The sequence below is a fragment of the Pseudomonas sp. Irchel s3h17 genome (assembly GCF_900187505.1).
GTDB lineage: Bacteria > Pseudomonadota > Gammaproteobacteria > Pseudomonadales > Pseudomonadaceae > Aquipseudomonas.
In genome coordinates this window covers 242,465-290,736 of the sequence record NZ_FYDL01000008.1, presented here as the reverse complement: position 1 = coordinate 290,736, position 48,272 = coordinate 242,465, and the positions used below count along the sequence as shown (strand labels likewise).

The following is a 48,272-nucleotide window of genomic DNA, read 5'->3' as shown; positions in this document are numbered from 1 at the left end:
ACCCTTGCCTCTGGCTAACACTTCCCCTTGCCGGGTGTGTAGAGGACTTTCACCTCCAAGTCACCAGCGAGGCCACCACAGCCAAGCTGGTTGCGCTTGCGCGCAACGCGCCATGCCTGGCGCACAAACAAAAGGCCCCGCATGTGCGAGGCCTTTTCGTTGCGCTTCAATGTCTTCAGCTCTGCGGTCTCATTCCCTGGCTCATACTGAACATGAACAACAACAAATCATGATCAGGCTGGGTCGCCACTGATGATTTCTCAACCCGTGGCAATAAACAATGCTCGTCGCCGTGAGCGGTACTGAGGACTTGCGTGCGGGGCTGCTCCCATGCGGCCACCGCCAATGAAGCAACTGCCAAGGCTCCTACTAGAAACAAACCTCGCGCAATTTCGAGTTTCATCACTATAAACCTTTGATAGCGCTGCCAAACGCCGTCTTATAAAAATAGACTAGCTTGTCCCAGTCTGCCGGTTTCCACGACGAATGGCGCCGTAACTGCCTCATGTCGTGCACGGCCGCCTGCTTGCTCAGCAGACGCTGACGGCATTTCTCCAGGTCCAGCAAGGCCACTTCGGCCTTGGCCGCAGCCCCCTCGCCGGTGACCCGCACAAAGATATGCTTGATGTACAAGCAACCGTGCTGCCAACGACCCTTGTGCATCCGCGCCAGGTTTTCAGCCAGTTCCTTGAGCATACTGTCATGCAAGGCCTCGCCATGACGCTCGCGACCACCATTGGCATACCAGTCTTCAATCTCGACAAAGCCGTCCAGAGACTTGGTGACCAGCAACGCACGCCACTGGTGTACCGGGTCTGGCTGGGCACCGCAGAACACGATTTCCGGCACTCGGACTTTCAACGCCTGCAGGCCGGTCAGGGCATCAAGCTCGCGCAACACGGTCGGACGGCCGAACGGATGCAACCAGTCTCGATAGATATGCCCGGTCTGGCGCTTGGCATACAGCAATTGGCCATTAGGTGTATGGATACGCTGTACGCCACTTTCTCCACCGCGACGTACATTGGGCTCTTCCACCCATTCGCCGCGCTGGCTCCAGAAATACTCGAAGCGATCGTCGGGCGCGTGTTGCGTTTCCGATACCTGTTCAACTGCCATGCTGTTACCTCTTTCGCAAAATATAAACGCGCCACATGGCGTAGAGCGGAATGAAATCCAAATGTTCCTGAATGCGGAAACCCGCCTGCTCAAACTCGGCCTCTACCGTAGCGGCCGGCAACACAAAGCGGTTTTGGTAACCTTCCTGCGCACGGCTTTTCTCAGCACGCTTGCGTTTCCAGGCCTTGAAATTGCCGTCGACCCACAAGGAAAGAATGACGCTGTCGCGGGTGACACGCTGAAATTCCTTCAAGATGGCCAGTCGATGCTCGGCCTCACCGATGTGGTGCAGCAAACGCATGCAGAAGATGCTGTCCACGGAGCTGTCAGGCAAGGCGATATCGAATGCAGAGGTCTGCAAAGGGCGTACCCGCTTGACCACGTCGGCAGGTTGCGCCTGGGTTGCGATCTTTACCATTGACGCGGAGTTGTCTGCCCCGATGATCACACGGTTGGATTTTTCCGCCAGCATCGGCCAGAAGCGTCCGGCACCGCAGGGCAAGTCCAGCACCAGGCCCGGTTCACCTACGCGTTTGAGCGCGGTACGTGCCAATTGCAAGTCCCGCTTGTGCGACAGTTGGCGGCCGAGACCGTCCTTATGCTTGCGCAGATAGCGCTTGGCATGTTCCTCATCGTACTTTTCGGAAAATTCAAGTTTGACCGGGTCATCCATCATCAATGTCTCCTGAACTGATGACGGCTACCTTAGGGAGCGCAATGTGAGTTCCAGGTCATCCAGTTGTGAAAATTCCGTTAAAAAAATAAGAAACCATTACAGAATTTTACAGATTCAAGGTGGGCTTAGCCGGCCTGTGACACAGGATACGCCTCAAGAATGCCTGCCCACCTACGCCTCCCCTCCCTCGAGGAGTAACTCGACATGGAAGCGACAACCGTTCGGCTCCATGGTGCTGAGGCTGACGCTCCACCCCTGGTTCTCACAGATCCGCTGTACCAGCGACAGGCCCAGCCCCAGGCCCTCGCCGCGATTTTCTGAGCCACGCACAAAGGGTTCGAACATGGCCTCGCGCTTCTCCTCGGGAATCCCCACGCCACTGTCCTCGACCAGAAAGCCGCTGGGCAGGAGCGTCAGCCGGATAAAACCGCTGTCGGTGTAATGCAATGCATTGCGCAGCAGGTTGCCCATGACGGCGTGCAGCAATGTCGCGTTGTAACGCGTATCCAGCGGGTTCCCGGCGTTGTAGACCAGTTCCAGTCCTTTGGCCTCGACCGGTGCGCGCCACAAGCCGATCAGGTCCTGCGCCACCTGCCCCAGGGTCATCTGCGGCGCCCCGCTGGTTTCGTCACGCTGCGAACGGGCCAGCATCAGGAAGGTCTGCACCAGCTCGCGCATTTCGACACAGGCCCGCGCAATGCGCTCGACCTGGGCCCGGCCGCGCTGGTCGATGCCCGGGTTCTCCAGCAGCAATTCACAGGAGCTGGCCAGCACCATCAAGGGGGTGCGCAACTCATGACTGACGTCGCTGGTAAACAGCCGCTCGCGGTTCAATGCCTGGCGCAAGCGACCGAGGGTGGCGTCAAAGGCGACCGCCAACTCGCCCACTTCATCGGTGGCATAGTCTGGTGCCAAAGGGGGGGCCAGACCGAGCAACTGGTCACGGTGGCGCACTTGGCGTGCCAACCGGACCACCGGCGCCATCACTTTACGGGCCAGGACCCAGCCCAGGAATACCGCTAATGCGAGGCTCAACACAAACCCCACCAGCACCACGGCAAACAGCACTCGCTCACGCTCTTCGAAATCGCTCTGATCCTGCAGCAGCACGTAACGCCTGCCATCGACGATCTCGACCATCGCGTGGTACGACAGCTGCTCGCGAAACACCTCATGGAACCCGGAGTCCAGATGGCGCAGGTCCTTGGGCAAGTCGAAGGCACCGGGGCCGCCACTGAAATAGAACAGCTGGTCAGGCTCAGGCCGGTGACTCCACTCGGACGTGTTGTCCATCAGCAGCATCCGCTGCAAATCGCCCCCCAGCCCGGCAGAGATCAGCTTCTCTTCAACCACGTGCACGGTCGCCACGATACCCATGGCGAATGCCCCCGCGACCAACGCACTCATCAACGCAAAGGCGATGATGATTCGTTGCGCAAGGCTCTGCTTAAACTCCATCACGCCCCTCGGCCAAGCGATAGCCCACACCGTGCACCGTATGCAGCAACGGCTTGGCGAACGGCTTGTCGATCACCTGGCGCAATTGGTGGACATGGCTGCGCAGGCTGTCACTGTCCGGGCAATCATCGCCCCACAGGGCTTCTTCGAGAATTTCACGACGCAGCACATGCGGGCTTTTCTGCATCAACACGGCCAGCAACTTGAGGCCTACCGGGTTGAGCTTGAGCAGGCGTCCCTCGCGGGTCACCTCCAGGGTATCGAGGTCATAGCTCAAATCGCCGACCTGCAACGCACGTCGACCGCCCCCTTGGGTACGACGCATGACCGCCTCGACGCGCGCGGCCAGTTCCGACAGCGCAAAGGGTTTGATCAGGTAATCGTCGGCACCGGACTTGAAGCCCTGCAAGCGGTCATCCAACTGGTCACGGGCGGTCAGCATGATCACCGGCGTATCGCGCCGGGCGTCTTCGCGCAGGCGTTTGCAGAGCGTGTAGCCGTCGATGCCGGGCAACATGATATCGAGCACGATCAGGTCGTAATGCTCGGTGGCCGCCAGGTGCAACCCGGACAGGCCATCCTGTGCGCAATCGACGGTATAGCCTTTGAGCCCCAGGTAATCCGCCAGGTTGGCGAGGATATCGCGGTTGTCTTCAACCAATAGAATTCGCATGGGTATCTGCTCCGTACACAGTTACGGCCGTCTTGGCTCGCGCAGCTTAAGGCCAAGTCTGGCTCAGGGCCAGCGCTGTCTGATGGGCCAAATCCCGTCAACCCCGTCCACGAAAGGCATCACGAAATTTTCACCCTGCGTTCACGTACAGCTTACGGCGTCAGGCGCAGAGTACGGCCCTTTGAGTACACGAACCGTAGCCGATCCACTCTTCCTCGTTCAGGACGCCTTACATGCCATCCGCTGTTTTACGCCCAGTCTCACGCCCCCTGAACTTCTGGATCTGCCTGGGCATCCCCGCCGTGACGGCTGTCACGTTGCTGTTGCTGGAACTGACGTCGCTGGACATGAGCCTGGCCCAGCTGTTCTACGACCCGACGGCCGGCGGCTTTATCGGTCGCCACAGCTACTTTCTGGAAAATATCCTGCATGACCGGGCCAAGCAGGTGGTGATCGGATTCTCGGTGTTCGCCATTCTTGGCTTCATCGGCTCGTTCATGCTGACACGGCTCAAGCCGTTCAAGCGTGAGCTGGGCTGCCTGGTGCTGTCATTGGGCCTGGCGACCGCGTTCGTCACGCCCGTCAAAGCGGTGACTGCCGTGCAGTGCCCCTGGAGCCTGAAGGAGTTCGGTGGCAAGGAAACCTACAGCGAACTGCTCAGCCCCCGCCCCGCCACAGACAAGCCAGGGCGTTGCTGGCCGGGCGGTCATGCGGCCACGGGCTTTGCCTTGTTTGCAGTGTTCTTCGTATTGCGTGACCGTCGGCCGAAACTGGCCCGCGCGGCCTTCCTGCTTGCATTCGGTCTGGGCACGGTGTTTTCCATCAGCCGGATGATGCAGGGCGCGCACTTCTTCTCGCACAACGTATGGACAGCGGTGTTTTGCTGGCTGATTTGCCTGGGGTCTTACTACTACGTGCTGTACCGGCCGGCGACCAAGGCTGAGCGAGCGACCAGGGCAGAACCTGTCAGCGCCTGAACGGACGCCATCGCTCTCCTGACAGACCAGAATGAAGGCAATAAAAAACCCCGCTGGCTTAACGCCAGCGGGGTTTTTCGTACAGGGTAAGGCTGGCTTACATCATGCCGCCCATGCCGCCCATACCGCCCATGTCTGGCATGCCGCCAGCTGAAGCGTCTTCCTTGATCTCGGCGATCATGGCTTCCGTGGTGATCATCAGGCTGGCAATCGACGAAGCCGCTTGCAGAGCCGAACGAGTCACTTTGGCCGGGTCCAGGATACCCATTTCGATCATGTCGCCGTATTCGCCGGTCGCTGCGTTGTAACCGAAGTTACCCGTGCCTTGCTTGACCTTGTCGACGACAACGCTTGGCTCGTCACCGGAGTTGGCAACGATCTGACGCAGTGGCGCTTCAACAGCGCGACGCAGCAACTGGATGCCCACGTTCTGGTCATCGTTGTCGCCTTTCAGCTCGCTGATGGCCTGCAGAGCGCGAACCAGTGCCACGCCACCGCCAGGTACCACGCCTTCTTCAACGGCTGCACGGGTAGCGTGCAGGGCGTCTTCAACGCGGGCTTTCTTCTCTTTCATTTCAACTTCGGAGCCAGCGCCAACCTTGATCACTGCAACGCCGCCAGACAGCTTGGCCAGACGCTCTTGCAGTTTTTCACGGTCGTAGTCCGAGGAAGTTTCGGCAACCTGGGCACGGATCTGGGTGATGCGCGCTTCGATGTCGCCTTGTACGCCAGCACCGTCAACGATGATGGTGTTTTCCTTGGACAGGGTCACGCGCTTGGCGCTACCCAGGTGTTCCAGGGTGGTGCTTTCCAGGCTCAGGCCGATCTCTTCGGAGATAACGGTACCGCCGGTCAGAACGGCGATGTCCTGCAGCATGGCCTTGCGACGGTCGCCGAAGCCTGGAGCCTTGACGGCTGCGACTTTGACGATGCCACGCATGTTGTTCACAACCAGAGTCGCCAGGGCTTCGCCTTCAACGTCTTCAGCCACGATCAGCAGTGGGCGGCCGGCTTTGGCAACGGCTTCCAGCACTGGCAGCATTTCGCGGATGTTGGAGATCTTTTTGTCGACCAGCAGGATCAGCGGACCGTCCAGCTCGGCGGTCATGGTCTCTGGCTTGTTGACGAAGTACGGGGACAGGTAGCCACGGTCGAACTGCATGCCTTCAACAACCGACAGTTCGTTTTCCAGGCCCGAGCCTTCTTCAACGGTGATCACGCCTTCTTTACCGACTTTTTCCATGGCTTCGGCAATGATGTCGCCGATGGAGTTGTCGGAGTTGGCCGAGATGGTGCCGACCTGAGCGATTGCCTTGGTGTCAGCGCATGGCTTGGACAGGGCCTTGAGCTCTTTGACGATAGCGATGGTCGCTTTGTCGATACCGCGCTTGAGGTCCATCGGGTTCATGCCGGCAGCGACGGCTTTCAGGCCTTCGTTGACGATCGATTGAGCCAGAACGGTAGCGGTGGTGGTGCCGTCGCCTGCGTCATCGTTGGCACGGGAAGCAACGTCCTTGACCAGTTGCGCGCCCATGTTTTCGAAGCGATCTTTCAGTTCGATTTCTTTGGCAACCGAAACGCCGTCCTTGGTGATGGTCGGAGCGCCGAAGCTCTTCTCGATGATCACGTTACGGCCTTTAGGGCCCAGGGTCGCTTTTACTGCGTCAGCCAGGACGTTGACACCGGCGAGCATTTTCTTACGGGCGGAATCGCCGAATTTAACTTCTTTAGCAGCCATGATCGATATTCCTTAAATACTTGAGTAGTCGCGGGAAAATGAGCGGGGTATCAGCCTTCGATAACAGCGAGAATCTCGTTCTCAGCCATTACCAGCAGGTCTTCGCCGTCGACTTTGACGGTGTTGCTGCCCGAGTACGGGCCAAACACGACCTTGTCACCCACTTTCACAGCCAGCGCACGCACTTCACCGTTGTCCAGCACGCGGCCGGTACCGACAGCGAGGATCTCGCCGCTGTTGGCTTTTTCAGCAGCCGAACCTGGCAGAACGATACCGCCAGCGGTTTTCTTTTCTTCTTCGCTGCGACGGATGACGACGCGGTCATGCAGAGGACGAAGCTTCATTGTCGATCTCTCCTAATTGTGGTTTCAGCGGCCGGTGTAGTCCCGGCGGGTTAATTTCCGGCGTGGCCGGTTGCGGCTCGTCGAGCGAGACGCGGAAGTCTGTCTGGCGATCATCGCCAGAAACCTTGCGGTGACCGTTACATAAGGGCGCGCAAGCTCATTACAAGGGCAGCACAGCGAAATTTTTTACCGCACGGCCCGGCAAAACGAACACGGCACCCGAAGGTGCCGTGTGGTGGATGCGTTTACTTGGAATCACGGTGCTCGAATTCACCCTCGATCACGTCAGCTTCGCGCCCCAACGGTTGCCGCGGAACCGGGCCACCACGCGGTTGCAGGTCATCGGCAAAGGCGCGCTGGCGAATGGCTTGTTCCTCGGCACGCTGGCGCATCTTGTTGGCCAGCAGGCGCCGGGTGAGCGGCAGCATCATGACCAGGCCCAGCACACTGCTGATGAAGCCAGGGATGATCAACAGGCCGCCACCCAGGGCCAGCATCAGGCCTTCGAGCATGGTCTGGGCGGGCAGTTCGCCACGGCTCAGGCTTTCACGGGCGCGCAACGCGGTTGCCAGGCCGGCGATACGTAGTACAAACACCCCGAACATCGAGCCGAGGATGATCAGCAGCAGCGCCGGGAAAAACCCGATGGCCGCACTGACTTTCACGAATACGAACAGCTCCAGCACCGGAAACAGCAGAAAGAGCAATAGAAAAGGGCGCATCAACAGGTTCCTCAACGCAAGAATGCCTTGCAAGTAAGCCTTAGATGACGTCGCCATTTCGTGATTTCAAGCCTTGCTCGTCTCATTTGTTGGCCAATGCTCGGCGCGAGCCAGTAAAACCAGGGCTTCACGCACTTGTGTCGGCGTATTGCAAAGCGTCGGGAATGGCAACCAGTACACCCCTTGGCCAATCCGCAGGTGCATGCCTTCGGGGTCGATACCAACCATTTCCGCCGGTGAGGTGTTCGGCAGACCGGCCAGCTCGACGTAATGGGCAATGGCCTTGGCGTGGTCGGCATTCATGTGCTCGATCATGCTCGCCTCTGCCTGGCCGGCAAACGGGTTGGCCAGGGTCAGTTCGTTGACCCAATGAATGGCGCCAAAACCGCCGATGTAACGATGACGGACAGGCTCCAGCACCCAGAAGTCGAAGTCATGGGCGTTGTGATAGTTCCTCGAGTCCGGGAAATAGCGGTAGTAGCGCTCGGCGGCGGCTTCGATCGCAGCGGCGTCCTCGATCATCCGCGCCTCGGCCAGATAGGTCAGTCGCCCCACGGCCTGTACGTCTTCGGCCTCGCGCTCGCCCACCAGCAGTGAGCATTTAGGGTCTTTTTGCAGGTTGTGGGTGTGCTGGGCGATCCGACTGATCAATATCAGTGGGCGGCCCTGCTCGTTCAGGCAGTATGGAACCACGGAGCCAAACGGGAAACCGGGCATCGCCTTGGAGAGTGTCGAGAGCACCCCGCGGTATTCCTTGAGCAGCAATTCTCGTGCATGCTTGGCAGCTTCAACGCTCAATTTATGACTCCTTATATAGAACTAGTCGAAAAAACGGACAGGCTTCTGGAGAAAGTTCCAGCAATGCCTTCGGGGCAGTTCTCATGTGCAGCCAGGCCACGTCAGGCGCAGATCGAGAGGCTCTCTAAAAGGAATCCACTCAGACCTGCAATTAAGGCATGCGAATGCAACTCACTGACAAAGTAATCATTATCACTGGCGGCTGCCAGGGTTTAGGCCGCTCGATGGCCGAGTATTTCGCCGCCAAGGGCGCGAAGCTGGCACTGGTCGACCTGAACCAGGAGAAGCTCGACCTGGCCGTTGCCGCGTGCAAAGCCGCCGGCGTCGAGGCGCGCGCCTACCTGTGCAACGTTGCCAATGAAGAACAGGTGACCCACATGGTCGCCCAGGTAGCCGAAGACTTCGGCGCGATCCACGGCCTGATCAACAACGCCGGGATCCTGCGCGACGGCCTGCTGATCAAGGTCAAGGACGGCGAAATGAGCAAAATGAGCCTGGCCCAATGGCAAGCCGTCATCGACGTCAACCTGACCGGCGTGTTCCTGTGCACCCGTGAAGTGGCGGCGAAGATGATCGAACTGAAATCGTCCGGCGCGATCATCAACATCTCCTCGATCTCGCGCGCCGGCAACGTCGGCCAGACCAACTATTCCGCCGCCAAGGCCGGTGTCGCTGCGGCCACCGTGACCTGGGCCAAGGAACTGGCGCGCTACGGCATCCGCGTGGCAGGCATCGCACCGGGGTTCATCGAGACCGAAATGACCCTGGGCATGAAGCCTGAAGCCCTGGACAAAATGACCGCCGGTATCCCGCTCAAGCGCATGGGCAAACCGGAAGAGATCGCCCATTCGGCGGCCTACATTTTCGAGAACGACTACTACACCGGCCGGATTCTGGAAATGGATGGCGGGTTGCGCATTTAAAGCTCACGCCGCTTCTGTGGCGAGGGAGCTTGCTCCCGCTGGGTGGCGAAGCCACCCTGAAACCGGCTGACGAGTTCTAACAGTCAAAAACCGTCAGCTGATTTACGACTGCCGCGCCCGAGCGAGGATCAGTCGGCGGGAGCAAGCTCCCTCGCCACAAAAACACTCCCCTCGTGTTGCTGCATCAATCGTCGCTGATGCTGATACTCGGCATCGCTGGCGACAAAGCTTCCTGCAACACGATCCGTGCCCCGACGTGGCGAGCCAGTTCCTGGTAGACCATGGCGATCTGGCTGTCGGGTTCTGCGATCACCGTTGGCTTGCCGCCATCGGCCTGCTCGCGGATGACCATCGACAGCGGCAACGAGGCCAGCAACTCGACGCCATACTGGCTGGCCAGCTTCTCGCCACCACCTTCGCCGAACAGGTGCTCGGCGTGACCGCAGTTGGAGCAGATGTGCACGGCCATGTTTTCCACCACGCCCAGCACCGGGATGTTGACCTTGCGGAACATTTCCACGCCTTTGCGCGCATCCAGCAATGCCAGGTCCTGCGGCGTGGTGACGATGACCGCACCGGCCACCGGGACCTTTTGTGCCAGGGTCAACTGGATGTCACCGGTGCCTGGCGGCATGTCGATCACCAGGTAGTCCAGGTCGCCCCAGGCAGTCTGCGTCACCAATTGCAGCAAGGCACCGGACACCATCGGGCCGCGCCAGACCATCGGGGTGTTGTCATCGGTCAGGAACGCCATGGACATCACTTCGACGCCATGGGACTCGATGGGCACGAACCACTTCTGGTCCTTGACCTTGGGCCGGGTACCTTCAGGGATACCAAACATGATGCCCTGGCTCGGACCGTAGATATCCGCGTCAAGAATCCCGACCCTGGCGCCTTCACGGGCCAGGGCCAGCGCGAGGTTGGCGGCGGTGGTGGATTTGCCCACGCCGCCCTTGCCGGATGCCACGGCGACCACGTTCTTGACGTTGGCAAGCCCGGGGATCTGCGCCTGCGCCTTGTGTGCCGCGATCCGGGTGGTGATCTCGACGCGGGCCGAGGCCACGCCGTCCAGGCTTTCGATCGCCATCTGCAGCATCTGCGCCCAGCCGCTGTTGAACAGACCCGCGGCATAACCCTGCTCCAGCTGAACGCTGACGCGATCGCCCTGGATATCGATACCACGCAGGCAACCGGCACTGATCGGATCCTGGTTCAGGTAAGGGTCGGTGTACTGGCGAAGGACGGCTTCCACCGCTGCGCGATTGACGGCGCTCATGGGTAACTCCGATAACAGGACTTGAAAAAGATGACGGGTATCGTACCTGTTCCGCGACCGAGGCGGCATGCCTGTCGATCATTTGTTGCCGAGGAAATCCTGTGGCGAGGGAGCTTGCTCCCGCTGGGTGGCGAAGCCGCCCCAATTCCGGCTACCCGGTTCGACAGATAGATCGCATCCGTCTGATTACGACTGCTGCGCAGCCGAACGGGAGCAAGCTCCCTCGCCACAGGCTTTGGCAATCGATACGTCCGGAAACAGGCCTTTAGGGTGAAAAAACTTCGCCGGCGCTTTATAGTGGCCGACCTCCGTTTCATCAAGTAGCCGAGCCCCATGTCCGAGCCACGCAAGATCCTCGTCACCAGCGCCCTGCCCTATGCCAATGGTTCAATCCACCTTGGCCATATGCTTGAGTACATCCAGACCGATATGTGGGTGCGCTTCCAGAAGCATCGCGGCAATCAATGCACTTACGTCTGCGCCGACGACGCCCATGGTTCGGCCATCATGTTGCGCGCCGAAAAAGAAGGCATCACCCCGGAACAACTGATCGCCAACGTCCAGGCTGAACACAGCGCCGACTTTGCCGAGTTCCTGGTGGACTTCGACAACTTCCACTCCACTCACGCCGAAGAAAACCGTGAGCTGTCGAGCCAGATCTACCTGAAGTTGCGCGACGCCGGGCACATTGCCACGCGCTCGATCACCCAGTATTTCGACCCGGAAAAGAAAATGTTCCTGGCCGACCGCTTCATCAAGGGCACCTGCCCGAAATGCGGCACTGAAGACCAGTACGGCGACAACTGCGAAAAATGCGGCGCGACCTACGCACCGACCGACCTGAAGGATCCGAAGTCGGCGATCTCTGGCGCCACCCCGGTGCTCAAGGATTCCCAGCACTTCTTCTTCAAGCTGCCAGACTTCCAGGCCATGCTGCAGGCATGGACCCGCAGCGGTACCCTGCAGGACGCGGTCGCGAACAAGATCGCCGAATGGCTGGATGTCGGCCTGCAACAATGGGACATCTCCCGCGATGCGCCGTATTTCGGTTTCGAAATCCCGGACGAGCCCGGCAAATACTTCTACGTCTGGCTGGACGCACCAATCGGCTACATGGCGAGCTTCAAGAACCTCTGCGCGCGCCGGCAGGATTTGGACTTCGACGCCTACTGGGCCAAGGACTCCACCGCCGAGCTGTACCATTTCATCGGCAAGGACATCGTCAACTTCCACGCCCTGTTCTGGCCGGCCATGCTCGAAGGCGCGGGTTACCGCAAGCCGACCGGCATCAACGTTCACGGCTACCTGACCGTCAACGGCCAGAAAATGTCCAAGTCCCGCGGCACCTTCATCAAGGCCCGTACCTACCTGGACCACCTGTCGCCGGAATACCTGCGTTACTACTACGCGTCCAAGCTGGGCCGTGGCGTCGACGACCTGGACCTGAACCTCGAAGACTTCGTGCAGAAGGTCAACTCCGACCTGGTGGGCAAGGTCGTCAACATCGCCAGCCGTTGCGCAGGCTTTATCCACAAGGGCAACGCCGGCGTGCTGGTGGCTGAAAATGCCGCGCCGGAGCTGACTGACGCGTTCCTGGCCGCTACGCCAAGCATCTGCGACGCCTATGAAGCCCGTGACTTTGCCCGCGCCATGCGGGAAATCATGGGCCTGGCCGACCGCGCCAACGCCTGGATCGCCGACAAGGCGCCATGGTCGCTGAACAAGCAGGAAGGCAAGCAAGACGAAGTCCAGGCGATCTGCGCCACGGGCGTCAACCTGTTCCGCCAGCTGGTGATTTTCCTCAAGCCGGTCCTGCCGTTGCTGGCCGCCGACGCCGAGGCGTTTCTCAACGTCGCCCCGCTGACCTGGAACGATCACGCCACCCTGCTCGGCAACCATCAGTTGAACGAATTCAAACCGCTGATGACCCGCATCGATCCGGTCAAGGTCCAGGCCATGACCGACGCCTCGAAAGAAGACCTGGCCGCCAGCCAGACCGACACCGGCGCTGCTGCCCCACAAGGTAACGGCGAACTGGCCAAGGACCCGCTGTCGCCGGAAATCGAGTTCGACACCTTTGCGGCCGTCGACCTGCGCGTGGCCCTGATCCTCAAGGCTGAAGCCGTGGACGGTGCCGACAAACTGTTGCGCCTGACCCTGGATATCGGTGACGAGCAACGCAACGTGTTCTCCGGCATCAAGAGCGCCTACCCGGATCCGGCCAAGCTGGAAGGTCGCCTGACGATGATGATCGCCAACCTCAAGCCACGCAAAATGCGCTTCGGTATTTCCGAAGGCATGGTCATGGCTGCTGGCCCTGGCGGCGAAGAGATCTACCTGTTGAGCCCGGACAGCGGCGCCAAGCCAGGCCAGCGCATCAAGTAATTCGCCTGGCTGGACCGATCCCACCGTCACGCTGACGCGCGACGGTGGGATTTTCATATCTGCGCCGCCGGATACTGCCTAATCTTTAAGCACAGGCCCTCGTTCAACCCGGCTCACCCATGACCGACATTCTACTTACGCTCATCAGCACCGCCCTGATCAACAACTTCCTGTTGTACTGGCCGCTGGGCGTCGATCCGCTGTTGCAGTCGACGCGCGATCCCGCGGCCGAACGACGTCAAGTGCATGCCCTGGGCATTGCGACCACAGGCTTGATGCTGCTCAATGGCATGTTTGGCTATGGGGTGTATCACTGGCTGCTCGAGCCGCTTGGGCTTGCTTCCCTGCACCTGATGGTGTTTTTGCCACTGAGCGTGTTGCTCATCACGCCGCTGCTCAAGGTGCTGGCGCGCGTGCTGCCTGAGCTACCATTCGACGGCCTGTGGCCGTTGTTGCTGGGTAACGCGGGCGTGCTGGGGCTGAGCCTGCTCGGTTTGCAGAATGACAACGGTTTTGCCGGTCACGCCGCGTTGAGCCTCGGTGCCGGGCTGGGGTTCTGGCTGGTACTGAGCCTGTTCAGCGATTTGCGCCAACGCACTCTCAATAACGATGTGCCCCTACCCTTTCGCGGCTTGCCGATCGACCTGATCAGCGCCGGATTGATCGCCGTGGCATTTCTCGGTTTCAGCGGACTGATCAAACTATGAGTCTGATTCAACGCATCGACGCCCTTCTGCCACAGACTCAATGCGGCAAGTGCGGTCACCCAGGGTGCAAGCCCTACGCCGAGGGCATTGCCAACGGTGAAGCCATCAACAAGTGCCCGCCAGGTGGTCGTGAAACCCTTGCCGCGCTGGCCAGACTGCTGAACGTCCCGGAACTGGAACTCGACACCAGTCGTGGCACGGCACCGGCACAGATTGCGTTTATCCGTGAAGCCGAGTGCATCGGTTGCACCAAGTGCATTCAGGCGTGCCCGATCGATGCGATTGTCGGCGCGGCCAAGCTGATGCACACGGTGCTCGTCGACGAATGCACGGGCTGCGATTTATGTGTAGCGCCCTGCCCAGTGGATTGCATCGAGATGCATCCCTTGCCCTCGCCACAGGTGGTGCCCATTGTCGGCGGCCTGGCCTTCACCCCGGAACAACGCGACGCGCGAAGCGTCAAGCGCGACCATGCCCGGCAACGCTTCGAGCAGCGCAACGCGCGCCTGCGTCATGAAGAAGAACAGAAGCTCGCTGAACGCGCCGCGCGCGCGCAAAAAGCCGCGCAACCCGGCACGACCGGCAACAACCCGGTACAAGACGCCATCGCCCGGGTGCAGGCACAAAAAGCCGCAGCCGCCGATGCCGCGCTGAAAAAAGCCAAGATCGATGTGGCGATGAGCCGGGCGCAACTGCACAAATCACTGAAAGCCTTTGGTCACCCACCGACCTTCGAGCAACAGTCGCAGTTGATCGTTCTCCAGCAGCAGTTCGAATCCGCCGAGCAGGCCTTGGCGGTCCTGGAGGCCAGCGCAACGCCGGTGCCCGCGAAGGTCGCACCACCCGCCAACGACGCCGAACTCAAACGGGCGAAAATCCAGCTGGCCATGCGCCGTGCCGAACTGAAAAAAGCCCAGGCCGGCGACGCCCCGGCCGAGCATCTGGCGACGCTCGGTGCGGCACTGAACCAGGCCGAACAGGCACTGCACGCGGCGGAAAACGCCAGCGAAAAACCGGCTCCGGATCTGGTACGCGTCGAAAAACGGCCGATCGACCCACAGCTGCGCCAGCTGAAAACCGAACTGGCCTACGCCCGCGCCGACCTCGGCAAACTCGAGCGCTGCGCCGATACGCCGACAGCGTTGCTGACCCAGGCTCGCGCCAGGCTGGGCGAGGCAGAGCGCCGGGTGAACGACTATGTCGCCCCTTGAACCGGTCGACAATCGCCTGCAACAGGCGATGAAACGGGTGTTGCTGGCCACCGTGCCCGGCGTGCTGGTGTTGTTCTGGTGGTTTGGCTGGGGAGCTCTGATCAACCTGCTGCTGGCCTGTGGCAGCGCGCTGGCGGTGGAAGCCGCCGTGCTCCGCCTGCGCAAGTACCCGCTCAAGCCCTCCTTGAGCGATGGCAGCGCCTTGGTCAGCGCCACCCTGCTGGCCCTGGCATTACCGCCGTATTGCCCGTGGTGGCTGACGGTGAGCGCTGCGGCCTTTGCGATGATCTTCGGCAAGCACCTGTATGGCGGCGTGGGTAAAAACCCGTTCAACCCGGCGATGCTCGGTTTTGCCCTGGTGCTGGTGTGTTTCCCGCAACAGATGGTCCAGTGGCCGGCATCTCATGGAGTGAGTCTGCTTGAAGGTCTGCACCAGATTTTCGGTTTCAGCGATGCGCATCTTCCTGATGCCTGGGCGCAGGCCACCGCGCTGGACAGCCTGCGCATCAACAGAAGCCTGACCATGGACGAGCTCTTCGCCGGCAATCCGGCGTTTGGGCACGTTGGCGGCACCGGCATCGAATGGGTAAACCTGGCCTTTCTCGCCGGAGGCGCGTTTCTGTTGCAACAACGGGTGTTCAGTTGGCACGCCCCGGTCGGGATGCTGGGCAGTCTTTTCATCATCAGCCTGCTGTGCTGGAACGGCTCGGGCTCGGACTCCCATGGCTCTCCGCTGTTCCACCTGCTGACCGGTGCGAGCATGCTCGGCGCATTCTTCATCGTCACCGAACCGGTGTCGGGGGCAAGGGCCCCCAAGGCACGGTTGTTGTTTGGGGTCGGGGTCGGCGTGCTGACCTACCTGATCCGCACCTGGGGCGGTTATCCCGATGGCGTGGCCTTTGCCGTGCTGTTGATGAACCTGTGCGTGCCGGCCCTGGAGCGTCTCTGCGCCGGACAACCAGAGCCTCGTACGCCATGAACCGATACCTCAGCGTACTGATCCTGGTGCTCGTGGCCGGACTGGGCGCCGGTGCAACGCTCCTTGTGCAGTGGGCCCTCACCCCCCATATTTCCAGCCAACAGCGCTTGATCGAAAACCGGCGCCTGCTCGACCTACTGCCAACGGGCAGCTACGACAATCAGCCGTTGGACCACTCCCTGGCGCTGAAGGACGTTGCCCTGGCTAACAGCACTCTTCTGGGCGGGTACCTGGCGACCCTCGAGGGCCAAACCAGCGCAATCATGCTGCTGAGCCGGTCAATGGGCCATGAAGCGGCGATCGACCTGCTGATCGCCATCGACCCTCGCGGCAAACTGTTGGGCGTCAAAGTCCTCAAGCAAGCGGAAACACCGGGGCTAGGAGGCACCATCGCCACTCAGCCCAATCCGTGGCTACGGGGCTTTATCGGAAAATCCCGTCAGGACCCGAGCGACAGTGGCTGGGCGCTGAAGAAGGATCAGGGCCGGTTCGATCAACTGGCCGGCGCCACCATCACCTCCCGCGCGGTGATCGGTGCCGTGCACGATGCGCTACGTTACTTCGACGAACATCAGCCCCAATTGATCGGGAGCGGACAATGAACAACGCCAGGGTGCTACAGAACTCGCTGATGCTTACCCTGTTGATCGGTGCCAGTGACACGCTGGTCAGCGCCCTGAGCCTGGCACTGCTGTCCCTGCTGGTCATCAGTGTCTATGGCATGAAGATGAGCCTGCTGCGCCCCCGCATCCAGCCGCCCCTGCAGTTGATCACCGGTACGCTGCTCGCGGCGGCGTTGACCAGCCTTGCCGCGCTGGCCCTGCAAGGCTGGGCGTTTGAGCTGCACCAGCAACTGGGCATTTATGTCGGGCTGCTCGCCCTGCAATGCGTGGTGCTGGAGTACAGCGGATTTTTCACCCGGACCCTCATGCCTGATCGATTGCGCCTGTGTGCCCTGTTCGGCGCCGCAATGGTTATTCTGGGTACTGTGCGCGAAGGCTTGGGCCACGGCTCATTCGCCAGTCACCTGCAATGGTTGGTCGGCATCACGGATTCGAATGGATCCGGCTGGGTATTGATCGAAGGTGGCGGCCTGCGACTGGCCGTCATCACACCTGGCGGGTTTATTCTGCTGGGACTGCTCCTGGCAGCCAAACGAGCCTGGCCTGGCACCTCAACTTCACACTGAACGTCTTCAAGGAACTGCTCTGCCCATGAATGCCGCAAAACGCCTGGAAATTTTTCGCCGGCTTCACGAAGACAATCCGGAACCGAAAACCGAGCTGGCCTATGCCTCCCCCTTCGAACTGCTGATTGCGGTGATCCTCTCCGCCCAGTCCACGGACGTCGGCGTGAACAAGGCCACGGCCAGGCTGTTTCCGGTTGCCAATACCCCAGCGGCAATCCATGCACTCGGTGTAGAGGGCCTGTCGCACTACATCAAGACGATCGGCCTGTACAACAGCAAGGCGAAGAATGTCATCGAGACGTGCAGGTTGCTGGTGGAGCGCCATGGCGGCGAAGTCCCGCAAACCCGCGAAGAATTGGAGGCATTGCCCGGTGTGGGCAGGAAGACCGCAAACGTGGTGCTCAACACCGCCTTTCGACAACTGACCATGGCGGTGGACACCCATATTTTCCGGGTCAGTAACCGGACAGGCCTGGCGCCTGGGAAAAATGTGCTGGAAGTGGAAGCCAAACTGATGAAGTTTGTGCCCAAGGAGTACCTCCTCGACTCCCATCACTGGCTCATCCTGCATGGGCGCTACGTATGCCTGGCCCGCAAGCCTCGCTGCGGCAGTTGCCGGATCGAAGACCTGTGCGAATACAAGCACAAAACCTCGGACGATTGAGGCGCTATTGCTTTTATTGATTTATCGATTGAAAAAATCTTTTTTACCCGCCAGGAGATTGTCGATATAAGAAGCGCCAATGGCAGTCTTAGCCTGGAGTTAACCTTATGAGCACTGGCAAAGAACAACTGGACGTAGAAGACGACTTCACCCCTGTTGAGGCCGATGATGTTGAGCCCGTGGCAGAGGTGGCAAAGACCAACCTGAGCAAGCGTCGCACCATCGATAACCTCCTGGAGGAGCGCCGCCTGCAAAAGCAACTGGCCGACTACGACTTTGATCTTTAACACCTGAAAGCCTCCTTGACGGGAGGCTTTTCATCTAGCGGTCACTCACTGCCCTCACCTATCTCCTGAACAGTTGTTCCTGGATAAACGCTCCCAGTGAGCTGAAGCCGTCTAACACTCCCCTGCCTCCCGAGTGTCTGGAAAAAGCCACTTGAACCCCGGCAATCTCAAACCAGGCCGTTACGCTGCGCCAGCTCGATCAAATCGACTAGCGAACGCGCGTTCAGCTTGAGCAGCAGACGGGTTTTGTATGTGCTAACGGTCTTATTGCTCAAGAACATCCCATCGGCAATTTCCTTGTTGGTCTTGCCTCGTGCCAGCTGCTGCAACACCATCATTTCCCGTCCGGACAGCCGATCCACCATATCGGCTTCACTGGCATTCCCCAAGCTTGAACGGACCGTGTGCAACGCTTGATTCGGGAAATAGCTGTACCCCGACAGCACCGCCTTGATAGCGCTCAACAACTCGGTGAGGTCCTGCTGCTTGCAGACATACCCGGCAGACCCTGCCTGCATGCAACGCATCGAGAAATGCCCCGGAGCCTGAGACGTCAGGACCAGTACTTTCGCAGGCGAGGGCGTCGACGACAATCGCGCGATAACTTCCAGGCCATCAAGTTTCGGGATGCCTATATCCAGTATTACAATATCCGGCAGATGCTCACGAGCAAGTTGCAACGCATCTACGCCATTATCCGTTTCAGCAATGACTTCGTAGCCATGACGTTCCATTAGCATACGTACAGCAAGACGAATGACGGGGTGATCATCCACGATCAGCACTTTATTCATGGGCAAGTCCAATTTTCGCTGTTCGAATGTTTAGAACCCGCACAATAGCCTAGTCGTTTCGACCTTGGGATGGTGACCTGCCCAACCACCCACACCAAGAGACATTCCCTACAAACATTAAGGACAGATCCTACAATAACTCACAAAAAACTATGTCTCTTAAAGTTTACTTGAAGCTCCACAAGCCAGACTTCCTGACAATTCCTGCTCAGCACACAACACAAAAAAAGCCGAGACAATGAAAATACTATTGCGACTTTTTTTCAACGATGACCTATCATAAAACTAACAACCAACAACAACCAACAACAACCCAACAACCCAACAACCCAACAACCAAACACACTAACTCCACCTAGAAAAACACTCGCCAACCTAACAACTTCTACACACCTGACAAAGTCCAACAACACAACACTCATGAGAACCCAGCATGGAAAAAATTCAAAAAAAAATAACAACCCCAATGAGCATCATCGCGATATTCGCGACGCTCTCCGAAACATCCGCGGCCGTCTCGCTGCCGTTCCTTGACGAGGACAACCAAGAGATTTACATCTGGTTCCTGATCAGTTTCCCCTTCTATCTGCTCTTCCTGTTCTTTTACACGTTAAACTTTAACCACAAGTCATTGTACGCACCGTCCGACTTCAATAAGAGCAAGCAGTTTATAAAAGTCATTGGCGATACTGCACGATCAAAAATGAACAGCGACGCCAACCTTGCCAAGGAGGATAAACAAAGCCTGCAAGCGCCCGCAAAAAAACAGCTCGTGGAACAGTCAAACAAACGGCGCCGGGCAGTGCTGAACGCCAGGTCCGACGATCTGCCTCCCAGCATGCAAGACCCGCCAGGCATCGCTGCCAGTGACTGCTTGAGCGCTCAACATCAAATCCCTTTACCGAAATCGATACGGTCCATTCGCATCATGGATGCCCGCTGGATCCGCAAGAAAAAACAACTCAGACACTTGGCGGCCAGCGTCGATGAACGCAAACACAATCAACGCAAAGCCATTCTGCTTCTTAGTTGCCATGAATCCGCACACATCGTTAACGGAAATTCATTCAAGGAGACGGGTATAAAATCACCCCCCCTCACAAACGGCTTTTACATGATTTACAACTTGAGCACGCAGGCAGTCACCGTCATCGATCAGGACTCCAATTCACCCGACTACCCGAGAGAGGAAAAATCGCGACAGAACAACGCAAGAGAGAAGGAAGACAGGGAGATTTCAGAGCACTGAAGCGTCAACTTCAGTCACAGGGACTCAACGCACGATCGACACACACAAAATTCTTCGCTCGAATTGTGGCCCCGCACCACGCGGGACCACAGTTCGTGACTAGCAAGGCAACATCAGAACAGCTTGCGGCCTTTGTTCGCCGCGATGCGCATACGCAGCGCATTGAGCTTGATGAAGCCGGCTGCATCAGCCTGGTTGTACGCGCCGCCATCTTCTTCGAAGGTTGCGATATTGGCGTCGAACAACGACTCGTCAGACTTGCGACCCGTGACGATCACATTGCCCTTGTACAGTTTCAAGCGGACGACGCCATTCACGTGCGCCTGGGAGGCGTCGATCATCTGTTGCAGCATCAGGCGCTCAGGGCTCCACCAGTAGCCGGTGTAGATCAGGCTGGCGTACTTGGGCATCAACTCGTCTTTGAGGTGAGCCACTTCGCGGTCCAGGGTGATCGACTCGATGGCGCGGTGAGCACGCAGCATGATGGTGCCACCAGGTGTCTCGTAGCAGCCACGGGACTTCATGCCGACATAGCGGTTCTCGACGATATCGAGACGGCCGATACCGTGTTCGCCACCGATACGGTTCAAGGTCGCCAGCACGGTGGCCGGGGTCATTTCGACGCCGTCCAGTGCGACGATGTCGCCGTTGCGGTAGGTCAGTTCCAGGTACTGTGGTTTGTCAGGAGCGTTCTCCGGGGAGACGGTCCATTTCCACATGTCTTCTTCGTGCTCGGTCCAGGTGTCTTCCAGCACGCCGCCTTCATAGGAGATGTGCAGCAGGTTGGCATCCATCGAATACGGGGATTTTTTCTTGCCGTGACGCTCGATCGGGATCGCGTGCTTCTCGGCGTAGTCCATCAGCTTCTCGCGGGACAGCAGGTCCCATTCGCGCCACGGAGCGATCACTTTCACGCCTGGCTTCAAGGCGTAGGCGCCCAGTTCGAAACGAACCTGGTCGTTGCCCTTGCCGGTCGCGCCGTGGGAAATGGCGTCAGCGCCGGTTTCGTTGGCGATTTCGATCAAGCGCTTGGCGATCAACGGACGAGCGATGGAAGTACCCAGCAGGTACTCGCCTTCGTAAACGGTGTTGGCGCGGAACATCGGGAACACGAAATCGCGCACGAATTCTTCGCGCAGATCGTCGATGTAGATTTCTTTTACGCCCATGGCCTGTGCCTTGGCGCGGGCCGGTTCGACCTCTTCGCCCTGACCCAGGTCGGCGGTGAAGGTCACCACTTCACAGTTATAAGTATCCTGCAGCCACTTGAGGATCACCGAAGTGTCCAGGCCGCCGGAATACGCCAGAACGACCTTGTTTACGTCCGCCATGCCATCACTCCACGGGGTTCTACGGAAAGCCGATAAGTCTAACGCTGCGAGAGGATAATTTACAGAGGCGCGACAGCTTATGACGACGAAGCGACAGATTATGTCGAGCGGGCGACGATTTCAGCCGTTCAGGATGCCGTGCCCGTGCTGCCGCTGGAGCTGACTTGCGGGGCAGGATCCTGCGCGGGCTCGACCCGCTCAAGTTGCACATTGACCCGACGGTTTTTCGCCCGATTGGCCGTATTGGTATTGGGCGCCAGGGGGTACCGTTCACCGTGGAACCGCAGGGTAATCTGCGACTCGGCAATGCCATTGGCCTTGAGGTAATCCATCACCGCCAGCGCCCTGCGCCGGGACAGGTCACGGTTGGTCAGACGGTTGCCGCTGTTATCGGAATGCCCGTCGACCTCGATGTGATTGACCGTCGGATCAGCCTTCATGAACGCCAGCATCACCTGCAACCTGGCCTTGGCCTGTGCGTCCAGTTCGATACCGCCGCCCGGGAAACCGACCTGGGCCTGCTTCACCTGGTCATAATTCATGGGCAGCAACTTGGCGACACAGCCCTGGTAATCGGCATAGGCCTTGCTGAACCTGACCGGCAGCAGGCGTACTTCCGACACCCGGCCATCACGCGCGTAATGCCGAACCAGTGGACTGCGCCCGTCCATCAAGCCGCCGATGAGGCGCCCGGCCTGAAGCTGCGAACTGTTGAACAATACGTCGCCGCTGCCCAACCTGACCGACCCCAGGTTGATATCACCCCGCCCGGGCTGCCACGGCGCTGCGGCGGCCAGCAAGGTCGCCGAGCCACCGGCCAGCATCGGATTATAGGCCTTCAAGCGAAACGTCGCCTGCTCGCCCGCTCGCCGCACGAACTCACCCGAGCCGAAATCGGTAACCGGCTGCGTCAGGCGGCATTCGAACGGGTCACCCTCGACCTTCCACTCAATGCTCTCCAGGCGTGTCTGGAAAGTGAGCGCCATGGCGGGAAGGCTGGCAAACACACTGAGCAAGGCTAGATAACGCTGGCGCACGGGAGGCTCCACTGACTTCTGCAACAAAAAGACCGATATACATGTTTACGGCATACCTTTGTAATATCGGAAGTCTGCGACAAAACTTGATAGCGGGTGCCTGCGAGAGTCTTTTCCGGTAGCATTCCCATGAGTTTTACCCGCCTGGAATCCCCAATGTCCGACCGCCTGACCCTGCTGCGTCCCGACGACTGGCATATTCATCTTCGCGATGGTGCTGTGTTGCCCAATACAGTGGCGGATGTCGCGCGCACCTTTGGTCGCGCCATCATCATGCCTAACCTGGTACCGCCGGTGCGTAACGCCGCTGAAGCCGACGCCTATCGCCAGCGCATTCTCGCTGCGCGCCCGGCCGGCAGCCGCTTCGAACCGCTGATGGTGCTCTACCTGACCGACCGCACGTCCGCCGACGAAATTCGCACGGCCAAGGCCAGCGGTTTCGTTCATGCCGCCAAGTTGTATCCGGCCGGTGCGACCACCAACTCGGATTCTGGCGTGACCAGCATCGACAAGATCTTCCCTGCGATCGAGGCCATGGCCGAAGTCGGGATGCCCTTGCTGGTCCACGGTGAAATCACCCGTGGCGACGTCGATGTCTTCGACCGCGAAAAAATCTTCATCGACGAGCACATGCGTCGTGTCGTGGAGCGTTTTCCAACGCTCAAGGTGGTGTTCGAACACATCACCACCAGCGATGCCGTGCAGTTCGTCAACGAGGCTTCGGCCAATGTGGGCGCGACCATCACCGCCCATCACCTGCTGTACAACCGCAACCACATGCTGGTCGGCGGGATTCGCCCGCACTTCTATTGCCTGCCGATTCTCAAGCGCAACACCCACCAGGTCGCCCTGCTGGATGCCGCCACCAGCGGCAGCGATAAGTTCTTCCTGGGTACTGACTCGGCGCCCCACGCCCAGCATGCCAAAGAAGCAGCCTGTGGCTGTGCCGGGTGCTACACCGCCTATGCAGCGATCGAGATGTATGCCGAAGCCTTTGAACAGCGCAACGCGCTGGACAAGCTCGAAGCCTTCGCCAGCCTGAACGGCCCGCGCTTCTATGGCCTGCCGGCGAACACCGACCGCATCACCCTGGTCCGCGAAGAATGGACCGCCCCAACCAGCCTGCCGTTCGGCGAGCTGACTGTCATCCCGCTGCGCGCCGGTGAAAAACTGCGCTGGCGCCTGCTGGAGGAACACGCGTGAGTGAAGACCATTACGACGACGAACAGGAAGGCCAGGGCGGCGGTTCGCGCCACCCGATGGCAGCCCGGTTCCGTGGATACCTGCCGGTCGTCGTCGATGTTGAAACCGGTGGTTTCAACTGTGCCACTGACGCACTGCTGGAAATCGCCGCGACGACCATCAGCATGGACGAAAAAGGGTTTGTGTACCCTGATCACACCTATTTCTTCCGTGTCGAGCCGTTCGAAGGCGCCAACATCGAAGCCGCCGCACTGGAGTTCACCGGGATCAAGCTCGATCACCCTCTGCGCATGGCGGTGAGTGAAGAGAGCGCGCTGACCGACATCTTCCGTGGCGTGCGCAAGGCGTTGAAAGCCAACGGCTGCAAACGGGCCATCCTGGTCGGCCACAACAGCAGCTTCGACCTGGGCTTCCTCAACGCCGCGGCCGCTCGCCTGGACATGAAGCGCAACCCGTTTCACCCGTTCTCCAGCTTCGACACCGCCACACTGGCCGGCCTGGCTTATGGCCAGACCGTGCTGGCCAAGGCATGTCAGGCAGCCGACATCGACTTCGACGGACGTGAGGCCCACTCGGCTCGCTACGACACCGAGAAGACCGCTGATCTGTTCTGCGGCATCGTCAACCGCTGGAAGCAAATGGGCGGCTGGGAAGACTTCAACGACTGATCGAGTCGCAGGTTTCTCGCGCCCATGAAAAACCGGCCATTGAGGCCGGTTTTTTTATACCTGACGCTTGGCTTACAGTGCCGCAGCGTTCTCGGTCAGGTAAGCAGCAACGCCTGCTGGCGAAGCGGTCATGCCTTTGTCGCCTTTTTTCCAGTTGGCCGGGCAAACTTCACCGTGCTCTTCGTGGAATTGCAGGGCGTCGACCAGACGAATCAGCTCTTCCATGTTACGGCCCAGCGGCAGGTCGTTGACGATCTGCGAGCGGACAACGCCTTTGTCGTCGATCAGGAATGCGCCACGGAACGCCACGCCGTCAGCGGACTGAACGTCGTAGGCCTTCATGATTTCCTGCTTGATGTCGGCAGCCATGGTGTAACGAACCTGGCCGATGCCGCCGTCGTTGACCGGGGTGTTGCGCCAGGCGTTGTGGGTGAAGTGCGAGTCGATCGAAACAGCGATCACTTCAACGTTACGCGCCTTGAAGTCAGCCATGCGGTTGTCCAGGGCGATCAGCTCGGACGGGCAGACGAAGGTGAAGTCCAGCGGGTAGAAGAACACCAGGCCGTATTTGCCTTTGATGGCCGACGACAGGGTGAAGCTGTCGACGATTTCGCCATTGCCGAGTACGGCCGGAACGGTGAAGTCAGGGGCTTGTTTGCCTACGAGTACGCTCATTGAAAATTTCCTGGTGTGGTGGCGTGATGAACGGTATCGAACCAGTCTGTCGGGATTAAACGACAGGTTGATGAATCGACTGCCCTTCGCGAGGACCGACCATCATACACTGCGTTTTTGACCTGTCCTCAACGGTTTTTCCAATGGCCCCAAAAACCCGGCAACGGGCCTGCAGACAACCCCAGGGAGCACTTCGTACCGTTCGTCAGGCGAATGTGGATCCGCCACACATCGCCGGGAAAGCACTTTGACAATCATTCTCGTTAACATTAAGATCCATCGCAATTGAGCCCTAACCAGCGACGGTTCTCACCTTATGTATGTCTGCCTCTGCACTGGCGTCACCGACGGTAAAATCCGCGATGCAATCTACGAAGGTTGCTGCAGCTACCGTGAAGTGCGCGAAGCCACCGGCGTTGCCAGTCAATGCGGCAAATGTGCCTGCCTTGCCAAGCAAGTGGTCCGCGAAACCCTCGCCGACCTGCAGTTGAGCCAGGCCGCTATCCCCTACCCGGTAGAATTTTCCGCGGCTTGAATGAGAGCATTCCAAAGAACCGGACCCAGTGTCCGGTTTTTTTATGCCATTAATTCAATCGCTTAGCGTTCGGATGCGGAACACAAACATTCTTATTCCGATTAATTTTCATATATTATTCAATAACTTAGGTTTGACACTAAGTACTTGCCAGCTCAAACTCTGCCTTATATACGGTAATTAAAGGGCAGGACCCCATCATGAAAGGCGACGTCACAGTCATCCAGCACCTCAACAAGATTCTTGCCAATGAGCTGGTCGCAATCAATCAGTACTTCCTGCATGCGCGCATGTATGAAGATTGGGGCCTGAACAAGCTTGGCAAGCACGAGTACCACGAATCCATCGACGAGATGAAACATGCGGACAAGCTGATCAAGCGCATCCTGTTCCTCGAAGGCCTGCCCAACGTCCAGGACCTGGGCAAGCTGCAGATCGGCGAGCACACCAAGGAAATGCTGGAGTGCGACCTGCGTATCGAGCGTACCGGCCATGCCGACCTCAAGGTCGCGATTGCCCATTGCGAAACCGTCGGCGACTTCGGCAGCCGTGAACTGCTCGAAGACATTCTTGAATCCGAAGAAGAACATATCGACTGGCTCGAAACCCAACTGGGCCTGATCGACAAAGTGGGCATGGAGAACTATCTGCAATCGCAGATGGGCGACGAGTAAGTTATCACTCGTTAAACCCGCCACACTAAAAAGCCCCGCCCTCTTACGAGAGGCGGGGCTTTTTATTACCTGCAGGGGCCGCGGCCCCTACTGGTGGATCAAGCTTCTGTCTTGGCCGCTGCGGCTTTGGCCGAAGCGTCCTTGATCAGTGCCTGCAACGAACCGTCTGCAGCCATTTCGATCATGATGTCGCTACCGCCGACCAGTTCGCCACCTACCCACAGTTGCGGGAAGGTTGGCCAGTTGGCGTATTTTGGCAGGTTGGCACGAATTTCCGGGTTCTGCAGGATGTCCACGTAAGCGAACTTCTCACCACAGCCCATGACCGCCTGAGCGGCTTTCGCGGAAAAGCCACACTGCGGGGCATTCGGCGAGCCTTTCATGTAAAGCAGAATGGTGTTGTTGGCAATCTGCTCTTTAATAGTTTCGATGATATCCATGAAGCACCTCGGCTGAACTTTCCGACTCAGTTGTCGGCACGGTGGCGCATTGTAACGGAAAGCCGAGCGCGATGCTCGGCCTCCCCGACAGACATGCCTACGCGGCGGCCACCGTCACCGGCACCCCATTGAGCGCCGCATTGCCGGACAACTCATCCAGCTGCTGCTCATCGGTCAGGTCATTGGCGCTGGAGCCTGGTTGCCCCATGGCGATGGTCATCTGCACGCCGGGCCGGGCATGTCCCCAGCCATGGGGCAGACTGACCACGCCCTTCATCATCTCGACACTGCCCAGCACCTCGACCTCGATCGCCCCGACCCGCGAGCTGACCCGCACCCGCTGACCGTCGTTGAGTCCGCGGCTGGCAAGATCCTCCGGATGCATCAGCAACTGATGACGCGGCTTGCCCTTCACCAGGCGGTGATAATTATGCATCCACGAATTGTTGCTGCGCACATGGCGACGACCGATCAATAACAACTCATCAGCGACCGGTACCTGTTGCGCGGCAAATCGCGCCAGGTCCGCCAGGATCGCTGGCGGCGCGGCCTGCACGCGCTGATTCGCAGTTTTCAGGCGCGGCGCAAGGTTGGATTTGAGCGGCCCCAGGTCGATGCCATGGGGATGATCGAACAGGCTCGCCACCGACAGTTTGTACGCTGAAGCATCGCCATAACGGCCGGCGCGCAAGCCAAAATCGATCATCTGCGCCGGTGCCATCGTGGGCTTGAGTTCTTTGCCGGTCCGGGCCGCAAACGCCTTGGCCAACCCGACGAAAATCTCCCAGTCGTGTAGCGCACCCTCGGGCTTGGGCAGGATGGCCCGGTTGAAACGGCTGACATTGCGCACGGCGAACATATTGAACGTCGTATCGTAGTGATCGTTTTCCAGCGCCGAGGTCGACGGCAGGATCAGATCGGCATAGCGTGTGGTCTCGTTGATGTACAAGTCGATGCTGACCATGAACTCCAGCCCGTCCAGCGCCTGTTCCAGTTGTCGACCATTGGGGGTCGACAGCACCGGGTTACCGGCCACGGTCACCAGCGCACGCACCTGCCCTTCCCCTTCGGTGAGCATCTCTTCGGCCAGCGCCGACACCGGCAACTCACCGCCGTATTCCGGGCGCCCGGACACACGGCTTTGCCACTGATTGAAATGCCCGCCCGAGGTCGACGCCACCAGATCGACAGCCGGCTCGGTGCACAGTGCGCCTCCGACCCGATCCAGGTTACCGCTGATCAGGTTGATCAACTGCACCAGCCAATGGCACAAGGTACCGAACGCCTGCGTGGAAATGCCCATGCGGCCATAACAAACCGCGGTCCTGGCGGCGGCGAAATCCCGGGCCAGTTGCCGAATCTGCGCGGCCGGTACCGCGCACAGCGGGCTCATCGCTTCAGCATTGAAGCCGCTGACCGCCTGGCGAACCTCCTCCAGCCCATCGACCGGCAAATGACTGTCGCGCGTCAGGCCTTCGCTGAACAGGGTATTGAGCAAGCCGAACAACAGCGCCGCATCGCCTCCCGGGCGGACAAACAGATGCTGGTCGGCAATCGCCGCTGTCTCGCTGCGCCTCGGGTCGACCACCACCACCTTGCCGCCCCGTGCCTGAATCGCCCTCAAACGCTTTTCCACGTCCGGCACGGTCATGATGCTGCCATTGGAGGCCAGCGGGTTGCCGCCCAGGATCAGCATGAAATCGGTGTGATCGATGTCGGGAATCGGCAACAGCAGCCCATGGCCGTACATCAAGTGACTGGTCAGGTGATGGGGCAATTGGTCGACCGACGTCGCGGAGTAGCGGTTGCGGGTTTTCAGCAGGCCGAGGAAATAGTTGCTGTGGGTCATCAACCCATAGTTGTGCACGCTGGGGTTGCCCTGGTACACCGCGACGGCGTTCTGGCCATGGCGCTCCTGAATCGCGGCAAGGCGTTCAGCCACCAGGGCAAACGCGTCTTCCCAGGCAATTGCTTGCCACTCGCTGCCCACGCGTTGCATGGGGTGGCGCAGGCGATCGGGATCGTTCTGGATATCCTGCAAGGCCACCGCCTTGGGACAGATATGGCCGCGACTGAAGCTGTCTTGCGCGTCGCCCTTGATCGAGGTGATCTGCAGGCCGGCATCGTCGGTTGCCGTGGTTTCGATGGTCAAGCCGCAAATGGCTTCACACAGGTGGCACGCACGGTAATTGAGAGTCTTGGTCATGGCCAGTCTCTGTTTTGTTCGGGGCAACCAACGCACGGTTGCGGGAACAAAACTATGGGCCGTGACCGGCCGCCGCGCCAGCGACGTTCGTCTTGTGAATCGCCGGCCATCAGGCCTGCCGATAGCGGCCCCGGGCACCGGGCCCTATCAGTCAGAAACCGACCAGGGCGACACCTTGAATGCCTCGCTCGATTGCCAAGGCGCGCGAGGGCAGTGTACAAAGGACTGGCTGCTGTCAGGAAACAGGCTTCATAAGCGCTACCGCGATCGTCCCGTAGCCCCTCTGAAATCCCCTAAACACCGTAGCCTATTGGTAAGACGCGACATTTAGTGTCAATATCGCGCCTCCCCCTATTTCGTCGCCCCGTGCGGCTTACGCCGCAGGTCTCGCCCGTTTTCCAATGAAACAAGGCTTTGAGTATCTGCGGTCCGTTGCAAAAAGGTAGTCAATGATGAGCGCAAGGCACTTTCTCTCCCTGATGGATTGCACGCCCGAAGAGCTGGTCAGCGTGATCCGTCGAGGCATTGAGCTCAAAGACCTGCGTAACCGCGGCGTACTGTTCGAGCCGTTGAAAAACCGCGTCCTGGGCATGATTTTCGAGAAGTCCTCGACCCGCACCCGCCTGTCGTTCGAAGCCGGCATGATCCAGCTGGGCGGCCAGGCGATTTTCCTTTCGCCGCGCGACACCCAGCTGGGGCGCGGCGAGCCGATCGGCGACTGCGCCATCGTCATGTCGCGCATGCTCGATGCGGTGATGATCCGCACCTTCGCCCACAGCACCCTGACCGAATTTGCCGCCAACTCGCGCGTACCGGTGATCAACGGCTTGTCCGATGACCTGCACCCGTGCCAGCTGCTGGCCGACATGCAGACCTTCCTTGAGCATCGCGGTTCGATCCAGGGCAAGACCGTCGCCTGGATCGGCGACGGCAACAACATGTGCAACAGCTATATAGAAGCCGCCATCCAGTTCGACTTCCAGTTGCGCATCGCCTGCCCCGAGGGCTACGAACCCAACCCGGAATTCGTGGCCTTGGCTGGCGACCGCGTGACCATCGTCCGCGATCCCAAGGATGCCGTGCTGGGCGCTCATCTGGTCAGCACCGACGTCTGGACCTCCATGGGCCAGGAAGAAGAAACCGCCAAGCGCCTCACATTGTTCGCGCCGTTTCAGGTCAATCGCGCCCTGCTCGATCTGGCCGCAGAGGATGTCCTGTTCATGCACTGCCTGCCCGCCCACCGTGGCGAAGAAATCAGCCTCGACCTGCTGGATGACCCGCGCTCAGTCGCCTGGGACCAGGCAGAAAACCGTCTTCACGCGCAAAAGGCCTTGCTCGAGTTTCTCGTCGAGCCTGCGTACCATCACGCATGAGCCATCCATTACTGCTGAACCTGCGCAACCTGGCCTGCGGTTATCAAGACCAGCGGGTCGTTCAGAACCTCAACCTGCACCTCAATGCCGGCGACATCGGCTGCCTGCTCGGTTCATCCGGTTGCGGCAAGACCACGACCCTGCGCGCGATTGCGGGCTTCGAGCCAATTCACGAAGGGGAAATCCAGTTGGCGGGGGAAACCATCTCCAGCGCCGGCTTTACCCTCGCCCCGGAGAAACGCCGGATCGGCATGGTGTTCCAGGACTATGCCCTGTTTCCGCACCTGAGCGTGGCCGACAACATTGCCTTCGGCATTCGCAAACACCCGGACAAAGAACGGGTCACCGCCGAGATGCTGGAGCTGGTCAATCTCAAGCACCTGGGCAAGCGCTTCCCCCACGAACTGTCTGGCGGCCAGCAGCAACGGGTCGCACTGGCCCGGGCCCTGGCGCCAGAGCCACAACTCTTGTTGCTGGACGAACCGTTTTCCAACCTCGATGGCGAATTGCGACGCAAGTTGAGCCACGAAGTCCGGGATATCCTCAAGAGCCGGGGCACCAGTGCGATTCTGGTGACGCACGACCAGGAAGAAGCCTTCGCGGTCAGCGACCAGGTCGGGGTATTCAAGGAAGGCCGGCTGGAACAGTGGGACACGCCCTACAACCTGTACCACGAACCACTGACGCCTTTCGTTGCCAGTTTTATCGGCCAGGGCTACTTCATTCGCGGCCAGTTGCAGACCCCCGAATCGGTGCAAACCGAGCTCGGCGAACTGCGTGGTAATCGTGCGTACACCTGGCCAATCGGCGGTGCCGTGGACGTGTTGCTGCGTCCCGACGACATTGTCTACGCCCCCGACAGCCCGCTGAGAGCACGGATTGTGGGCAAGTCGTTCCTCGGTGCCTCGACCCTCTATCGCCTGCAACTGCCGACGGGCAGCCAGCTGGAGTCGATCTTTCCAAGCCACGCCGACCATCTGGTCGGCGCCGAAGTCGGGATTCGCGTGGCGGCTGAACACCTGGTGCTGTTCCAGGCGTCCGGCAGCATGGCCGCGCAGATTACGCAGATCGAGTCAGGGGTTCGGCGGTACAGTACTGCCAGCTGAACAGTGCAGGGAGCGAGCGAGGTGCTCGCTCCCCCAGTGACACCATCACCCCAACATCAAGGTCCCGCTGGCCACCAGCGTCGCATGACCGCCGATTTTCACCCGACTGCCTTCCAGGCGGCAGAACAACTCCCCTCCCCGCGCCGAACGCTGAAACGCCGTCAGCCTGGTTTTGTCCAGACGCTGCGCCCAATAGGGGATCAACAGGCAATGGGTCGATCCGGTGACCGGGTCCTCGTTGATACCGATGGCCGGGGCAAAATACCTCGACACGAAATCATGCTGCGCTCCACGGGCCGTCACGATCGCCCCCAGCCAAGGCAGCTTCGCCAGCGCAGCCATGTCAGGCTGGCAATCGATGACTGCCTGCTCTGACGCCAGCACCACCAACAACTCGTTTGAACCCAGCACCTCGACCGGTTGCACCCCCAGTGCCCGCGCCACTTGCTGGTGATCCTGCACGTCACGCGCCTCGATGGCAGGAAAGTCCAGCCACAGCCGCTCGCCTTCCCGAGTCACGCTCAAGGGGCCGGACTGGCTGATGAAGTCCAGGCGCTCGGCCGGCTCGTGAAAGACCTCGAACAATACATAGGCACTGGCCAGCGTCGCATGCCCACACAAGGGTACTTCGGTAGCAGGCGTGAACCAGCGAATACGCCAACCCTCGGCTTCGCGCACCACAAACGCCGTTTCGGCGAGGTTGTGTTCGGCGGCGATTTGTTGCATCAGCTCATCACTGAGCCAGGCATCGAGCCGATAGACCATCGCCGGATTGCCACTGAACGGGCGCTCGCTGAACGCATCGACCTGATGAAACGCTAACTGCATGGCGCGGACCCCCTTGTGATAAGTCGGGCGCGAGCATGCAGTAACCGTCGCCAACCGGGCAGAGACAGAGCCGGCCAATTTTCACCATACAGCGCGGTCGTCAGCCGCGACCGATATCGGCAAAGGTGGCGTTGGTGTGCTCGGCCAGCACTGACGCCGCCAACTCGACCTCCAGGCCCCGCCGCCCGGCACTGACATAAACACTTGCCAACGGTTGGGCACTGTTATCGATGAAGGTACGCAGACGCTTCTTTTGTCCCAACGGGCTGATGCCGCCCAACAAATAGCCGGTCGCCCGTTGCGCGGCGGCAGGGTCGGCCATCTCGACTTTCTTTACCCCCGCGGCCTGGGCCAGCGCCTTGAGGTCCAGGCTTCCGACGACTGGCACCACAGCAACCAGCAACTCGCCCTTTTCACTCGCCGCCAGCAACGTCTTGAATACTCGCGCGGGGTCCAATCCCAGCTTTTCCGCAGCCTCCAGCCCATACGAGGCGGCCTTCGGATCATGTTCATAACTGTGCACGCGATGTTCGGCTCGAACTTTTTTCAGCAGATCCAATGCGGGGGTCATGGCAGCTCCAAGCGAGGCAAAACAACAAAAATGTTGCGCCGGATTCTAGGACATCAGACAGCAAAAGGCTCCATGGCCAGCGTTTTATCCCTCGACAGGCGCCAACCTGGAGAGCCAGACCAGGACGCTTCCACACCTCGAACCCGCAATCATTCATCAAGCCGTCAGTTTAAAAGTGACCGACCGTTCACTTTCGACCTTTGACAGCAGCGTTTCTTGTCTATATTTTTTCGAATCTGAATATATGCGAAGATTCCTACGCAACACCCGGCAGCAAGCCGAGACCAGGATGGGGATCCTGCCTCGGTGAAAATCGCGCTCAGCCCTTTCGGAAGCAGCGCCAGACAACAACAAAAACCGAGGTTTTCAATGACAACTGCTTTACAGCAACCTTCGCTCTCGAGCCAATGCATGGCCGAATTCCTGGGCACGGCCTTACTGATCTTCTTTGGTACCGGTTGCGTTGCGGCGCTCAAAGTCGCCGGCGCCAGCTTCGGCCTGTGGGAAATCAGCATTATCTGGGGGGTTGGCGTGAGCATGGCGATCTACCTGACCGCGGGCGTTTCCGGCGCGCACCTGAACCCGGCCGTCAGTATTGCCCTGAGCATTTTCACCGACTTTGAAAAACGCAAACTGCCGTTCTACATCTTCTCCCAGGTCGCTGGCGCCTTCTGCGCCGCCTTGTTGGTTTACACGCTTTACAGCAACCTGTTCTTCGATTTCGAACAAAGCCATCAAATGGTCCGTGGCAGCCAGGCCAGCCTTGAACTGGCATCCGTGTTCTCCACCTTCCCCAACCCTGCCCTGTCGACAGGCCAGGCGTTCCTGGTCGAGGTCATCATCACTGCGATCCTGATGAGCGTGATCATGTCCCTGACCGACGACAACAATGGCCTGCCGAAAGGCCCGCTGGCACCGTTACTGATTGGCCTGCTGATCGCGGTGATTGGCAGTTCGATGGGCCCGCTGACCGGCTTCGCGATGAACCCGGCACGTGACTTCGGTCCGAAACTGATGACTTTCTTCGCTGGCTGGGGTGAAATTTCCTTCACTGGCGGCCGCGATATTCCTTACTTCCTGATTCCTGTCTTTGCACCGATTGTCGGTGCCTGCCTCGGTGCCGCGGCCTATCGCGGGCTCATTGCCCGCCATCTGCCTGGCGCCGAACCTGCTACAAAGGATGCAGAACCTGCCATTGACGGCAAACCACGAGTTTCCTGAAAGCGGCGGCGCGCGGTCCTGCCCATCCTTGACCACGCGCCCCCATCCACTCCCTTATTTCGTCCAAGGCAATCGACATGACCGACACACAGAATAAGAACTACATCATTGCCCTCGATCAGGGTACGACCAGCTCGCGCGCGATCATTTTCGACCGTGACGCCAACGTGGTCTGCACCGCACAACGCGAATTCGCCCAGCACTACCCGCAAGCCGGCTGGGTCGAGCACGACCCGATGGAAATCTTCGCTACCCAAAGCGCGGTGATGGTCGAGGCCCTGGCACAAGCCGGCCTGCACCATGACCAGGTGGCCGCCATCGGCATCACCAACCAGCGTGAAACCACCGTGGTCTGGGACAAGGCCACCGGCCGCCCGATCTATAACGCGATCGTCTGGCAGTGCCGCCGCAGCACCGAGATCTGCGAGCAACTCAAGCGCGACGGTCACGAGCAATACATCAGCGACACCACGGGCCTGGTCACCGACCCGTACTTCTCCGGCACCAAGCTCAAGTGGATCCTGGACAACGTCGAGGGCAGCCGCGAGCGGGCGCGCAAGGGCGAGTTGCTGTTCGGCACCGTCGACAGCTGGCTGATCTGGAAATTCACGGGCGGCAAGACCCACGTCACGGACTACACCAACGCCTCGCGCACCATGCTCTTCAACATCCACACCCTGGAGTGGGACGCGAAGATGCTGGAGGTGCTGGATATCCCGCGCGAGATGCTGCCAGAGGTGAAGTCTTCGTCGGAGATCTACGGGCACACCAAGAGCGGCATCGCCATCGGCGGTATCGCCGGCGACCAGCAGGCCGCCCTGTTCGGCCAGATGTGCGTGGAGCCAGGCCAGGCGAAAAACACCTACGGCACCGGCTGCTTCCTGCTGATGAACACCGGCACCAACGCGGTGAAATCCAACCACGGCATGCTCACCACCATCGCCTGCGGCCCACGGGGTGAAGTCGCTTACGCGCTGGAAGGTGCGGTATTCAACGGCGGTTCCACCGTGCAGTGGTTGCGCGACGAGCTGAAGATCATCAACGACGCCCACGACACCGAGTATTTCGCCAACAAGGTCAAGGACAGCAACGGCGTGTACCTGGTGCCCGCCTTTACCGGCCTGGGCGCTCCGTACTGGGACCCCTATGCCCGTGGCGCACTGTTCGGCCTGACCCGCGGCGTACGAGTGGACCACATCATTCGTGCCGCCCTGGAGTCGATTGCCTTCCAGACCCGCGACGTACTCGACGCCATGCAACAGGATTCCGGCGAACGCCTCAAGGCCCTGCGCGTGGACGGTGGCGCGGTCGCCAACAACTTCCTGATGCAGTTCCAGGCCGACATCCTCGGCACCCAGGTCGAGCGCCCGCAAATGCGTGAAACCACCGCGCTCGGCGCCGCCTACCTGGCCGGCCTGGCCTGTGGTTTCTGGGGCAGCCTGGAAGAACTGCGCGGCAAGGCGGTGATCGAACGCGAGTTCAACCCGCAACTGGACGAAGCAACCAAGGAAAAACTCTACGCCGGCTGGAAAAAAGCCGTCAGCCGCACCCGCGACTGGGAACCGCACGAAGGCGCCGAGTAAACCGGGCTGAGCACTCGTATCTGCATGTCCAAACAGTGTGAAAGCGTAGTGAGCGAAGGAAAGACGAGCCTGTTTTTAACGCAGGATTGACGATCGCAGTAGCTTTCACGTTGTTTGGAAACTGGTAGGGAGCAGATTCCTGCGTCATCATGGGAAAATTTTGCACGGCAGCCCAAAGGAAGCCCCATGAATCTGCCTCCCCGTCAGCAGCAAATCCTCGAATTGGTCCGCGAACGCGGTTACGTCAGCATCGAGGAAATGGCTCAACTGTTCGTTGTTACACCGCAGACCATCCGCCGCGACATCAATCAACTGGCCGAAGACAATCTGTTGCGTCGCTACCATGGCGGCGCGGCCTATGACTCCAGCGTGGAAAACACCGCGTATGCCATGCGCGCCGACCAGATGCGCGACGAAAAACAGCGCATCGGCGAAGCCATTGCCCGGCAAATCCCCGACCACGCCTCGCTGTTCATCAATATCGGCACCACCACCGAATCCATCGCTCGGGCGCTGCTCAACCACAGCCACCTGAAGATCATCACCAACAACCTGCACGTCGCCTCGATGCTCAGCGCCAAGGACGACTTCGATGTGCTGCTCACCGGCGGTAACGTACGCCGCGATGGCGGTGTTGTCGGCCAGGCCAGTGTCGACTTCATCAACCAGTTCAAGGTCGACTATGCCCTGGTGGGCATCAGCGGCATCGACGAGGATGGCAGCCTGCTGGACTTCGACTACCAGGAAGTACGGGTCTCCCAGGCGATCATCGCCAACGCCCGGCAAGTGATCCTGGCGGCCGACTCCAGCAAGTTCGGGCGCAACGCCATGATTCGCCTGGGCCCCATCAGCCTGATCGACTGCCTGGTAACTGACCAGCAGCCGGTACCTGCCTTGGCGCAACTGCTGAACCAGCACAAGATTCGGCTCGAAGTCGTTTAATCCCCCCAGCAGCAAAGCTCCCCCGTGGCAAGGGAGCTTGCTGTGGCGAGGGAGCTTGCTCCCGCTCGGCGGCGAAGCCGTCGCACACCCGGCGGGTCGGGTGCATCTGAATGAACTCGGTTGATTGGTTTCGGGCCTGCTTTGCCCCGAACGCGGACCGGCCCAGCGGGAGCAAGCTCCCTCGCCACAAAAGAGCCGCGCCTCGCATTAATGTTCGAAAATTTTCCTTTAAGCCTCCTTCGATGAGTTTTTTCAATCGAAGTCGACTGGCTGCGCCCGCCTTAATGAGCTACCATTTTCGCAAATGAACATTCATGTTCGAATTCCAATACAGAAATCATAAAGAGCCCGAGGCCTGCCGATGCCCACTTCCACCTTGCCGCCCCCACTTGCCGAGATCTATGACATTGCCGTAATCGGTGGCGGGATCAACGGTGTCGGGATTGCAGCGGATGCCGCCGGCCGCGGTCTCTCGGTGTTCCTTTGCGAAAAGGACGATCTGGCCAGCCACACCTCGTCCGCCAGCAGCAAGCTGATCCACGGCGGCCTGCGCTACCTCGAACACTACGAATTCCGCCTGGTGCGCGAGGCCCTGGCAGAACGGGAAGTGCTGCTGGCCAAGGCGCCACACATCGTCAAGCAGATGCGCTTCGTGCTGCCTCACCGCCCGCACCTGCGTCCGGCGTGGATGATCCGTGCCGGCCTGTTCCTGTATGACCACCTGGGCAAGCGCGAGAAACTCGCCGGCTCCAGAAGCCTGAAATTCGGCGCCGACAGCGCACTGAAAAGCGAAATCACCAAGGGCTTCGAGTACTCCGATTGCTGGGTCGACGACGCCCGCCTCGTGGTGCTCAACGCCATGGCTGCCCGCGAAAAAGGTGCCCACGTCCACACCCAGACCCGCTGCGTCAGTGCCCGTCGTAGCAAAGGCCTGTGGCACCTGCACCTGGAGCGTGCCGACGGCAGCCTGTTCTCGATCTGCGCCAAGGCGCTGGTGAACGCTGCCGGCCCATGGGTCGCCAAGTTCATTCGCGACGACCTGAAGATGGAATCGCCCTACGGCATCCGCCTGATCCAGGGCAGCCACCTGATCGTGCCGAAGCTGTACGAAGGCGAACACGCGCATATCCTGCAAAACGAAGATCAGCGCATCGTGTTCACGATCCCGTACCTCAATCACTTCACCCTGATTGGCACCACGGACCGTGAATACACGGGCGATCCAGCCAAAGTCGCGATCACCGAGGGCGAGACCGACTACCTGATCAAGGTCGTCAATGCGCACTTCAAGAAGCAGATCAGCCGCGAGGACATCCTGCACACCTATTCCGGTGTTCGCCCACTGTGCAACGACGAGTCCGACAACCCGTCGGCCGTGACCCGGGACTACACCCTGGCGCTGTCCGGCAGCGGCGAAGAAGCCCCGCTGCTGTCGGTGTTCGGCGGCAAGCTGACCACCTACCGCAAGCTGGCCGAATCAGCCATGGCGCAACTGGCCCCTTACTTCAAGGACATCAAGCCAGGCTGGACCGCCAGTGCGACCCTGCCAGGCGGCGAAGACATGACCACCCCCCAGGCCTTGAGCGCGTTGATTCACGACAAATTCGACTGGGTGCCAACGGAAATCGCCCGGCGCTGGGCCACCACCTATGGCAGCCGCACCTGGCGCATGCTCGAAGGCGTGCAGAGCCTGAACGACCTGGGCGAACACCTGGGCGGCGGCCTCTACAGCCGCGAAGTCGATTACCTGTGCAGCGAAGAATGGGCTACCACCGCTCACGACATCCTGTGGCGCCGCAGCAAACTGGGCTTGTTCACCACCCAGGACGAGCAAGCGAAGGTTCAGCAATACTTGAACACGGTTGAAATGAACCGCCGGAAGATCGAAGCGGCCTGATTGCCGATTCGATGGATCAAAAGCCCCTGGCACCGAAAGGCCCAGGGGCTTTGTACATTCTGATGCCCCTGATCGCTCCCGGGCAAAGTGGGCAATACCGACAGAAATGCATTCGGTTTTCCGAACGCGACTCTGCGGTCGATTCGGTTAACCGGACCTTCCTTCTTGCACACCGCCGCAACAAATATTTAATATCCTTATAAATCAATAAGTTAAATATAAAGCTCTGGCCTGGCACGACTCATGCTCTACACTCTTGGACGAATGTTTGAGGTGCCAACACTTCAGGAGCCCTCCAGGCATTCAGCTGCACTAGAGAGCCGAAGAACTGGCTCCATAAAAAAAACAATGTCGAGGAAAATTTGATGCGCATCGTTCCCCATATCCTGGGCGCAGCCATTGCTGCCGCTCTGATCAGCACGCCAGTTTTCGCCGCCGAACTCACCGGCACCCTGAAGAAGATCAAAGAGTCCGGCACCATCACCCTGGGCCATCGCGACGCTTCCATTCCGTTTTCCTACATTGCAGACGCTTCCGGCAAACCGGTCGGCTACTCCCACGACATTCAGCTGAAAGTCGTTGAAGCCCTGAAAAAAGACCTGGACTTGCCGAACCTCCAGGTCAAATACAACCTGGTGACTTCGCAAACCCGTATCCCGCTGGTGCAGAACGGCACCGTGGACCTGGAGTGCGGTTCCACCACCAACAACGTCGAGCGTCAGCAGCAAGTTGACTTCTCCGTCGGCATCTTCGAAATCGGTACTCGCCTGCTGTCCAAGGCAGACTCCAAGTACAAGGATTTCCCTGACCTGGCCGGCAAGAACGTCGTGACCACCGCCGGCACCACGTCCGAGCGCATCCTCAAGTCGATGAACGCCGACAAGCAGATGGGCATGAACGTCATCTCCGCCAAAGACCATGGCGAGTCGTTCCAGATGCTGGAAACCGGCCGCGCAGTGGCCTTCATGATGGACGACGCCCTGCTGGCGGGTGAAGCGGCCAAGGCCAAGAAGGCAAGCGACTGGGCCGTGACCGGCACTCCACAGTCCTACGAAATCTACGGCTGCATGGTGCGCAAAGGCGACGAGCCGTTCAAAAAGGCTGTGGATGACGCCATCAAGGCCACCTACGCATCGGGCGAGATCAACAAGATCTACGAAAAATGGTTCATGCAACCGATCCCGCCAAAAGGCCTGAACCTGAACTTCCCGATGAGCGACGAGCTCAAGGCACTGATCGCCAAACCGACTGATAAAGCGGCTGACGACAAGAAGTCCTGATTTCTGACTAACCTTATCTCCTGAGGGGGCCGCGGCCCTTTCAGGAGGTTGTCACTCCCTGCTGGCATTTTTTGGAAACACTCGAACCGGTGGCTGTCGAGCCGAGCGCGTGTGCCTGATCGGAGTGGCCTGTACGGTTAGTTCGTTGGCTCAAATTCGGATGCCAGAAGTTCATAGCCAAGGCGCTGTGACGAGTCATAGCCCGCTATGGCGAGGAACAGCAACGCAGGATATGGACCTCTGGCGCCGAAGTTGAGCTAACAGAACTGACCACACAGGCCACCTGGGTCGGGCGGGAACGGAGCTTCCCCCAAGCGGGTATTTGTACATCGATCGAATCCGAGGGGAGACCCTAATGAATTACAACTGGGACTGGGGCGTGTTCTTCAAGTCCACCGGCGTGGGCAGCGAGACGTATCTCGACTGGTACGTGTCCGGTCTGGCCTGGACCATCGGCATCGCCATCGCGGCCTGGATCATCGCCCTGACACTGGGCTCGGTCCTGGGCGTCATGCGTACCGTGCCGAACCGCATCGTATCGGGCATCGCCACCTGCTACGTCGAACTCTTCCGTAACGTGCCGCTGCTGGTTCAGCTGTTCATCTGGTACTTCCTGGTACCCGACCTGCTGCCGGCGGACCTGCAAGAGTGGTACAAGCAGGACCTGAACCCGACCACCTCGGCCTTCCTCAGCGTCGTCGTGTGCCTGGGCCTGTTCACCACGGCCCGCGTTTGCGAACAGGTGCGTACCGGTATCCAGGCCCTGCCCACAGGCCAGGAATCCGCGGCCCGCGCCATGGGCTTCAAGCTGCCACAGATCTACTGGAACGTGCTGTTGCCCCAGGCCTACCGGATCATCATTCCGCCGCTTACCTCGGAATTCCTGAACGTATTCAAAAACACCTCCGTAGCCTCGCTGATCGGCCTGATGGAACTGCTCGCGCAGACCAAGCAGACCGCCGAGTTCTCGGCCAACCTGTTCGAAGCCTTCACCCTGGCAACGCTGATCTACTTCACCCTGAACATGAGCCTGATGCTGCTGATGCGTTTGGTCGAGAAGAAAGTCGCCGTACCGGGCCTGATTTCCGTAGGGGGTAAATGATGGAATTCGACTTCTCGGGCATCATTCCGTCCCTGCCGGGTTTGTGGAACGGTATGGTCATGACCCTGCAACTGATGGTGCTGGGCGTCGTCGGCGGGATCATCCTTGGTACTATCCTGGCGTTGATGCGTCTGTCCCACAACAAACTGCTGTCGAACATTGCCGGCGCCTACGTCAACTACTTCCGCTCGATCCCGTTGCTGCTGGTGATCACCTGGTTCTACCTGGCGGTGCCATTCGTACTGCGCTGGATCACTGGCGAAGACACGCCGATCGGCGCGTTCGGCTCATGCATCGTGGCGTTCATGATGTTCGAAGCGGCGTACTTCTGCGAAATCGTCCGTGCTGGCGTGCAGTCGATTCCCAAGGGCCAGATGGGCGCTGCCCAGGCACTGGGCATGAGCTATGGCCAGATGATGCGCTTGATCATCCTGCCGCAAGCGTTCCGCAAGATGACCCCGCTGCTGCTGCAACAGAGCATCATCCTGTTCCAGGACACCTCGCTGGTCTACGCGGTCGGTCTGGTGGACTTCCTCAATGCTTCGCGCGCCAGTGGCGACATCATTGGCCGCTCCAATGAGTTCCTGATCTTCGCAGGCCTCACGTACTTCATCATCAGCTTTGCCGCCTCGCAGCTGGTCAAGCGTCTGCAAAAAAGGTTCGCCGTATGATCTCTATCAAGAACATCAACAAGTGGTATGGGGACTTCCAGGTGCTGACTGATTGCAGCACCGAGGTCAAAAAAGGTGAAGTGATCGTGGTCTGCGGGCCGTCCGGCTCCGGCAAATCGACCCTGATCAAGTGCGTCAACGCCCTGGAACCGTTCCAGAAAGGCGACATCGTGGTCGACGGTACTTCCATCGCCGACCCGAAGACCAACCTGCCGAAACTGCGCTCGCGCGTGGGCATGGTGTTCCAGCACTTCGAACTGTTCCCGCACCTGACCATCACCGAAAACCTGACCATCGCGCAGATCAAGGTGCTGGGCCGCAGCAAGGCAGAAGCCACCAAGAAAGGCCTGCAACTGCTTGAGCGCGTCGGCCTCTCGGCCCATGCCCACAAGCATCCCGGCCAACTGTCCGGTGGTCAGCAGCAGCGCGTGGCGATTGCCCGTGCACTGGCGATGGATCCGATCGTCATGCTGTTCGACGAACCGACCTCGGCACTCGACCCGGAAATGGTCAACGAAGTACTCGACGTCATGGTGCAACTGGCCCACGAAGGCATGACCATGATGTGCGTGACCCACGAAATGGGCTTCGCCCGTAAAGTGGCGGACCGGGTGATCTTCATGGACGCCGGCAAGATCATCGAAGACTGCAAGAAAGAGGAGTTCTTCGGCGACATCAATGCCCGCGCCGAACGTACACAGCACTTCCTCAACAAGATCCTGCAACACTAAAACCGGCACTGCCCTCAATTAGGAGGGCAGGCTTGCCCTTGTGGCGAGGGAGCTGGCTCCCGCAGGGTCGTGTAGTGACCCCAAAACCTGTAAATGCATGTTGACTGACACACCGCATTGACCGGTTTTACGACTGCTTTGCAGCCGAGCGGGAGCAAGCTCCCTCGCCACAGGTTCCACGTACCATTGGAAACCAGAACAAGCCCGCTGCCACACTGGTTGACCCAAGGCATCTGTGATGAAATGCGACCCTAGCCATTATCGCGCCGCACCGCCATCACTCGCCGTGAAACCCCGTCTGATTCGCCATCTGTTTCTACCGCCGCTGGTCATCCTGTTGATGGCCGCATTGGGCTACCTCGGCTTTTGGGTCAGCGAGCATTACGGTGTTCGCAGCCTCAGCGAAAACGGCCAACGCCAGCTGGAATTGCACGCCCGTGCCGTAGAAAGCGAAATCAGCAAGTACACCTACCTGCCCAGCCTGCTGGAGCTCGAATCGAGCGTTTCCCAACTGCTGGCCGACCCGACGCCAGAGCACCGGCAAACGGTCAACACTTACCTCGAAGGCCTGAACCGGCGCAGCCGCAGTCGGGCGATCTACGTGATGGACACCACCGGCCGAGTGCTGGCCACCAGCAACTGGCGCGATTTCGACAGTTACCTGGGGGAAGACCTGTCCTTCCGCGCCTACTTCCAGAATGCCGTACGGGGGCAGCCGGGGCGCTTCTATGGCATCGGCAGCACCAACGGCGAACCCGGCTACTACCTGGCCCATGGCCTGGAAGAACAGGGCAAGATCATCGGCGTCGCCGTGGTCAAGGTGCGCCTGGAAGCCATGGAAGAACGCTGGCAGCGCGCCCGCCTGGAGGCCTTTGTCAGCGACGAGAACAGCATCATTATTCTCTCCAGCGACCCGGCGCGGCGACTCAAGGCGGTGCGTCCGCTCAGCGAGGACACCAAGGAGCGCCTGGCCCGCAGCCTGCAGTACTACTGGTTCCCGCTGAACGAACTGGAACCGCTGGCCCGCGAACGACTGGCCGAAGGCGTGGAGAAGCTGACCTTCCCGGCCAACACCGAAGTGGCCTCCGACGAAGAAGCCATCAGCTACCTGTCCCAGACCCGGCCGCTGAGTGACACACCGTGGAATTTCACCCTGCTCACGCCGCTGCAAGACCTGCGGCGCGAGGCCATTAACCAGGGGATTCTGGTGGCCGTGGCGTTCGCCTTGTGTGCCTTCCTGCTGATTGCCTGGAATGAGCGACGCAAGGTGGTCGCGACCCGCCTGGCGGCTCGCGAGGCACTGGAAGAAGCCAACAATCAACTGGAGCGTCGGATTACCGAACGCACCACCGACCTGCGGGCCAGTAACGATCGGCTCAAGAGTCAGATCCGCGAACGGCGCCTGGCCGAAGAGACCCTGCGCCACGCGCAGGATGAACTGGTACAGGCTGGCAAGCTCGCCGCCATCGGCCAGATGTCCACCAGCATTGCCCATGAGTTGAACCAGCCGCTGGCCGCCCTGCGCACCTTGTCCGGCAACACTGTGCGGTTCCTCGAGCGCGGGCAACTGGACACCGCCAGTGCCAACCTGAAAACCATCAACGAATTGATCGACCGCATGGGCCGGATCACCGCCAGCCTGCGTTCCTTCGCCCGTCGGGGTGAAGACAAGGGCCAGGCCAGCCTCGGCAAAGCGATCGATGCCGCCCTGCAAGTGCTCGGCCCGCGCCTGGAAAATGCGCCGCTGCAAGTGCACCGCGCGTTCAGTGACGAGCAAGTGCAGATTGACCAGACCCGCCTGGAACAGATCCTGGTCAACCTGATCGGCAACGCCCTGGACGCCATGCACGCCCAGCCCGCGCCCGAACTGTGGCTCGAAGGCGACATCGTCGACGGCAAGTATCGCCTGCGCGTCCGCGACAACGGTCACGGCATCGACGCCGAGACCCGTAAACATCTGTTCGAACCCTTCTTTACCACCAAACCCGGCGAACAAGGCCTGGGGTTGGGCCTGACCTTGTCGGCAAGCCTGGCGGCCGCCACGGGCGGCAGCCTGGGTGTCGAGCACCCGGCCAGCGGTGGTACCGCTTTTGTCCTCAGTTTACCGTGGGTAAGCCCCCTTCCCGCCGAGCGAATATGAACAACGATCTTAGTGTGCTGATCGTCGAAGACGATCCCCATGTCCTGCTCGGTTGCCAGCAGGCCCTGGCCCTGGAAGACATTCCCTGCCAAGGCGTTGGCAGCGCCGAAGAAGCCCTGGAACAGGTCGGCGACAACTTCGCCGGTATCGTCATCAGCGACATTCGCCTGCCGGGCATTGATGGCCTGGAGCTGCTGGGCCGACTCAAGGCCCGTGATCGCAGCCTGCCGGTGGTGCTGATCACCGGCCATGGCGACATTTCGATGGCCGTCGACGCCATGCAGAAAGGCGCCTACGACTTCATGGAGAAACCCTTCTCCCCGGAACGCCTGGTGGACGTTGCGCGCCGCGCCCTGGAGCAGCGCAGCCTGGCCCGTGAAGTGACGTCATTGCGCCGGCAACTGGCCGAACGCGACTCGCTGGAGGGACGGATCATCGGCCGCTCGCCCGCCATGCAGCACCTGCGTGAGCTGATCGCCAACGTCGCCGACACCTCGGCCAACGTGCTGATCGAAGGTGAAACCGGCACCGGCAAGGAACTGGTTGCCCGCTGCCTGCACGATTTCAGTCGCCGGCAGCCCCAGCAGTTTGTTGCGTTGAACTGCGGTGGCCTGCCGGAGAACCTGTTCGAAAGCGAAATCTTCGGCCACGAAGCCAATGCCTTTACCGGTGCCGGCAAACGACGGATCGGCAAGATCGAACACGCCGATGGCGGCACCCTGTTCCTCGACGAAGTGGAAAGCATGCCACTGGCGCTGCAGATCAAGCTGCTGCGGGTGTTGCAGGAGCGCACCCTGGAACGACTGGGTTCGAACCAGAGCGTGGCCGTCGACTGCCGGGTGATTGCCGCCACCAAGTCCGACCTCGACGAACTGGGCCGCGCCGGTCAGTTTCGCAGCGACCTGTATTACCGGCTGAACGTGGTGACCCTGGAACTGCCGCCGCTGCGCGAACGCCGCGAAGACATCCTGCAATTGTTCGAGCATTTCCTGCAGCAGTCGTCCCTGCGCTTTGACCGCAGCCCGCCGGAGCTGGACAACCAGACCCTGTCCAACCTGATGAGCCACGACTGGCCAGGCAACGTGCGCGAACTGCGCAATGTCGCCGAACGCTTTGCCCTCGGCTTGCCGGCCTTCAAGAAAACCGGCAGCGGCGGCACAGCCCTGGGCCTGGTCTTCTCCGAAGCGGTGGAAGCCTTCGAGCGCAACCTGCTCAACGACGCCTTGCAACGCACGGGCGGCAACCTGACCCAGGCCAGCCTGGAGCTGGGAATGGCCAAGACCACCCTGTTCGACAAGGTCAAGAAATACGGCCTGAGTCACTAACCCCGAATCGAGAATACGTGTGGATCTACTGTTAAAAGCTGCGCTGGGCGCCGCGGTGGTGGTCATTCTCGCCGCACTGGCCAAGACCAGGAACTACTACATCGCAGGCCTGGTGCCGCTGTTCCCGACCTTCGCCCTGATCGCCCACTACATCGTCGGCAAAGGCCGCTCGCTGGAGGACCTCAAGACCACCATCGTGTTTGGCATGTGGTCGATCATTCCGTACTTCGTGTACCTGGCGACCCTGTACGTGATGGTGGACAAAATGCGCCTGGAGGCTTCGCTGGCCGTGGCCGCCGTGGCCTGGTTGATGGCCGCCACCGTCCTGGTCAGCGTCTGGGTGCGGGTCCATGCCTGACACTGTCGGAGCGAGCTTGCTCCGGGCAGCGTTCCGACGAAAAACGTGAGGACAACGCGTTTATCCAGATAGCTCGCGTTATCGTTAACGTCCATCGCGAGCGCACTCGCTCCTACGGGTGGCGTTGTCTTAAAGCAGATTCATACCCGGTAATGGATCAATCTGTGCCCAGTGCGAGATGTCTTCCCGGTGTTGCTGCAGATACGGCAACACCGCCGCCAGCAACGGCGCCTTGAAGGCCTCCTGGAAACGATGGGCCAGCCCCGGGATCAGCTTCAGTTGGCTGCCCTGGATATGGGCCGCCAGGTGAATGCCGTGCATCACCGGCAGCAACGGGTCGGCCGTGCCGTGCACCACCAGGGTGGGCACCCGCAACTGATTGAGCAGCGCGACCCGGCTCGGCTCGGCGAGGATGGCCATGATCTGGCGCTTCACACCTTCGGGGTTGAACGCCCGGTCATAGGATTGCGCCGCCTGTTGCAACAGTGCCTGGCGATCATCGGCGATGTTCGGACTGCCGAGCGCGGCCAGCAGATCGGCCTGCTGCTCCAGGGCCACCTCACGGTTCGGTGCACTGCGCCGCGAGAGCAGTTGCACCAGCGCCGCGTTCGGTGCCGGCAACCCTTCGGCCCCGGAGCTGCTCATGATCAGCGTCAGGCTTTCCACCCGCTGCGGCGCCATCGCCGCCATATGCTGGGCAATCATCCCGCCCATGCTCGCGCCCAGGACATGGAATTGCTCCACCTGCAGGACATCCATCAGGCCAAGGCCGTCCTCCGCCATGTCGGTGAGGGTGTACGGTGCCGATACCGGCAAGCCCAGCTTGTAGCGCAGCGCTTCGAAGGTCAGGTTGGCGTCGGCGGGCGGCTGGCGCCAGGTCGACAGGCCGACATCGCGATTGTCGTAGCGAATCACCCGGAAACCCTGCTCACAGAGCGCCTGCACCACCTCGTCCGGCCAGTGGATCAGTTGCCCGCCCAGGCCCATCACCAGCAGCAACGCCGGATCGGACGCGCGACCGATGCTCTGGTACGCCAGGCTCACCTGTGGCAGATCGGCCCGCTGGGTAGCCACGTTGACATCGCAGCGCGGCGCAGCAAAAGACGCCGAGCCAAATAGAAGCGCGGCCAGGAACATGGCCGCGGACAAGAACAAAGCACGCATGAAAAACACCGAAACGCAGAACTCCAGTAGAGCGCGAGTCTGATGATGTTTGTTCAAGCGCGCTGCCACAGTTGCGTGACAATTTGATGAAGGCCGCCGAACGGTCATTTTCAATGACCGCACACTCGTTCTCCGCAAGTAAGCGGAACGCCGAACACCTACCCCGTGGCTTGCTCGCGCTGGGCTGTGCAACAGCCCCAAAATCGGTCACCGTGTTTTATCTGAAAGCCTGCAATCGTCTTGTCGAGGGGCGCTTCGCACCCCAGCGCGAGCAAGCTCGCTCGCTACGGGGCAGTATTCACTCTTGATTGAACGGCATGAGTGCAAACGGTTACGTTGTGGGAGCAGCTGTCCTGATCAGATGACGGCTCTCGTCAAGGCGCGAGCATGCCGAACACCTACCCCGTGGCTTGCTCGCGCTGGGCTGTGCAACAGCCCCAAAATCGGTCACCGCGTTTTATCTGAAAGCCTGCAATCGTCTTGTCGAGGGGCGCTTCGCACCCCAGCGCGAGCAAGCTCGCTCGCCACGGGGCAGTATTCACTCTTGATTGAACGGCATGAGTGCAAACGGTTACGTTGTGGGAGCAACTGTCCTGATCAGATGACGGCTCTCGTCAAGGCGCGAGCATACCGAACACCTACCCCGTGGCTTGCTCGCGCTGGGCTGCGCAGCGGCCCCAAAATCGGTCACCGCGTTTTATCTGAAAGCCTGCAATCGTCTTGTCGAGGGGCGCTTCGCACCCCAGCGCGAGCAAGCTCGCTCGCCACGGGGCAGTACTCACTCTTGATTGAACGGCATGAGTGCAAACGGTTACGTTGTGGGAGCAACTGTCCTGATCAGATGACGGCTCTCGTCAAGGCGCGAGCATGCCGAACACCTCCCCCGTGGCTTGCTCGCGCTGGGCTGTGCAACAGCCCCAAAATCGGTCACCGCGTTTTATCTGAAAGCCTGCAATCGTCTTGTCGAGGGGCGCTTCGCACCCCAGCGCGAGCAAGCTCGCTCGCCACGGGGCAGTATTCACTCTTGATTGAACGGCAT

The 48,272-nt window shown here is 59.9% G+C and carries 48 protein-coding genes; 29 read left to right on the top strand and 19 right to left on the bottom strand.

Annotation, left to right across the window (positions count from 1 at the left end; genetic code table 11):
- Window positions 1-233, top strand: a 233-nt coding sequence (locus CKW25_RS26845) for a hypothetical protein (RefSeq protein WP_218192554.1), incomplete at its 5' end; no start/stop codon positions are given.
- On the opposite strand, the gene CKW25_RS14080 is transcribed toward CKW25_RS26845, so the two are convergent.
- From CKW25_RS14080 to colR, 5 genes are all read right to left on the bottom strand, one after another.
- A complete protein-coding gene (locus CKW25_RS14080; RefSeq protein ID WP_095080048.1) occupies window positions 176-403 on the bottom strand; it encodes a hypothetical protein in 228 nt (75 codons plus the stop codon). The two genes, CKW25_RS26845 and CKW25_RS14080, sit on opposite strands and share 58 nt — an antisense overlap.
- A 2-nt stretch (window positions 404-405) precedes the next feature.
- Complete coding sequence (locus tag CKW25_RS14075; protein WP_095080047.1) at window positions 406-1,119, bottom strand: lipopolysaccharide kinase InaA family protein; 714 nt, start codon at window positions 1,117-1,119, stop codon at window positions 406-408.
- Between the two features lie 4 nt (window positions 1,120-1,123).
- Window positions 1,124-1,795, bottom strand: a complete 672-nt coding sequence (locus tag CKW25_RS14070) for a class I SAM-dependent methyltransferase (RefSeq protein WP_371855127.1) — start codon at window positions 1,793-1,795, stop codon at window positions 1,124-1,126.
- A 171-nt stretch (window positions 1,796-1,966) separates the two neighbouring features.
- Window positions 1,967-3,253, bottom strand: coding sequence for a HAMP domain-containing sensor histidine kinase (locus CKW25_RS14065; RefSeq protein WP_095080046.1), 1,287 nt, complete (start codon window positions 3,251-3,253; stop codon window positions 1,967-1,969).
- Window positions 3,243-3,926: a two-component system response regulator ColR gene (gene colR, locus CKW25_RS14060; RefSeq protein WP_095080045.1), complete on the bottom strand. Its 684-nt coding sequence runs from the start codon at window positions 3,924-3,926 to the stop codon at window positions 3,243-3,245. The genes CKW25_RS14065 and colR overlap by 11 nt, the downstream gene beginning before the upstream one ends.
- Window positions 3,927-4,159: 233 nt before the next feature.
- Here colR and CKW25_RS14055 point away from each other — a divergent pair, with 233 nt between their 5' ends.
- Window positions 4,160-4,903 (top strand): phosphatase PAP2 family protein, encoded by a 744-nt coding sequence (locus CKW25_RS14055; protein WP_095080044.1) that lies wholly within the window; start codon window positions 4,160-4,162, stop codon window positions 4,901-4,903.
- Window positions 4,904-5,000: 97 nt separating this feature from the next.
- Here the strand turns inward: CKW25_RS14055 and groL are convergent, their stop codons facing one another.
- The 4 genes from groL to CKW25_RS14035 form a co-directional block, all read right to left on the bottom strand.
- Window positions 5,001-6,641 (bottom strand): chaperonin GroEL, encoded by a 1,641-nt coding sequence (gene groL, locus CKW25_RS14050; RefSeq protein ID WP_095080043.1) that lies wholly within the window; start codon window positions 6,639-6,641, stop codon window positions 5,001-5,003.
- A 50-nt stretch (window positions 6,642-6,691) separates the two neighbouring features.
- Window positions 6,692-6,985: a co-chaperone GroES gene (locus tag CKW25_RS14045; protein WP_019827816.1), complete on the bottom strand. Its 294-nt coding sequence runs from the start codon at window positions 6,983-6,985 to the stop codon at window positions 6,692-6,694.
- 245 nt (window positions 6,986-7,230) lie between these two features.
- The gene (locus CKW25_RS14040) at window positions 7,231-7,707 is read right to left on the bottom strand and encodes an FxsA family protein (protein WP_095080042.1); all 477 of its coding nucleotides are present in this window, start codon (window positions 7,705-7,707) and stop codon (window positions 7,231-7,233) included.
- A 66-nt stretch (window positions 7,708-7,773) separates the two neighbouring features.
- On the bottom strand, window positions 7,774-8,505 hold the full coding sequence (locus CKW25_RS14035; protein WP_095080041.1) for a HugZ family protein: 732 nt from the start codon (window positions 8,503-8,505) through the stop codon (window positions 7,774-7,776).
- A gap of 164 nt (window positions 8,506-8,669) precedes the next feature.
- Here CKW25_RS14035 and CKW25_RS14030 point away from each other — a divergent pair, with 164 nt between their 5' ends.
- On the top strand, window positions 8,670-9,428 hold the full coding sequence (locus tag CKW25_RS14030; RefSeq protein ID WP_095080040.1) for an SDR family oxidoreductase: 759 nt from the start codon (window positions 8,670-8,672) through the stop codon (window positions 9,426-9,428).
- Between the two features lie 184 nt (window positions 9,429-9,612).
- Here the strand turns inward: CKW25_RS14030 and apbC are convergent, their stop codons facing one another.
- Window positions 9,613-10,707: an iron-sulfur cluster carrier protein ApbC gene (gene apbC / locus CKW25_RS14025; RefSeq protein WP_095080039.1), complete on the bottom strand. Its 1,095-nt coding sequence runs from the start codon at window positions 10,705-10,707 to the stop codon at window positions 9,613-9,615.
- Between the two features lie 333 nt (window positions 10,708-11,040).
- Between apbC and metG the strand changes: the two genes are divergently transcribed.
- From metG to CKW25_RS13985, 8 genes are all read left to right on the top strand, one after another.
- Window positions 11,041-13,092, top strand: a complete 2,052-nt coding sequence (metG, locus tag CKW25_RS14020; protein ID WP_095080038.1) for a methionine--tRNA ligase — start codon at window positions 11,041-11,043, stop codon at window positions 13,090-13,092.
- Window positions 13,093-13,211: 119 nt separating this feature from the next.
- Complete coding sequence (locus CKW25_RS14015; RefSeq protein ID WP_095080037.1) at window positions 13,212-13,799, top strand: Rnf-Nqr domain containing protein; 588 nt, start codon at window positions 13,212-13,214, stop codon at window positions 13,797-13,799.
- Window positions 13,796-15,010: an electron transport complex subunit RsxB gene (gene rsxB, locus CKW25_RS14010; RefSeq protein WP_095080036.1), complete on the top strand. Its 1,215-nt coding sequence runs from the start codon at window positions 13,796-13,798 to the stop codon at window positions 15,008-15,010. Before CKW25_RS14015 ends, rsxB begins: the two co-directional genes overlap by 4 nt.
- Complete coding sequence (locus CKW25_RS14005; protein ID WP_095080035.1) at window positions 14,997-15,989, top strand: RnfABCDGE type electron transport complex subunit D; 993 nt, start codon at window positions 14,997-14,999, stop codon at window positions 15,987-15,989. Before rsxB ends, CKW25_RS14005 begins: the two co-directional genes overlap by 14 nt.
- Window positions 15,986-16,591, top strand: coding sequence for an RnfABCDGE type electron transport complex subunit G (locus tag CKW25_RS14000; protein ID WP_095080034.1), 606 nt, complete (start codon window positions 15,986-15,988; stop codon window positions 16,589-16,591). Before CKW25_RS14005 ends, CKW25_RS14000 begins: the two co-directional genes overlap by 4 nt.
- Window positions 16,588-17,178 (top strand): Rnf-Nqr domain containing protein, encoded by a 591-nt coding sequence (locus tag CKW25_RS13995; RefSeq protein ID WP_095080033.1) that lies wholly within the window; start codon window positions 16,588-16,590, stop codon window positions 17,176-17,178. The genes CKW25_RS14000 and CKW25_RS13995 overlap by 4 nt, the downstream gene beginning before the upstream one ends.
- Before the next feature lie 25 nt (window positions 17,179-17,203).
- Window positions 17,204-17,842: an endonuclease III gene (gene nth / locus CKW25_RS13990; protein ID WP_095080032.1), complete on the top strand. Its 639-nt coding sequence runs from the start codon at window positions 17,204-17,206 to the stop codon at window positions 17,840-17,842.
- 107 nt (window positions 17,843-17,949) lie between these two features.
- Window positions 17,950-18,129, top strand: coding sequence for a PA3496 family putative envelope integrity protein (locus CKW25_RS13985; RefSeq protein WP_095080031.1), 180 nt, complete (start codon window positions 17,950-17,952; stop codon window positions 18,127-18,129).
- Between the two features lie 167 nt (window positions 18,130-18,296).
- Here the strand turns inward: CKW25_RS13985 and CKW25_RS13980 are convergent, their stop codons facing one another.
- Window positions 18,297-18,923 (bottom strand): response regulator transcription factor, encoded by a 627-nt coding sequence (locus CKW25_RS13980; protein ID WP_095080030.1) that lies wholly within the window; start codon window positions 18,921-18,923, stop codon window positions 18,297-18,299.
- A gap of 433 nt (window positions 18,924-19,356) precedes the next feature.
- On the opposite strand from CKW25_RS13980, the gene CKW25_RS27045 reads away from it, so the two are divergent.
- The gene (locus tag CKW25_RS27045; RefSeq protein WP_256577974.1) at window positions 19,357-20,172 is read left to right on the top strand and encodes a hypothetical protein; all 816 of its coding nucleotides are present in this window, start codon (window positions 19,357-19,359) and stop codon (window positions 20,170-20,172) included.
- Window positions 20,173-20,285: 113 nt separating this feature from the next.
- Here CKW25_RS27045 and CKW25_RS13970 read toward each other — a convergent pair whose 3' ends face one another.
- Both CKW25_RS13970 and CKW25_RS13965 read right to left on the bottom strand, forming a co-directional pair.
- Window positions 20,286-21,503 carry an argininosuccinate synthase gene (locus CKW25_RS13970; protein ID WP_017738284.1) on the bottom strand — a complete coding sequence of 406 codons (1,218 nt, stop codon included), beginning with the start codon at window positions 21,501-21,503 and terminating at the stop codon, window positions 20,286-20,288.
- Window positions 21,504-21,631: 128 nt separating this feature from the next.
- Entirely contained in the window at window positions 21,632-22,540 is a 909-nt protein-coding gene (locus CKW25_RS13965) for an OmpA family protein (protein ID WP_095080029.1), read from the bottom strand.
- A 156-nt stretch (window positions 22,541-22,696) separates the two neighbouring features.
- Between CKW25_RS13965 and pyrC the strand changes: the two genes are divergently transcribed.
- Both pyrC and rnt read left to right on the top strand, forming a co-directional pair.
- Window positions 22,697-23,743, top strand: coding sequence for a dihydroorotase (gene pyrC, locus CKW25_RS13960; protein WP_095080028.1), 1,047 nt, complete (start codon window positions 22,697-22,699; stop codon window positions 23,741-23,743).
- Window positions 23,740-24,411 carry a ribonuclease T gene (gene rnt / locus CKW25_RS13955; RefSeq protein ID WP_095080027.1) on the top strand — a complete coding sequence of 224 codons (672 nt, stop codon included), beginning with the start codon at window positions 23,740-23,742 and terminating at the stop codon, window positions 24,409-24,411. The genes pyrC and rnt overlap by 4 nt, the downstream gene beginning before the upstream one ends.
- 72 nt (window positions 24,412-24,483) lie before the next feature.
- Here rnt and CKW25_RS13950 read toward each other — a convergent pair whose 3' ends face one another.
- A complete protein-coding gene (locus tag CKW25_RS13950; RefSeq protein WP_095080026.1) occupies window positions 24,484-25,086 on the bottom strand; it encodes a peroxiredoxin in 603 nt (200 codons plus the stop codon).
- Window positions 25,087-25,402: 316 nt separating this feature from the next.
- Between CKW25_RS13950 and CKW25_RS13945 the strand changes: the two genes are divergently transcribed.
- Window positions 25,403-25,621 (top strand): bacterioferritin-associated ferredoxin, encoded by a 219-nt coding sequence (locus CKW25_RS13945; RefSeq protein WP_093423249.1) that lies wholly within the window; start codon window positions 25,403-25,405, stop codon window positions 25,619-25,621.
- Window positions 25,622-25,821: 200 nt separating this feature from the next.
- Complete coding sequence (gene bfr / locus CKW25_RS13940) at window positions 25,822-26,295, top strand: bacterioferritin (protein WP_095080025.1); 474 nt, start codon at window positions 25,822-25,824, stop codon at window positions 26,293-26,295.
- A 98-nt stretch (window positions 26,296-26,393) separates the two neighbouring features.
- On the opposite strand, the gene grxD is transcribed toward bfr, so the two are convergent.
- Window positions 26,394-26,735, bottom strand: a complete 342-nt coding sequence (grxD, locus tag CKW25_RS13935; RefSeq protein WP_095080024.1) for a Grx4 family monothiol glutaredoxin — start codon at window positions 26,733-26,735, stop codon at window positions 26,394-26,396.
- Between the two features lie 97 nt (window positions 26,736-26,832).
- Window positions 26,833-28,941 carry a molybdopterin oxidoreductase family protein gene (locus CKW25_RS13930; protein ID WP_095080023.1) on the bottom strand — a complete coding sequence of 703 codons (2,109 nt, stop codon included), beginning with the start codon at window positions 28,939-28,941 and terminating at the stop codon, window positions 26,833-26,835.
- A gap of 452 nt (window positions 28,942-29,393) precedes the next feature.
- Between CKW25_RS13930 and argF the strand changes: the two genes are divergently transcribed.
- Both argF and CKW25_RS13920 read left to right on the top strand, forming a co-directional pair.
- Window positions 29,394-30,314 carry an ornithine carbamoyltransferase gene (gene argF, locus CKW25_RS13925; protein WP_095080022.1) on the top strand — a complete coding sequence of 307 codons (921 nt, stop codon included), beginning with the start codon at window positions 29,394-29,396 and terminating at the stop codon, window positions 30,312-30,314.
- Complete coding sequence (locus CKW25_RS13920; protein ID WP_095080021.1) at window positions 30,311-31,420, top strand: ABC transporter ATP-binding protein; 1,110 nt, start codon at window positions 30,311-30,313, stop codon at window positions 31,418-31,420. Before argF ends, CKW25_RS13920 begins: the two co-directional genes overlap by 4 nt.
- Before the next feature lie 45 nt (window positions 31,421-31,465).
- Here CKW25_RS13920 and CKW25_RS13915 read toward each other — a convergent pair whose 3' ends face one another.
- Window positions 31,466-32,248 carry a PhzF family phenazine biosynthesis protein gene (locus CKW25_RS13915; protein WP_095080020.1) on the bottom strand — a complete coding sequence of 261 codons (783 nt, stop codon included), beginning with the start codon at window positions 32,246-32,248 and terminating at the stop codon, window positions 31,466-31,468.
- A 100-nt stretch (window positions 32,249-32,348) separates the two neighbouring features.
- Window positions 32,349-32,819, bottom strand: coding sequence for a Cys-tRNA(Pro) deacylase (gene ybaK / locus CKW25_RS13910; RefSeq protein ID WP_095080019.1), 471 nt, complete (start codon window positions 32,817-32,819; stop codon window positions 32,349-32,351).
- Between the two features lie 369 nt (window positions 32,820-33,188).
- On the opposite strand from ybaK, the gene CKW25_RS13905 reads away from it, so the two are divergent.
- From CKW25_RS13905 to CKW25_RS13855, 11 genes are all read left to right on the top strand, one after another.
- Complete coding sequence (locus CKW25_RS13905; protein ID WP_095080018.1) at window positions 33,189-34,040, top strand: MIP/aquaporin family protein; 852 nt, start codon at window positions 33,189-33,191, stop codon at window positions 34,038-34,040.
- Window positions 34,041-34,117: 77 nt separating this feature from the next.
- Window positions 34,118-35,623, top strand: coding sequence for a glycerol kinase GlpK (gene glpK / locus CKW25_RS13900; RefSeq protein ID WP_095080017.1), 1,506 nt, complete (start codon window positions 34,118-34,120; stop codon window positions 35,621-35,623).
- A 186-nt stretch (window positions 35,624-35,809) separates the two neighbouring features.
- Complete coding sequence (locus CKW25_RS13895) at window positions 35,810-36,565, top strand: DeoR/GlpR family transcriptional regulator (protein WP_095080016.1); 756 nt, start codon at window positions 35,810-35,812, stop codon at window positions 36,563-36,565.
- A gap of 361 nt (window positions 36,566-36,926) precedes the next feature.
- A complete protein-coding gene (gene glpD, locus CKW25_RS13890) occupies window positions 36,927-38,462 on the top strand; it encodes a glycerol-3-phosphate dehydrogenase (RefSeq protein WP_095080015.1) in 1,536 nt (511 codons plus the stop codon).
- A 365-nt stretch (window positions 38,463-38,827) separates the two neighbouring features.
- On the top strand, window positions 38,828-39,742 hold the full coding sequence (locus tag CKW25_RS13885; RefSeq protein ID WP_095080014.1) for a glutamate/aspartate ABC transporter substrate-binding protein: 915 nt from the start codon (window positions 38,828-38,830) through the stop codon (window positions 39,740-39,742).
- A gap of 355 nt (window positions 39,743-40,097) precedes the next feature.
- A complete protein-coding gene (locus CKW25_RS13880; RefSeq protein ID WP_095080013.1) occupies window positions 40,098-40,844 on the top strand; it encodes an amino acid ABC transporter permease in 747 nt (248 codons plus the stop codon).
- Complete coding sequence (locus CKW25_RS13875; RefSeq protein WP_095080012.1) at window positions 40,844-41,515, top strand: amino acid ABC transporter permease; 672 nt, start codon at window positions 40,844-40,846, stop codon at window positions 41,513-41,515. The genes CKW25_RS13880 and CKW25_RS13875 overlap by 1 nt, the downstream gene beginning before the upstream one ends.
- Complete coding sequence (locus CKW25_RS13870) at window positions 41,512-42,246, top strand: amino acid ABC transporter ATP-binding protein (RefSeq protein WP_095080011.1); 735 nt, start codon at window positions 41,512-41,514, stop codon at window positions 42,244-42,246. The genes CKW25_RS13875 and CKW25_RS13870 overlap by 4 nt, the downstream gene beginning before the upstream one ends.
- A gap of 238 nt (window positions 42,247-42,484) precedes the next feature.
- A complete protein-coding gene (locus tag CKW25_RS13865) occupies window positions 42,485-44,386 on the top strand; it encodes a sensor histidine kinase (RefSeq protein WP_095080010.1) in 1,902 nt (633 codons plus the stop codon).
- Window positions 44,383-45,711, top strand: coding sequence for a sigma-54 dependent transcriptional regulator (locus CKW25_RS13860; RefSeq protein WP_095080009.1), 1,329 nt, complete (start codon window positions 44,383-44,385; stop codon window positions 45,709-45,711). Before CKW25_RS13865 ends, CKW25_RS13860 begins: the two co-directional genes overlap by 4 nt.
- A gap of 28 nt (window positions 45,712-45,739) precedes the next feature.
- Window positions 45,740-46,069: a GlpM family protein gene (locus CKW25_RS13855; RefSeq protein WP_172736522.1), complete on the top strand. Its 330-nt coding sequence runs from the start codon at window positions 45,740-45,742 to the stop codon at window positions 46,067-46,069.
- A gap of 129 nt (window positions 46,070-46,198) precedes the next feature.
- On the opposite strand, the gene CKW25_RS13850 is transcribed toward CKW25_RS13855, so the two are convergent.
- Window positions 46,199-47,218, bottom strand: a complete 1,020-nt coding sequence (locus CKW25_RS13850; RefSeq protein WP_371855134.1) for an alpha/beta fold hydrolase — start codon at window positions 47,216-47,218, stop codon at window positions 46,199-46,201.
- Between the last annotated feature and the right edge of the window lie 1,054 nt (window positions 47,219-48,272).

Coding starts and splice junctions, on each gene's coding strand:
- colR (WP_095080045.1), bottom strand. CDS start 3,926: ATGCGAATTCTATTGGTTGAAGACAACCGCGATATCCTCGCCAACCTG.
- CKW25_RS13970 (WP_017738284.1), bottom strand. CDS start 21,503: ATGGCGGACGTAAACAAGGTCGTTCTGGCGTATTCCGGCGGCCTGGAC.
- CKW25_RS13930 (WP_095080023.1), bottom strand. CDS start 28,941: ATGACCAAGACTCTCAATTACCGTGCGTGCCACCTGTGTGAAGCCATT.
- CKW25_RS13870 (WP_095080011.1), top strand. CDS start 41,512: ATGATCTCTATCAAGAACATCAACAAGTGGTATGGGGACTTCCAGGTG.
- pyrC (WP_095080028.1), top strand. CDS start 22,697: ATGTCCGACCGCCTGACCCTGCTGCGTCCCGACGACTGGCATATTCAT.
- CKW25_RS13985 (WP_095080031.1), top strand. CDS start 17,950: ATGAGCACTGGCAAAGAACAACTGGACGTAGAAGACGACTTCACCCCT.
- CKW25_RS14070 (WP_371855127.1), bottom strand. CDS start 1,795: ATGATGGATGACCCGGTCAAACTTGAATTTTCCGAAAAGTACGATGAG.
- CKW25_RS13945 (WP_093423249.1), top strand. CDS start 25,403: ATGTATGTCTGCCTCTGCACTGGCGTCACCGACGGTAAAATCCGCGAT.
- argF (WP_095080022.1), top strand. CDS start 29,394: ATGAGCGCAAGGCACTTTCTCTCCCTGATGGATTGCACGCCCGAAGAG.
- CKW25_RS14080 (WP_095080048.1), bottom strand. CDS start 403: ATGAAACTCGAAATTGCGCGAGGTTTGTTTCTAGTAGGAGCCTTGGCA.
- CKW25_RS13895 (WP_095080016.1), top strand. CDS start 35,810: ATGAATCTGCCTCCCCGTCAGCAGCAAATCCTCGAATTGGTCCGCGAA.
- CKW25_RS14030 (WP_095080040.1), top strand. CDS start 8,670: ATGCAACTCACTGACAAAGTAATCATTATCACTGGCGGCTGCCAGGGT.
- CKW25_RS13905 (WP_095080018.1), top strand. CDS start 33,189: ATGACAACTGCTTTACAGCAACCTTCGCTCTCGAGCCAATGCATGGCC.
- CKW25_RS14065 (WP_095080046.1), bottom strand. CDS start 3,253: ATGGAGTTTAAGCAGAGCCTTGCGCAACGAATCATCATCGCCTTTGCG.
- apbC (WP_095080039.1), bottom strand. CDS start 10,707: ATGAGCGCCGTCAATCGCGCAGCGGTGGAAGCCGTCCTTCGCCAGTAC.
- CKW25_RS13950 (WP_095080026.1), bottom strand. CDS start 25,086: ATGAGCGTACTCGTAGGCAAACAAGCCCCTGACTTCACCGTTCCGGCC.
- CKW25_RS13920 (WP_095080021.1), top strand. CDS start 30,311: ATGAGCCATCCATTACTGCTGAACCTGCGCAACCTGGCCTGCGGTTAT.
- CKW25_RS27045 (WP_256577974.1), top strand. CDS start 19,357: ATGGAAAAAATTCAAAAAAAAATAACAACCCCAATGAGCATCATCGCG.
- CKW25_RS13860 (WP_095080009.1), top strand. CDS start 44,383: ATGAACAACGATCTTAGTGTGCTGATCGTCGAAGACGATCCCCATGTC.
- CKW25_RS14015 (WP_095080037.1), top strand. CDS start 13,212: ATGACCGACATTCTACTTACGCTCATCAGCACCGCCCTGATCAACAAC.
- CKW25_RS13995 (WP_095080033.1), top strand. CDS start 16,588: ATGAACAACGCCAGGGTGCTACAGAACTCGCTGATGCTTACCCTGTTG.
- CKW25_RS13915 (WP_095080020.1), bottom strand. CDS start 32,248: ATGCAGTTAGCGTTTCATCAGGTCGATGCGTTCAGCGAGCGCCCGTTC.
- CKW25_RS14000 (WP_095080034.1), top strand. CDS start 15,986: ATGAACCGATACCTCAGCGTACTGATCCTGGTGCTCGTGGCCGGACTG.
- nth (WP_095080032.1), top strand. CDS start 17,204: ATGAATGCCGCAAAACGCCTGGAAATTTTTCGCCGGCTTCACGAAGAC.
- metG (WP_095080038.1), top strand. CDS start 11,041: ATGTCCGAGCCACGCAAGATCCTCGTCACCAGCGCCCTGCCCTATGCC.
- bfr (WP_095080025.1), top strand. CDS start 25,822: ATGAAAGGCGACGTCACAGTCATCCAGCACCTCAACAAGATTCTTGCC.
- CKW25_RS14005 (WP_095080035.1), top strand. CDS start 14,997: ATGTCGCCCCTTGAACCGGTCGACAATCGCCTGCAACAGGCGATGAAA.
- CKW25_RS13980 (WP_095080030.1), bottom strand. CDS start 18,923: ATGAATAAAGTGCTGATCGTGGATGATCACCCCGTCATTCGTCTTGCT.
- CKW25_RS14075 (WP_095080047.1), bottom strand. CDS start 1,119: ATGGCAGTTGAACAGGTATCGGAAACGCAACACGCGCCCGACGATCGC.
- ybaK (WP_095080019.1), bottom strand. CDS start 32,819: ATGACCCCCGCATTGGATCTGCTGAAAAAAGTTCGAGCCGAACATCGC.
- glpK (WP_095080017.1), top strand. CDS start 34,118: ATGACCGACACACAGAATAAGAACTACATCATTGCCCTCGATCAGGGT.
- CKW25_RS14040 (WP_095080042.1), bottom strand. CDS start 7,707: ATGCGCCCTTTTCTATTGCTCTTTCTGCTGTTTCCGGTGCTGGAGCTG.
- CKW25_RS13885 (WP_095080014.1), top strand. CDS start 38,828: ATGCGCATCGTTCCCCATATCCTGGGCGCAGCCATTGCTGCCGCTCTG.
- CKW25_RS13875 (WP_095080012.1), top strand. CDS start 40,844: ATGGAATTCGACTTCTCGGGCATCATTCCGTCCCTGCCGGGTTTGTGG.
- groL (WP_095080043.1), bottom strand. CDS start 6,641: ATGGCTGCTAAAGAAGTTAAATTCGGCGATTCCGCCCGTAAGAAAATG.
- CKW25_RS13880 (WP_095080013.1), top strand. CDS start 40,098: ATGAATTACAACTGGGACTGGGGCGTGTTCTTCAAGTCCACCGGCGTG.
- rsxB (WP_095080036.1), top strand. CDS start 13,796: ATGAGTCTGATTCAACGCATCGACGCCCTTCTGCCACAGACTCAATGC.
- CKW25_RS14055 (WP_095080044.1), top strand. CDS start 4,160: ATGCCATCCGCTGTTTTACGCCCAGTCTCACGCCCCCTGAACTTCTGG.
- CKW25_RS14045 (WP_019827816.1), bottom strand. CDS start 6,985: ATGAAGCTTCGTCCTCTGCATGACCGCGTCGTCATCCGTCGCAGCGAA.
- glpD (WP_095080015.1), top strand. CDS start 36,927: ATGCCCACTTCCACCTTGCCGCCCCCACTTGCCGAGATCTATGACATT.
- CKW25_RS13865 (WP_095080010.1), top strand. CDS start 42,485: ATGAAATGCGACCCTAGCCATTATCGCGCCGCACCGCCATCACTCGCC.
- grxD (WP_095080024.1), bottom strand. CDS start 26,735: ATGGATATCATCGAAACTATTAAAGAGCAGATTGCCAACAACACCATT.